The following is a 55880-nucleotide window of genomic DNA, read 5'->3' as shown; positions in this document are numbered from 1 at the left end:
GGGTTGACCGCCCACGCCGACGGACTCGTCGCGAGCAGCACGCCCAACCCCGCGGCCAGCCCGCGACGAGCACCACGGATCATCGATCGAGCACCCATGCGAACAGTCCCACCAGGTAGGCCAGAGCGGGGAGCAGCGAGGCATCCACCGTCGCGGCCAGCAGCCCGACGAGCCGGCGAGTGGGGAGCGAATAGTTCTCCGGTTTGGCCCGATCCGGGTTCGCCGACAACGCGACGTAGGTTGCGGTAACCCCCGCCAGTACGGCCAGGACGTACAGTGCGGGCCGATAGTGTCCGCCAACAACGAACGCCGCCAGCAGCCCGACAGACACCAGGACGGGTTGTGCGAGCAGCCATGTCTTGCAGGCGGCGCTGTCCCATATCCGAGCGCGCAGCACCGCGGCCACGGAGAAGGCAATCACCACATACCAGCCCCACCCACCGGCCGCGTCCGGCCGGTGGGTAACCGCAAGTGCTCCCAGCACCGACAGCACCACCGCGCCGGCGATGAAGCCACTCTGGTGGGCCTCGCCGACCTGGACACGACGAGGCAGGTCTTCGAGCACGCGGGTGGCCGGGGGCAACGGCGCGGGATCTCCCGGAGCCGGGATAACAGGCATCGGCAAGCGAGCTGTCAGCACCGACAGGGCGGGCGCCTGGACGGTGACCAGTAGGGCGGCCGTCAGCAAACCACAGCCGAGCGTCACCAACGGAAGTTGCCAGAGTTGCGCCACCGCGGCGGCCACCAGGATCGCCGCGCCGACCACGGCCGCGCCGACGAAGAAGGCGACGCAACGGTCAGCGGTGATCATGCAGATCAGCGACCAGGCGGTGACTCCGGCCGCAGCGAGCATCAGTTGGGCCGCACTGGGATGCTCGCCGACCGCCAACGCGAGCGCGGCTGCGATGGGAACCAGTGCAGCGACGGACAACTCCGCTGCCCAGCGCCCGGCGCGAGCGCGGGCGAGCAGCGCGGCGATGACCGTGCTCGCGGCCAGGGCACTCGCGGCGTAGAGGCCGGCCACCTCACCGGTGCTGACGCGGTGGGCGGTGGCCAGCCCGGTCGCGGCAAGGATCACGACGACGACGGCGGCGCGCGCCATCCGCCGAACGTGGTCGATTCCCCATGGCCGCTGGCGCGCTGCAGAGAAGATGACTGCGGCGTCGGCGACATCCTCGATGACTCCCGGAGCCGGTGGCCCCGCGGGGACCGGCTGTAGCGCCAGGAGATCACCGTCGACGACCCCGACGGCATCCAGGTTGGCATCGAGCGAGAACGCGGCGCCGCCGACGGGAGCCAGGCTCAGTGGCCGCGGCACGGCGACGCCGCCCTCGTCGCCGGCGGGGGGCAACAGCCGGCGGATGGCGGGCACGATCTCGCGCACCGGCAGGTGCGTCGGCAGCGCGATATCGACGATGCGGCCGTCGGAGAGGATCGCGACCCGAACGATCGGCAGGACAGCAGTACCGTCGATCGCTGCGGGGATGTCAGTCATGTGTCGTTCTCTTTCACGTTCGCTGGGTGGTGAAGTCACGGACCGGTCGGATCGGCGAAAACCACCGGCCGTCGGGCAGAGCGGCGGTAAGACGTTCGAGGGCAAGGGCAACGGCCAGATCCGTACCCGGGGCAAACACCGAAACCCACTCACCGTCGAAGGCCCGAGTTGGACTGACCACCACACGGCCGGCGCTGCTATCCACCACGGCGATCCCGACGTCGGTGGTCGCCGGTGTGGCGCCGGTGTGCTGGCCGGCCACGACCTCGACATAGCGCCGCGGGTCCTCGAACACCGAACGCACCACGGGCCGGGCCGATTCCGGGACGCCGAGCTGATCCATCACATCGGCCACGTCCGCACCGTCGCGCAGCCGCATGTCGGCTCGAGCACCGGCTTGCGCAGGCAGGCCGAACTCGTCGAATCGTGCCGGCGGGCGTCCCGCTAGCCCGGCGGTGACCACCGCCGCCAGCGCGTGCGGGGTGACGACATTGAGCGCCGAGAACGTCACCAGCAGCCCCCTGCGCAACGCAACGACGGTCTGATCCCCGCGCCGAGCGATGATTCCGCGAAGCATCTCCCCCGCTGCGCCGGTGCCGTCCACGTAGCGCAACTCCAGCCAACGCTGCGGGCCACACACCACGGAAATCCATTGTTGTACAGCGGAACTGACCCTGCCGTCGACAATCACCCCGATGCGGGTGAGCTCGGCCAGCTGGCGCGACGCGACGACCCCTCGTTGCTTCGCGTCACGATGGGGCGGGGTGATCGCCAGCACCCAGGGGAAGCTGCCGGCGCGACTGTTCTCGGCGATGTACCAAGCGGACTCGACGGTGAGCTCAACCGCATCAGCCGCCGGCATACGCCCACCGCAAGTCGCTCGCCCCGCATCGTCGTCGGTGCAAGCGATCTAGCCCCACTTGGCGCCTTCGGCCTGATCCCTGGCGTGCATGGAGAGCGTGTTGGTCTCATGCGTGCTCGCCATCGCACGGTAGGCCCGCACCAGCTCCTCCATAGCGGTGTTCCACTGCGACTGCCACACCTGGTAGGTCATGCCGGTGTCGCCCTGCCAGGCGCCTCGCAGCGCGGACTGCTCGGTAGCGATATCGGCACCGACCGCCTGTAATGCGCCCGCGTAGCTGGCCATATCACCGGCATGGGCCAGCATGGCCGGGTAGTTGTACATGATCTGCGACATCAGACACCCCCGTAGGAGCCGGCTGCCGCCGCGTCCTCGGCCACGTAGGCCGCACCGGCGTCGCCGAGATTGGCGTGCGCCAGGTCGAGCAGGGCATTGACCTTGGCGGCGGCCTCGACGAAGCGGGCATGGGCCGCCTGGAAGGCGGCCGAGGATTCGCCCATGTGGAACGCCTGCGCGCTGACCGCCTCCTGTTCGGCCTGCGCGATGGTGCTGCGCATCAACGCCGTCTTGGCACCGAATGCCGATTCGGACGCGATGATCTGTGGAATATGAGCATCAAGAAGACTCATGTCGGTCATCTCCAATCATTAGATCCAGCTTGCTGATTCGTCCCGTGGTGAACCTCAGTGAGCCCCCTGCCCCGCGTATGCAGCGCAGGCTTGCGCGTCGGCCGCGGCATAGCTGACGCCCGACTGCGCGATTCCCGCACCGGCACGGCCCAATTCGGCTACGCCCTGTGCGGCCGCGGCCGCATGGGCGCAGCCGGTGGCGCTGCAACTCAGCGACGCCTGCACCGAAACCGGGTCCGCCGCGGGGGGTAAGACCGCGGTGATGAGCGGTGCGGCCGCGGCGTGCGCGGCAGCAAGTCGCGCGGTCAGGGCTTCGACCGTCGCGCTCGCGGCGGCCAGGCCTTCTGGAACAACGTGAAGTGTCATGACCGAATCCCATCTTCGAAGTCAGGGCCCCCCACCCGTGATCCGATGAGCGGATCGACGAGCTGGAGGTGTGTCGGGGTGTCGGTGTCGTCGAGCAGCAATCCGCGCCCGGGCACACGTCTGCTGAATCGGTGTCCGCGGACCTTGGCACTGTCTTGTGGGTTACCCGACAGCATGATCGTGGTCGATTGCAGGTCGTTCAGCCGCCGCAGCAGCGGGTTGGTCATCAGGGCGTGAGCCGAACCCGACGCCCGTGCGGTGACAACCACCCGTAGCCCGAGATCGGTTGCCTCCGAGAGCAGCCCGAGCAGCGGAGTCCACGGCCGGTGGCCGGCATACGGGCCGGACACCGCCGGCCCGTCGGGGATCTGGTCGACATCGTCGACGATCAGGTAGTGCGTGTGGCCCGCGTAGGTCCAGTTCTTCAGTTCTGCCGGGGACAGGCCGGCCGGTGCGCGGCGCCCCTCGATGATCGCCGACAATCCCAGCATCGCCGGGATGACGCGGTCGATGTTCGCGGTGTATTCGTTGTCCGGGAACAGCGGCTCGTCGACGAGGTGCAATCGCCGGTCCACCACCGTGAACGCGATGCGGTCCGGTGTCGAATTCTCCCGCAGTGTCCGGATCAGGTGGCGCAGCAAGGTGGTCTTACCGGATTTGCTGTCGCCCAACACCATCACCAGCGGGTGCTGCGCGAGTTGCAGGGCCACCGGAGCGAGATCCTGCTCGCGCTGACCGATGACGACCTGCTCGGGCCCGAGGTAGAGCGGAGCCACCTCAGCCGGCGCGAGCTCGCCGGGAAGCAGCCGCACCGGCGGTGCCGACTGCCCGGGGTAGCGGGCATTGAGGTGCGGGATCTGGCCCAGATCGGGGGTGGCGACCAGGAAATGCTCGGCCGCCATGGTCAACCCGCGGCCCGGTTGGGCGTAGGGCACGGCCTCGGCGGGTCGGCGCAGCGCGCCGGTGACGCGAACGTTACTGTCCCGTGGATCGGGCAGCCGCAGTTCCAGCCGTAGGCCCAGCCCGTCGCGCATCGCCAATGGCACCTCAAGCCAGTTCGGGGTGGTTATCACGACGTGAATGCCATAGGCGAGGCCGCTGTTGGCCAGTTCGGTCACCGCGGCCAGCAGCGGGTTCCGGGGATGGAACTGATCGGTGTCGTCGCGGCTGAACGCATACAGGTTGTCGATCACCAGGAACACCTGAGGATGAGCTGCACCGTGCCCGGCCCGCTGCCGATCGGCCAACAATTGATCGAGCTCGCCGAAGGTGCGACGGATCCGTTCGGGCTCGAGGGGCGATGCCACACTCCCGACGTGGGCCAGCCCCTCGACCGCGCGCAGCTGCCCGCCACCGTAGTCGATGCAGTAGAACGACACCTCGCCGGGCGAATGCCGAGCCGCCGCGGACAGGATGAACGTCTGCAGTGCAGTGGATTTGCCGGATTTGGAACCGCCGTGGATCACCATGTTTCCCGCGGCGGAGGTGGCGTCGAAAACGAGCGGGTCGCGGCGCATCTCGAACGGCCGGTCGATCTCGCCGAGCGGCCATTGCCCCCGTCTCAGTTGGCCCGCTGCTTCGGCCAGGACATCGGCCAGCGGGATGGGCTCGTCGAGCGGGGGAAGCCACAGTCGCGGTGCGCGCGGTCCGTACGCAGCCAACTGCGCACCGATGGTGGCGACGAGCTTCTTGGGTGCGGGAAGCGCGACATCGCCGCTGGACACGATCACGATGTCCTGGTCGATCTCGACATCCCCGGCGGTGAATAGCCGGGGCTCGGGATCTGCCGGCACTGCATAGGATTTCGTCCGCGGCGGCGGGTCGTAGATGCCGTCGACGTAGGTGCTGCGGAACTTGATCGGCTCGGCCCCCGGAGCGGGCACCAAGAAGCCGACGCCCTTGTGCTCCTTGCCGGATTCGACGTGGTAGGCGTCTTCGACACCGATGATCTGCCGGGACGCGGCCGCACTGGCAACCTTGAGCCCGAATCGGTACGACGTGTTCTTGTCGATGTCCTTGATCTTGCCCACATCCAAAGTCTGTGACGCGAACAAGATATGTATCCGGAACGAGCGGCCCTTGCGCGCAACGTAATCGAACAGCTCGGAATACTCGGGGTGGTCGGCGAGCATCAGGGTGAATTCGTCGGCGACGACGAACAGGGTAGGCAGCGGGGCGAGGTCATGCCCGGATGCGATCGCCGCCTCGTACTCGGTGACCGAGGTGAACGCACTGCCTTGGATCCGCCGGCCCGCGTCGCGCAGGAGGTTCTCCCGCCGGGCAACTTCGCCTCGCAGGGTGTCGGCGAATCGGTCGGCCAGTGACTTCTTCTCGGCCATGTTGGAGATGACGGCCACGACCTGCGGGAAGTTGCGGAAGATGTCGGCGCCGGCCTCGCCCTTGAAATCGGCGTAGATGACGATGAGCCGTTCGGCGGAGTGGGTGGTCAGCAGCGCCAGCAGGATGGACATCAGCGTCTGCGATTTACCCGAGCCGGTCATACCGATCATGAGTCCGTGCGGGCCCATACCGCCCTCGGCTTCGTCCTTGAGGTCGAAGTACAGCGGCTCGCCGGTGGCCGTCACCCCGATCGGTACCCGCAGTTCCCGGCCGCGCTCGCGCGGAGCCCAGAGCGCCGGCACGTCAAGCTGGGTGGCATCGTCGATGCCGAGCAGCGAGGTAAACGTCGCGCCGCTCACCGCCGCCGATCGCAAACCGGCATGAGTGGGATTGGAATCCCAGCGTGCCAGTCGTCGGGCCAGATGCGTTGCGTCGTCGGCCGGCATCCGGTCGGCGTGGTCTACGTAGGGCTGCCAGCCACCATCGCCCCAGCGCTGGATGGCGGCGCCGCGGACCTTCAGCACCGGCCGTTCCGGGTCAGGGTACTGCTGCCGGTGGGGTTCTTCTGCGGTGAGGTGTATCAGGGTGACTGCGGCCCACCCGGCCGAGAACACCGACGCCGACGGCTCGTAGCCCGGCTCGTCGATGACAACCAGCAGATGGCGCAGGTTGGCGCCGTCCTCATCACCGAAGGCGGGACGTTCGGCGAGCGCGGGCCCAAGTTTCGCGACGAGGCCGTCGGTGTCGACGCTGAGATTGCGGGCCGGGCCGGTCCCGTCGATGACGCCCGGGATATCGACGTGCGGAAGCCATTTGAGCCAGGACCAATCGGTCGATTCCAGATCGGGGCTGGCCAGCGCAACACCGAGAACGCCTGGGTCGTGCCAGGTCACGGCTTGGGCAAGCCAGGCCCGCACCGCCGCACGCGCTTCGCGCTTGTCCCCGACGACGGTGAGCCGCGAAGTCACCGACAGGTCGATGCCCTTCGGCGCGCCGCGCACCGTGCGCTGGACGTCGAGCAGGCCGCGAAGCGCGGTGTGCGCGACCGGCTCCAGGTCCACCTCGTCGGCGGTGTCGGCGACCCTGAGTGCGGTGTCCAGCGGTATGTCGTGCAGGCCGGCGCGCACCACCAGAAAGTCGCGGTTGTGCGGGTCGCGCTCCCACTGCCGTCTCGAACCCGGAATCGACAGCAGGGCAACGGGGTCGGGATGTGACCACTCGAGTTCGGCCCGTTGATCGGCGGCCTGGGCGCGAACGTTGTCTCGCACCACCGAGAGATAGCGCAGGTAGTCGGCGCGTTCGGCGTCGATCTGCTCGGTGCGCATCTTGTTGTCGTTTCCGCGATACAGGGCGGTGGCGGCCAGCAGCAGGACGAACGGGAAGAACAGGATCTGTGGCGAGATGAGCCGCATCCCGGTCGCGAACAGCGCGACGATCATCCCGACGATCAGGATGACGATCAGCAACGGCAGCGCCCTGCGCAGCAGCGGTGCCGGTACTGGCCGTGGCAGCTCAGGTGGCGCCTCGATGGTGATGGCGCCCTCGCGTACCGACGGGCCAGGAACCCGCTTGCGGGCCTCGAAGATCAGCCGGCTCACCGCTTGACCGTTCCGGTGTAGACGGTCAGTGCATCGGCCTTCGACAGGGCAGGACCCGGCGCAAGCAACGTCAGCACCGACCAGGGAGCCGGCGTAGCAGGCGCCGTCATTCCTAGGGCCGCGACCGTGGTGGCCAGCTCATCCGGCGTCGCGGCCTCGATGCCGTATCGCACGCCGGTGTCGGAGACCCAGAACAGTGACCCGGCCGCCGGTGCGGCCGGCTCCTGGCCTACCGTCTGGACGAAGTAGCCCCTGCCGACAGGGAGCACCACCCGCGAGGCGTCGCCGTCGGCGGGGGGAAGGTCGACCGGATTCGCGCCGTCGAGGATCGGGAGCGCGGCACCCGAGAGCAGTGTCAGGGAGCCGGTCGCCGCACCAGCCGGCTTGGACCACCACGCGCAGGTGACCGGAGCCGTGGCCGACGCCACGAGGTCCACCGGACGCGCGGGATATGCCGTCGTGTCGAGCATCCGCGACACCGGCAGATGGGTGATCTCGTCGGCGTCCAGACGCGGCGGCTGCGCTAGTCCATAGGAGTTGGTGTTGCGCAGCACGGCGGCCAGCACCGGGGTGACGGGCTGGAGACCGTCGGGCAGCACCGCGTAGTACGACAGTGTGCCGTCGGCGCCGAACGCGGCCACCACACCACCCACGGGCACAGGCACCGACGGCGCGAAGCCGGGCATCGCTGCGGCATCCGGGATCGCCGGAGCCACCAGCGGTGCGCCTTCAGGAATCGCGTTGAACAGGCCCGGGGCGATTGGCCTGGTGGTGGGGGTGGCTGTCCCAAGGCCGAGGGCATCGGCGACGGCCCGGTCGGCGAGGTCGACGCGGCTGCGCCGACCGTTCCACAGCAGCCAGGTCGTCGGTGCCTCGGGGGAACCAGCGGCGACCAGTACCGCCTTGTCGGCCGCCAAAGCCGTCGCATGATGAGCGCCCTCGACAGGCCTGCCGCCGATGACGGTGACGCCGGGGTGCTGGGCCCCACTGCTGTCGCAGACTGTCCAGTCTGCATCCCCGGAGTTGTTCTGCACCATGCGTTCTGGTGCTCCTGGAATGCCGACCATCGGCCCGCGCGCGAGTTCGTCCAAAGCGGTGCTACCGACGACTTCAGGTGCGACGGGTTGGCCGGCAATCAGCCGGGCGGAGGTGAGGTTGAGTACCGGATGCAGCCGATCGTCAACACGCACATACAACGCTGAACTGTCACGATCGGCCAGTACGGTGTTGTTTCCGACGGCGCCCGCAGGACGCAGCAGCGAGAAGACGAAACATCCTGCGAGCCCGGTGATCACGATCAACACACCCATCGCCACGGCCCGGGATTGGCTGCGTAGAGGGTCGACGAGCATGCGGGTGTCGTGCAGCGCCAGCCCGGATGCGATGCGGCGCATCAGGAATCGCCAACCGGTGACCTGGTGGCCGGTGATGAACCCGCGCCGGTAGCTGACCTGATCAGGGTTGTCGTTGACCGGGGTGCGCGCCGAGAACGACCGGCGCTGATCACCAGGATTCATGCGGGCACATCCAAGCCCAGCCCGCGCAGCAGCGGGATCACCGCACCACCGACATCAGCGACGGTGATCGTCATCAGTTCCTCATCGGTGAAATCCCCGACCGGGTCGGTGTGATCGAGCCGGAACTCGCGTTCCTCCTCGCAGCGTTCAACAACATTGCGCACAAACCGGCCGTTACCCGCGATATCGAGGCTGCGCCGCGCGATCCCGTTAACATCCGGGGTCATCGACTGCGCCAACCCCCCGAACACACCCTCCAAATGCGCCAACGCCGCATCCTCGAACACACTGTCGCGCGCAGCAGCCATCGCCTGGGCGATCTCCACCAACTCCACCGCCGCATACGACGGGAAGTCGATGCTGCGGCTGAACCGCGACCGCAGACCCTCGTTGGTGTCCAGGAACCGGTCCAGATCAGCGCGATATCCCGCGACGATGACGACCAGCCGGTCCCGGTCGTTTTCCATCCTGGCCAACAGGGTGTCGATGGCCACCAACCCGAAGTCGTTCTTAGCCCCGGTAGCCACCAACGCATACGCCTCATCGAGAAACAACACCCCATCCAGGGCACTGTCGATCACCGCGTTGGTCTTGGCCTCAGTCTCCCCGATGTGCTGACCGATCAGATCCGCCCGATGCACCTCCCGCACGTTCTCCCGCTTGAGCAACCCCAAGCCGCAATAGATCTTGGCCACCACCCGCGCGATCGTCGTCTTACCCGTGCCCGGCGGCCCGGCGAACACCAAATGATGCGACCGCTGCGCCACCGCAAGACCACGCTGCTGGCGACGAATCCCCATCGCCACCGAACTCTTCAACCGGGCCACCTGATCCTTGACCTCATCGAGCCCGATGAACTCCCCCAACTCCCCCTCAGCCTCCGCCAGCAGCGCAGCCTTACGCCCCCGCGACTGCGGATCCACGAAATCCTGCGCAGAAGGCTCAGTAGCCGCATCCCACGCATCGCTGCGCGCCGCGATCCGCGCCGCCGTCGTCGTCACAATCCCCACCGACGGATCCGACAACGCCTCCTGAACCCGCACCTCACCCGGGTTAGCCGCATACAACTGCGCCAACACCTCGCCAGCAGCCTCAAACTCACCCTGGGCCCGCAACACCAACGCCGCGACCAAACCACCATCAACAGCAGCCACCGCCACCGGACCCGCCGCATCCTGCACATACGACAGAGCCGGAGCGAACATCCCCAACCGCGCCAACGCAATACCGAGCCCCACCCGCACCGCATGCGCAAACACCGCATCCAGACCAGGATCGCCCACCAACGGCGTCAACAACGCGACCACATCCGCCCACCGCGCAGCACCCGAATGCAACGCGGCATCCACCCAGCGCGCCTCCCGCCACTCCGGACGACGCTCCCGAAGCTCACCCACCACCACACCAGCCGCACCAAACCGACCCGCCATCACCAGCGCAGCGGCATACGCCAACCGGAAATCATCGGGACCACCAGCGCGAAACCGCAAATACAACCCAGAGTCATAGTCGAAACCCACAGCCCCAGGCGCGATTTCCACCCGACGCTGCAACACCCCCCAGGTATCAACCGAACCGGCCAACGCCGCCAACACCTCAACAGAACAATCCCCCGCCGCCGCCAAACCAGCCCACGCATCACACTGCTCAGGAGCAACCCGGGTCAACTCACCAAACCCACGACGAGCCGCCACCACATCAGCAGGCCGACACCGGTCATACACCGACAACCCCAACGCCCTACAACACGACGCAAACCGGCTCACCACATCACCGTCGAGCCGGCCGGCCGCATCGGTTGTCACGAGGACCTCGCTGTTGTTAGCGATCACAGCGCGCACGGGCGGACGGGCGCAAACCCCAACATCGCATTCCTCACGCGGCAGTAGTCGGCTGACCGCGGTCACGAGTTCCCGAAATTCCCAGATTTTCCCGACCGATTCGCCACGGGCCCCGCGAGGGCCGAGTTAGGTCATCCAATCCTTATGCAGCACAACAGCACTCGTCTTGTGACTGCGTCACCATGCCGGGAACCCCCGCGCATCCCCGCCCGACTATGTGACCGGAGCCTTCCGCGTGGAGAACGCGCGACTGGTCCACATAACGGGCAGTTTCGGAAACCTAACGTAGGGATCGGTCATGAGCAATGGAGCTTTCGTGGGTCGAGTCGGAGCGCTGGCAGTGTCGCTGGGTGTCGGGATCGCGATCGTCGCCACCCCACCACTAGCCTCCGCCGATACCAGCAACTCACCGTCTTCCGGCACCGGATCGTCCGGGCGCCCCGGTCACCGCGATTCGGGGCAATCCTCCAACACTCACCGCAGCGCGACACAGCCGGGCAAGCGGACACCGACTCCGGCCGCAGCGGCGGCCGCCGCTGCCCCCGATTCCGGGGCATCCGGCGCGGGCGACACCGGCAGCAGCCGCGCCAAGGCATCGACTCCCCCGTCGGCGGCGACCACTCCAGTGGGGGCAAGGGCCAGCCTGCCCACCGCAGCAGCGATCCCAACTCTGCCCCTTCCTTCGCTCCAGGGCGGCCCGGTCGAGAGTTTCATCGCGGTCTTCATCAGCAATGGGACGGCCGCGCACCCCGATGCCGGAATTTTGTTCGGCAATGGCTTCAGTTATGACGCTTCGACCTGTGCCACATCCTGTATCGGCGGCAAGGCGGGGCTGATCGGCAACGGCGGCAACGGCTATGGCGGCGGAGCCGGTGGCGCCGCGGGTTGGATCGGCAACGGCGGAGCCGGCGGCGCCGGACTGGATGGAGCCAACGGTGGCGCCGGCGGCAACGGCGGTGCCGGTGGACTGTTCTGGGGTGACGGCGGCAATGGCGGAAATGGCGGTGCGGCAACGTCGATGATGGGCGCCGGCGGCGCGGGCGGCAACGGCGGCAGCGTGGGCATGGTGATGCTGATGGGCTTCCCATGGCCGAGCACGCTCTACGGCAACGGCGGGGCCGGCGGCAACGGCGGCAACGCCGACATGGGCATGGCCGGCAAGGGCGGTCACGGCGGGATGGCGGGCTGGATCGGTGACGGCGGCGTCGGCGGAAACGGCGGTGACGTCAACGGCGGAACCATGATGGCGATGACGGCCACCGCGGGCAATGGCGGTGGCGGCGGCATGGCCGGCTATCTGTTCGGTAGCGGCGGCAATGGCGGGCGCGGCGGCAACGTCCTCGGCGCCGGCGGCGGGATCGCCGGGATCGGCGGAACCGGTGCGATGGCCATGGGGTTCGGTCCCGGCGGTAACGGTGGCGCCGGCGGCAGCTTCGGTGCCTCCGCGACCGGCAACGTCGCGGGCGGCAACGGCGGGGCAGGCGGCCCGGGTGGATGGGTCTTCGGCCCCGCAGGAAACGGGGGTAATGGCGGCAACGGCCTCGGGACCGGCGCTGGCGGCAAGGGCGGCAACGGCGGCAACGGCGGCAACGGAGTCGGCTTCAGCGACGGCGGCCAGGGAGGTACCGGTGGCGATGCGACCGGCACCGGCACCGTCAACGGCGGCAACGGGGGTAACGGCGGAAACGGCGGCGTATTCGGCAACGCCGGTGCGGGCGGCAACGGCGGCAACACCGCGTCCACCACGACCGGAGCCGGCGGCAACGGTGGCGACGGTGGCGACTCCGTCTACCTGGGCAACGCCGGCAACGGCGGCAACGCCGGAACCGGCATGGCGCCGGCCAACGGTGGGAACGGCGGCACGTCGACCCCCGTCATGGGCAATGGCGGCAACGGCGGTAACGGGACAGCGGGCGGCTCGGGCGGCTGCGGCGGCATGGGCGGCATGATGGGTCAGAGCGGAACCAACGGCACCCCGGCCAACGCCTCCTGCGGCATGGGCGGCATGGACATGGGCGGCATGTAGGAAGGCCGCCCCGTGCGGGTAGGGCGTGAACTCGGCGGCGAGTCACAGCCTCTTGAGCCGGCGTACGACCTGGGCGAACGGTGCCAGCGCGGCCAGGGTGTTGCGCATGCTGCGCTGCATCGGAGCGAAATTCGCGATCACGACGTAGCGCACACCGCAGTCGCGCCATTCCGCGGCGCGCTCGAGGACCTCGTCGGGGGTACCGCACAGCCCGATATCGCGCACCATCGCTGGCGGGACAGCGCTGACGTGGGCCAGCGCGGTCTGCTCGTCCATGTCCTGAGGCATCAGGTCCTGCGCGCCGCTGAAGCCGGCACCTAGCGGGTGCCGCGCGCCGTAACGGGCAAAGAACTCGTCGGAGGCGCCGAGACCGTTCGAGCGGATCAGCACCGAGCCGAGCGCCTCGTCGACCTGAGCCCGGCTCGCGCCGGTCACGACGGGAAACCAGATCGCGGGAGTGATCGACATCGGGTCGCGCCCGGCGTCCGACGCCGCGGTTCGGACCGCCTCCAGCCGTTGGGCGTACTCCTGCGGCGTGTGAGCGAACGCCGGGAAGTAGCCGTCGCCATAGCGGCCCACCGCGCGCAGCATCCGAGGGCCGTGGGCGGCGATCCACACCTGCGGCCACTTCCCCCGGTACGGCGGAAGATCGAAAATCGCCTTGCGCAGCGGGAAGAACGGTGAGTCACGGCTGACCAGCTCACCGCCGGAGTTCCACAGCGCCCGGATCGTGGCCATGGCCTCTTCGAACCGCGCAACCGGCTTGGACCAGTCCACCCCGTAGGGCTCGTTGCCCTCCCGTTCCCCGGTGCCGATGCCCAGAATCGCCCTGCCCTTGGTCAGCAGCTGAAGCGTCGCCGCTGCTTGAGCCGTCACCGCCGGGTTGCGGCGCCCGGTGTCGGTGACACCCACGCCGAGGCGCAGCCGGCCGATCCGATTGCGCGCCGCGAGGTGCCCGAGCATGGTCCACGGTTCCAGGTACGCGTCCGGCCTGGGCACTATCCGCGCGCCGGCCGCGTACTTGGGCTGCCACAGCGCTCGCGGGAACAAGGCGTTGAGATGATCGGGCACCCAGAACGAGTCGACCCGGCTAGCGACCGCACCCAGATAACTCGCCCGGGTGAAGGAGTCGACCGCGGGGCGGGAAGCCAGGAGCGGATCCATCAATCCGACGCGAAGGGTGGGCATGACGGGCCTTTCGACAGCGGTGGTGACTCCAGTGTCAGGGCCGCCGTCGCTACCGACTAGCGGGCACGACTACTCGAAAATTGGTCAGCCCATGAGCAGCGGACCGGCCAGGCGCTCCCGTTCGATACGGCGGCGCAGGGTCCGCCGCGCCCGCCACGACAGCATCGACCGGGCGTTGAGCACCTCGTAGTGGGCCATCGACAGCGCCATCGGAGCGCCGGTGCAGGTCCGCGCCGCCACCAGCACCGAGCCGTACAGGAGCGGCACCTCCGCGGCCGACCAGCCCGACGTCGCCAGCAACAGCTGAGTGGCCAGCCGGTTGACCTCGTTGCGCCTGCGGCCCGCCACCCGGAACCAGAACACCACCCCGTGGCGGCTGGTCATCGTCTCCCAGCGCGGGCCGCCCACAATCGTCTCTATGGAGTCGGCCGAGCCGTCGACGATACCGATGCCGCCGTCGGGCTCAACGATGACGGCCGCCGGCCCGGTCGGCTCGATCAGCGACGCCATGGCGACCGACAGCACCCGTTTTCTCACGGCGGCCTCCGATGCGAATCCCCTTGTGCCAGTATCGCGCGCCGGAAGCGTCAACTCCAGTGACCAATGTGTGACCGTCCGAGGGGCACGCCTATAGGTCGGCGGCGAGGTCGTAGATCCGCGTCAGCTCCGCAGCGCCCGTCTGCTGCGGCATCACCACCAGCTCCGTTGCGCCGGCGTCGAGATAACCGCGCAGGGCCTTGGCCACCGCCTCTTCGCTGCCGATCACCGCGAGGTCGACACTGGAGGAAACACCCTCGCGCGCAAGGGTTTTCTGATACGACGGGATCGAATCGTACAGCGCGAGGCGGGGTGCGATCTCGGCCCGCGCGGACTCGATGTCGTCGGTGATCGCCACGTTCACCATCGCGACGATACGCGGGGCGGGCCGCCCCACCTCGGCTGCCGCCCGCGAGATTGTCGGCGCGATGAAGCCCTCGACGGTGCGCGGCCCGGTGTTGGCAACGATTGTGCCGTCAGCCAATTCGCCGGTGACGCGTAAGGCACGCGGACCCATCGCGGCGACCAGGATCGGGAACGGGGTGGACCCGGCCAACCCCAGCGGCAACAGCTTCGGATCGACCGCCGTCAGATGGGTGCCGTGGAAGTCCACCGTCTGCTCGTCCCTGATGGCGGTCAGAACCGTCAGGTACTCACGCAGCCGCGCCACCGTATGCGCCCAGGGCAGCCCGTAAACCAGTTCCTCCAGGAACGGCACACCGAGGCCGAGCCCGAGGGTGAAACCCCCGTGCGTCGCGGCTTGCGCGGTCTGTGCCGATGCGGCCAGGACGAGCGGATGGCGCGGGTTGATCGGTACCACCGACGTCCCCACCCCGACACCGGGATTGGCGGCTCCGACCAGCGCGGCCAGGCTGATCGCGTCGAAGTCGAGTTGCTGAGACACCCACAGCTGCCGAATGCCGGCATCGGCGGCCTCGCGGGCCTTGGCGAGGACCTCGTCGACGAGGTTGGCGGCGGTACGGTCGGACGGGAGCATGATTCCAGCGGGCATTCTGTTGCCTTTCAGGTGGTTTCGAACGCGAAGTAGTGGGCCTGGTCGAGGTCATCGAGCAGCCCGATCCGAGTTGGCTGCCAGCCGAAGCGCTGACGGGTAAGGGCGCTGCTGGCGGGCATGTCGAGGGCGAAGAACCCGCCGATCCAGCCGAAGTGGCCGGCCACCGCGTCGGGCGGGATGCTGGCGACGGGGATGGCCAGGTGCCGTCCGATGGTGTCGGCGATGTCGCGGGCGGCCACTCCCTGTTCGGCGACCGCGTGCAGCACCGTGCCGGTGGGTGCCGATTCGACCGCGAGCCGGAATACCACGGCGGCGTCGTCACGGTGTACCGCCGACCACCGGTTGGCGCCGTCCCCGACATAGCCGGAGGTGCCCGTGGCGCGCGCGATATCGATGAGCCGGGGCACGAATCCGTAGTCGCCCCTGCCGTGCACCGTGGGGGCCAGCCGCACGATGGACACCCGCACGCCGCGGTCGGCGAAAGCCAGCGCAGCCCGCTCGGAGGTGCGCGGCAGATCCGGCGAGGCGGGCCGTTCCTCGGTGATGAGCTGGCCCGGTGCGTGCCCCGCCGTGCCGCTGGTGACCACCAGCGGGCGGTCCGAGCCGGCCAGCGTCTCGCCGAGTGCCGTGATGGCTTGGCGGTCCAGTTCACCGGCGGCGGCGAAATTGTCGAAATCATGGTGAAACGCCAGGTGGACGACGCCGCCGGCCGATTCGGCGCCGCTGCGCAGACTGTCGAGATCGGTCAGGTCGCCGCGATGAACCTCGGCGCCGGCCGCGGCGAGCGCCTGCGCCGACGCGTCCGAACGGGCCAGTCCGAGCACCTGATGGCCCGATTTGAGCAGCTCGGGCACCACCGCCGAGCCGACCCATCCCGATGCACCCGTGACGAATAACTTCATAACACCCTCCATGTCAGTCGCTGTCATCAACAGTAACCACGATGTCAGTGACTGTCATCCCGGTAATATTCGGCCATGGGCCGCTGGGAGCCGGACGCACAGGGTCGCCTGCAGGAGGCGGCCCTGGCGCTGTACGCCGAGCGAGGCTTCGATCAGACGACGGTGGCCGAGATCGCCGAGCGGGCCGGGCTGACCGAGCGAACGTTCTTCCGATACTTCGCCGACAAGCGCGAGGTGCTGTTCGGCGGGCAACGCCCGCTATTGGATCAGGTGACCAAAACCGTTGCCGACGCCCCCGATTCGGACAGCCCACTGGAAGCGGTCAGCGCGGCACTGCAGGAGACTGCGGGGTTCTTCGACGGCCGCCGGGAGAGATCGCGGCTGCGGCAGGCGGTGATCGACGCCAATTCCGCACTGCAGGAACGCGAGCTGATCAAACTCGCCGCGCTCGCCGGCGCGCTGGCCGACGGGTTGCGCCAGCGCGGAGTCGCCGAGACGACGGCGCGACTGACCGCCGAGACCGGCGGCGCGGTGTTCAAGCTGGCCTTCGACCAGTGGGTTGCAGCGGACGACGAGTACGGCATGGCCCACTATGTGCGCGCCGCCGTCGCCGAACTCAAGGCGCTGACCGCGGACTAACCGACACCGAAGTCGACGTTTTGGCGCGAACTACTCGCGATTGTCCACCCGTGTGTTGGTTTGGGCGAGAACGTCGACACAGGTGCGCACCCGGTCGATCCACCAGTCGCGGCGGTCGGCCGACGCGGCCAGCGCGGCCAGTCGCGCCGGGTCGGGCGTCACCTCACCGACGGCCAGGCTGCCGTCGACGGGCGTCACCTCCGCGACATCCTCGACGAACAACCCGCCGGTGCCCAACCCGCAGGCATGCTCGAGGCGGGGCAGCGCAGCCGCCGCGGTCAGACCCGCCGCGATACCGACCGCGGAGTCCAACGCGCTGGAGATCACCACCGGAATGTCGATCTCGGCAGCGATGTCCAGCAAGGCGCGCATTCCCCCCAGCGGCGCCACCTTGAGCACGGCCACGTCGGCGGCGCGCGCCCGCACCACCGCCAGCGGATCCGACGCCTTGCGAATGCTCTCGTCGGCGGCGACCGCGACCTGCACCCGCCGGCGCACCTCGGCCAGCTCGTCCACGCTCTTACAGGGCTGCTCCAGGTACTCCAGCGGGCCGTCCGCGGTGAGTGCGGCCGCGGCGGCCACCGCCTGCTGCACCGTCCAACCGCCGTTGGCGTCGACCCGCACGGTGGGGATCGCCGCGCGCACGGCATTGACCCGCGCAACGTCGTCGGCCAGCGACTGTCCCGGCTCGGCCACCTTCACCTTCGCGGTGCGCGCACCGGGGAAGCGAGCCAGCACCTGCGGCACCTCCGCCGCCGGCACCGCCGGCACCGTCGCGTTGATCGGAATGCGATCACGAAGGACGGGCAGTCTTGTGCGGTAAGCGGATTCGATGCCCGACGCCAGCCAGTGCGCGGCCTCGGGCGGCTCGTACTCCACAAAGGCACCGAATTCGCCCCAGCCCGCCGGACCGTCGATCAGCGCCACCTCGCGAACCGTGATGCCACGGAAGCGCACCCGCATCGGCAGTGCGACGACGTGCAGTCGCTCCAGCAGGTCGTCGAGCGGAACGGGCATCAAATCGCGCGGTCGCGGTTCTCCCAGTACGGCTTGCGCAGGTCCCGCTTGAGCAGCTTGCCGGTGGGGTTGCGGGGCAGGGCCGCAGAGATCTCGACACTGCGCGGGCACTTGTAGTGGGCCAGCCGCTCACGGCACCAGCTGATCAGCTCGGCCTCGGACGTGGCTCCGCCGATGGACAACTCGACTACTGCCTTGACCGATTCGCCCCACTTCTCGTCGGGCACGCCGAACACGGCGGCGTCGAGCACCGCGGGATGGTCGGTGAGCACCCGTTCAACCTCGACGGAGTAGATGTTCTCCCCGCCGGAGATGATCATGTCCTTGAGCCGGTCCTCGACGAAGACGAACCCGTCCTCGTCGACGCGGCCGATGTCGCCGGTGCGGAACCAGCCGTCGTCGGTGATCGACGATTCGGTGGCCTCCGGCTTGTTGTGGTAGCCCTTCATCAACTGTGGTGTGCGGAACCATAATTCGCCGGGCTGGCCGGTCGCCACTTCCTCGAGGGTGTCGGGGTCGACCACCCGCACCTCCACCTCGCGGGCCGGCTGCCCGGCGCTGACCAGCCGCTCCGGGCGCGACTCGTCGCGGTGTACCTCCGGGGAGAGCTGGGTGATCGCGCCGCATACCTCGGTCAACCCGTAGACCTGGATGAAGTCGGTGTCCGGCCAGGCCTTCAGCGCCGAGCGCAGCAGGGCGGGCGGCATCGGCGATGCGCCGTAGACGAAGGTCCGCAACGCGCCGAACAGCTTGACGGCGTCCTCGCCGGATTCGAGCACCTTGCCCAGCACGGCGGGCACCAGGAAGGTGCGGTTGGCGCCCTGCAGGATCGCGCCCGCCAGTGACGCACCGTCGGCGTCGCGGGTCATGATCGTCGGGATGCCGGCGTGGATGCCGTACTGGACGTAGGACGACCCGCCGACGTGGAACAGCGGCATCGCCACCAGGTTCTTGTCGTCGGCGTCGAACTCGAAGGTGCCCGCGTTGAGGGTGTGCGCCAACAGGTTGCGCTGGGTCAGGACGACGCCCTTGGGATGCCCGGTGGTGCCCGAGGAGTACATGATCAAACAGGCGTCGTCGGGGTCGACATCGGGGCGGCGGCCGACCGGTGTCGCGCTGGCGAGCAGCGCCTCGTACTCGTCACCGTCACCGCCATCGGGAGTGACGGTGACGATGTGCTCGACATGGCTGAGCCGGTCGCGGATCTTGTCGATCGCGGGTCGCAGTTCGGCGCCGACGATCAGCAGTTTGGCGCCCGAGTCGTTGAGGACGTAGTCCATCTCCTCACCGGCCAGCCGGACGTTGATGATCGCGGTTGCAGCGCCGATCGAGGCTGCCGCCAGGGTCAGCTCGACGCACGCCGGGTGGTTCTTGTCCAGGAATCCGACCACGTCACCGCGCCCGATGCCATGCTCGAGCAACGCACCCGCGAGCCGGCGGACCCGGTCGTTCCACTGCGCCCAGGTCCAGCTTCGGCTGAGATAGGCGATGGCCTCATCGTCGGGCTTGTGTTCGGCCCAATACGCCAGCCGGTCGTCGAGAAAGCGCGGTTCGGGAGGTTGCATACCGGCCAGGGTGCCATGTCAGGCCGACGGGGATCCAGCCTTCGGCCGAAGCAACACCCAAGCGATCACGATCGCGACCGCAGGTACCACAGCCATGATCAGGCCCAAGTCGTGGATCGCGGCCAGCCAACTCTGGTTCGCCTCCGACACCACCCAGCGCGCCTTCTCCGGGTCGAGCACCTCCGCGCCCGCGGACGGTCCCGGCACCCCGCCGTGAGCCACTCGCAGCGCATCGCGGGCCTGTGCCTCGCTGATCCCTGACCCCGCGAGCTCGCGGCGTCCGTCACGTAGGAACAAAGTGGTACCGACCAGTGCGAACAACGCCGGCCCCAGTGAGTAACTGGCCTGTCCGACAGCCGGTTTCACCGCTGAAACGACACCGCCCAGCTCAGCCGGGGCGCTGGACATCATGATGGTGGACTGCGGGGTCTGCACCACCGCGGAACCGATCGCGTTGAGCGCGACCGCCACCCCGAGGACCAGAAGCGGGGTCTGCGCGTCGAGGACGACCAGCATGAGCATCCCCACCAGCAGGATCACCAGGCCGGCGACGAGCACCGCGCGTTCGGAGAACCGCTCGGTGGCCCGTCCGGCCACGGTGGCCGCCAGCGCCGCCAGCAGCACCGCCGGAATGAGCAGCAGGCCCAGCAGTTCCGGGGACTCGCCGCGGATGGTGACCAGGTAGTAGGCGAACAGGATGGTGGCACCGCCCTGCAGGAAGTTGAAGGTTGCGCCCGCGATCACTGCGGCGTTGAACCGCCCCGAGCCGAAGATGCGCATGTCCAACGCCGGCTCATCGGTGTGGACCTCCCACCGCACGAACGCCGCCGCCAGGCCCAGGCCGACCAGGATCTGCAACACCGCACTGAGCTGGAAGCCGCCCTGCAGCTCTGTCAGGCCCAGGATCACCAGGACCAGCGCCGCGGCGATCAGCACTACGCCGACGACATCGAGCTTGCGCTGCCAGCGCACCGTCTCCGGCACATAGCGAAGGGTCAGAACCAAGGTGACCAGGGCCAGCACCGGGGTCACCAGGAAGCAGGCCCGCCAGCCATAGTGGGTGGCCAGCCAGCTGCCGATGGCCGGCTGGAAGACGCTGAGCGCGTGGCCCGCGCCGAGGTAGGTGGCGATGGCGACGGCGCGGCGCCCCGGCGGGAAGACGGCATTGACGATGGCCAGCGACAGGCCGAGAACAAACGCGAACGCGATGCCGACACCGGCCCGCGCCACCGTCAGCACCGCGACGGTGGGGGCGGCCGCGGCCAGCACCCCGAAGCCGATCGAGCCGCAGGTGCCGATCACGAACATCCGCTTCATGCCGTACAGGTCGCCGAGGGCTCCGGCACCCAATACCGCCGCGGCCAGCGTCAGCGTGGCCAGGCATGCCAAGAAGCTGGCCGTGCTGGGACTGAACTGCAGGCCGCGGCGCACCTCGGCGAGATTGGCCGACAGGATGGTCGGATCGGCAGCGGTGATGCTGTACCCCAGGCCCATGGCGACGACGGTCATGGTCGCCGCGAGCCCGGTGACCTCCTGCTGCTGCGGCATTGGCAGATGCTAGCCCCGCCGGGCCGCGGGGGGCGCCTAAGAGACGGGCGAAACCGTCCGGCGCGTTACCGAGTCCGGCCCACGCCGTGGTGGCGCTGGACCAACGGTTCAGGCCGAAGCACCCCACCGGTGGTCAAGTGCCTCGCCGACTTGGCGGCCGACACGCTCGAGGTCACTGCGTTCGGCGGCATCAAAGGCCTGGGCGGCGATGCGACGTTGCAGACGAGCGCACTGGTTCGCGACCGCCTGCCGCTGCTCAGGCAGGCGTACCACCCACGCCACGTCACGTAACAACGCCAGCAGAGCCCGCATCACCTGCGGGTCCTGCGCACCGTAGAGCTGCGGCTGGCCGCATACCAGATCGAGTAACTCAGGAAGATCCGGCTGGGCGACGACGACGCGCACCGCGTCGTTCTCATCACGCAGAATCCGCGCGCCGAGCCGGAACCCGACCAGTTCACACAAGACGGCGGTGCACGAGTTCAACGCATGGACGGCGGTGGTGGGATCGTTGATTCCCGGCGACAGCGCTCGGACGACGACATCGGTCATCTGCCGCAACCCGTAGCCGATGTCCTGGGCCGCAGTGCGTTCGACGCCGGTGTGCAGCGCGCCCGCCACACAATTGCGCAACGCCGCCGTGGGCCCATTTTCCAGTCCTCTTCCAGAATCGATGGCCCAGAAGAAGGCCACCGGCACACCAGCTACGACGTTGGCCCCAACCGGGCGATCAATCCAGACCACCGCGCCGGCGTTCACCGCGGCGGCAACCAGGGCATGCTCGTCGACCTGGACAAGGAAGCCCGAAGAGTTCGCCGTGACGATGTCGCAATTCGCCGGCGGCGACGGGCTGATGCCGCTGTATTGCTCACCCTGCGGTTCCGCGGTGCGCCTTACGGTGTCGGTGATGTCTTTCGACACGTGGTGCAACATCGTCTCGATCCGGATCTGACGCACAAGATGGCCGAGGAACAGCACCAACGCCAGCACGCTGGCCATGGCAAGCAGGTAGGCCACGGTGACCGAGATCCGCGGGACGAACAGACTCGACGCTTCGCTGTCGTTGCGCACCGTTCGCAACACCGTCAGTGCGTAGGCGAAAGTCGCCAGGAACAGCGCGAGCGTGCGCTGCACGAAGGGATCTGCGGCGAAGGTCCGCAACAGCCGGGGCGAATACTGGCTACTGGCCAGCTGAAGCGTCACCAAGGTCAGCGAGAACGTCAGGGACGTCACCGTCATCAGCGAGGTCGCGACGGCGCCAAGCACTTCACGCGCGGCGTCGGCGCTTCCGCCGAAGAGATAGCCCGCGACCGTCGGTGACATCCGGCTGTCGATCACCGCGTCGAGTTCAGGAAGTCCCACACCGACGAGGACGGCGGCCACGACACCCAGGGCGGGCATCGGCCACAGACGACTGCGTACGGCGTCGACGAACACGGCACGTCGCTGCCGCACAGCGGTCACGATCTCCGTCACCCGGGATCCTTTCGCCGGCATCCGGCGATGATTCGCCAAATTGACGCCACTTCAAACAAAGGCCGGGCGGGGAGTACACGGTCATCAGCTGCCCGCCGGCCGGTCACTCGTCTCAGGATCGCCGTTCGCAACCGAGTGCTCATCTCGGTCATGAGGACGCCCTTCCTTCAGAACTGGAACACGTTCTAGTGTGGACGCTATGACTCAGGTTGATTCCTCTTCGCGCGAGCGCTCATCGGCCGACCTGCTGCGCCATCCCATTCATTCCGGACACCTGACGGTCGGTGCCCTCAAGCGCAACAAGACCAAGCCCGTGCTGCATCTCGGCGACACCACCCTGACCGGTGGACAGCTCGCCGAACGCATCAGCCAGTACATTCAGGCGTTCGAAGCGCTTGGTGCCGGCACCGGCACCACCGTCGGGTTGCTGTCGCTGAACCGGCCCGAGGTGCTGATGATCATCGGGGCGGGACAGACGCAGGGATACCGGCGGGTGGCACTACACCCTCTCGGCTCACTCGACGACCACGCCTACGTCTTGGGCGACGCCGGTGTGACGTCGTTGATCATCGACCCGAACCCGATGTTCGTCGAGCGGGCCCAGGGGCTGCTGGAGAAGGTCCCCGGGCTCAAGCAGATCCTGACGTTGGGGCCGGTCCCCGAAGCGCTGGTCGGCTCCGCGGTGGACTTGATCGCCGAGGCCGCCAAGTACCCGCCGAAGCCGTTGGTGGCGGCCGACCTTCCGCCCGACCACGTCGGCGGCATGGCCTACACCGGCGGCACCACCGGCAAGCCCAAGGGGGTGCTCGGCACGGCTGCGTCCATCACCACGATGACCACCATCCAGCTCGCCGAGTGGGAGTGGCCGGAGAATCCGCGGTTCCTGATGTGCACCCCGCTGTCGCATGCCGGGGCGGCGTTCTTCGTGCCGACGATCATCAAGGGCGGCGAACTGGTGGTGCTGACCAAGTTCGATCCGGCCGAGGTGTTGCGGGTGATCGAAGAGCAGAAGATCACCGCGACGATGCTCGTGCCGTCGATGATCTATGCACTGATGGATCATCCCGATTCGCACACCCGCGACCTGTCCTCGCTGGAGACGGTGTACTACGGCGCCTCGGCGATGAACCCGGTGCGGCTGGCCGAGGCGATCCGGCGCTTCGGCCCGATCTTCGCCCAGTACTACGGCCAGTCCGAGGCGCCGATGGTGATCTCGTATCTGGGCAAGAAGGACCACGACGAGAAGCGCCTCACCTCCTGCGGAAGGCCGACGCTGTTCGCGCGCACCGCGCTGCTGGACGCCGACGGAAACGAAGTGGCGCAGGGTGAGGTCGGGGAGATCTGCGTGTCCGGTCCGCTGCTGAGCGGCGGGTACTGGAATCTGCCGGAGGAGACGGCCAAGACGTTCAAAGACGGCTGGCTGCATACCGGTGACATGGCCCGCGAGGACGAGGACGGCTTTTGGTTCATCGTCGACCGGGTCAAGGACATGATCGTCACCGGCGGCTTCAACGTGTTTCCGCGCGAGGTGGAAGACGTCGTCGCCGAGCACCCTGCCGTCGCGCAGGTGTGTGTGATCGGCACGCCGGACGAGAAGTGGGGCGAGGCCGTCACCGCGGTGATCGTGCTGCGCCCCGATCACCCCAGCGACGAGGAGTCGGTGGCCCGGGTGACCGTCGAGATCCAGGCGGCGGTCAAGGAGCGCAAGGGGTCGGTGCAGTCGCCCAAGCAGGTGATCGTCGTCGAGTCCGTGCCGGTGACCGCGCTGGGCAAGCCGGACAAGAAGGCGGTTCGCGCGCAGTTCTGGGAAGGCGCCTCGCGGGCCATCGGCTGATGCCCGGGCGGCCGTTAGGCCCCCGGCACCCCGGTGCGCGCGGCCACCGATGCCGTCGTCCCGTTTTCGAACACGTCGATGACGACGTCGTCGTCGCGGTAGCCGCCCAGCCGGGCCAATCCTGGTGTGGCGGCGATGATCCGGTTGGCCTGGTCCCCGGTCAGCGGGTAGTCGGACACCGCGTGGCGCCAGTGCGCGGCGATGATCGTCGCACCCGGCGCCAGCAGCGGGCATTCCCGGCCCAGCACCGCCGCGAGCAGGTCGGCGTCGAGGTAGTAGGCCACCTCGGACAGCACCACCAGGTCGAACGGCCCGGCGGGCCACGGTTCGTCGAGTGATCCGTGCCGCAATGTCACCGAGTCACGAAAGCCGCAGTCGCGCAACCGTTTATCGGCACCATCGAGCGCCTTGGCAGCCACGTCCGTGGCGGTGATCCGCTCGCATCGGCCGGCCAGGCGCGCCGTCAGCGCGCCCACCGAGCAGCCCGGTTCGAAGGCATGCCGGTAGCTCGGCTGGGGCAGGAGCGCCACGGTGATGGCGTATTTGCGTTCCTCGTACCACCGGGTGCCCAGTTGCCATGGGTCATCGGAGTTCGCATAGAGCTCGGCAAAATAGTCGTCGGGCAGCCGGGCGCTCATCGGAACACCAACTCCCCCACGGTGTCCAGCCGACGGAGCGCATAGTCGGGCAGCACCGGTTCCACGCCGCCCGGCCCCGGCCCGATCTGGCTGGCAAAGCAGCGCACCGCGGCGGCCTTGCGGTCGAGCGCGGTCTCGGTCAGCTCGATCCGGTGGGCCCGCTGCCACGGCACCACCGGATCGCCGGGAACGGCCCAGTGCCACATCCACACCGGATATTCCAGCAGCACCGCACCCCGGCGTTGTGCCGCGACAGCGGCGGCCCGGCCCACCGCCTCGTGGTCGGGATGCCCGTCGCCGCGCCAGGTGGCCGCACACCAGCTACCGGCTGGACGATCGGCCAGCAAGTCGGCCAGGGCGTCGGCGATCTCGGACTCCCGCTCGGCCAGGCCACCATCCGGCAGGCCGAGCTGAATGGGCTCGCAGATACCGAGACTGTCAGCCGCACAACGCAATTCGTCCTGCCGCGCGGCGATCAGGCCGGCCCGGCCGGGCTGGTCCAGATCGGGATAGGCGGCGCCGCCGTCGCTGACGCACACCACGTCAACGGCGATACCGCGCGCACGCAGGGTGGCCATCGTCGCCCCGAACCCCAGCGTCTCGTCGTCGGGATGGGGCGCCACCACCATCAGGGCCGGGCAACCGGCCGGGTCGAGCGCGGCGAATCCGGGCAGCCAGTGTGCCCACTCGGCGGCGGGTGTGCCCCCGGCGGCGACCGGCCGCTCGGCGAACCGGTCGACGTTGGCGCCGGCGGTGGTCACGGCGCCGCCTCGGTCAATCCACCCAACGCGGCGAGATCCCGCTCGGCGTGGCTTTGCCGGACATAGATCGACAGGTCGGCCACCGCGCGGGCGTGGGCCTCGTCCAGGCACAGGGGTGCGGGCCCGAGTGCCCTGGCGGTGCGGGTGATCGCTTCGTCGACCGCGGTTTCGACGACGGCGCGGGTTCGGCGCGCCCACAACTGCGCGGTCCCGGTGCCGTCGGCCGGGTCCTCGTCGACCCGGCGGGCCACCGCTTCCAGCGTGGCCGCGGCGGCGGCCAGGGCGGCGTCGACCGCGCCCAGGTGGGCCAGTGTGTGGTCGTCACCGCGGCCCGCCGCCCGGTACAACGGCGCGGCGACCGCGCGGGCACCGCCGTACCAGCACGCCGCGACCCCGACGGCGCCGAACCAGAACCCCGGTCGGCTCAGATACTGGCCGGGGGCGCCGACCGCAACGGCGCGCACCGCGTCGAAGTCGACATCACGGGTGTCCGACCGGGCCATCCCGGCGTTGCGCCAGGTGCTCGGCCGCGGCCGGACGCCCGGATCATCGAGGGCCACCGCATACAAACCCCGCTCGCCGTCGGCCCGCCCGGCGGTCACCAAGGCATGCGAGCAGCGCCCCGCCCCGGAACACCATGCCTTGGTCCCGGTCAGGACCGCGATGTCGCCGCGTTCCTCGGCCATGAGCCGAGCCTGCGGCGCCTCGGCGGCCCACACCCCCCACAGCTGCCCAGTCCCGGCAGCGGGTCCGTCCAACTCGGCGAGGATGGCCACCGCGTCGGCATGCGCCTCGGCCAGCCTGCCGCCGACCACGTCGATCTCGGTCAACGCCGACAGCCCACGCCAGCGCCGCAGCGTCGCACCCGAGCCGGGCAGCGGCAGCTCGAGGGCACCCGCGGCGAGCCAGGCTTCGACGGTCACGAGGCATCTTCGACGGCGAGGGCTTCCCCGGTTCGCAGGTCCTCGGCGAAGCCGCCGGGTGCGCGGCCCACCCGCCGCGCCGACGTCGTCACCGACAGCGTCTGGTCACGCTCGATCCGGTACCCCGCGGCTTCGAACCGGTCGACGAGGTCGGCATCCTCACCGCTCTCCAGATCGGCGAACCCACCGACCTCCCAGTAGGCCGCCGCGCGGCAGCCGAGGTTGGCGCCATGGACGTGCTCGTGACCGTTGCCGTGGGCGTCCAGCCCGCGCAGGTAGTTGCGCTCCAGAGCCGCCGGCGCCCCGCCCTCGGGCACCCGAACCACCCCCAGCACCAGGTCGGCGTCGGCGGCCAGCTGGCGCTGCAGCCAGTCCGGCTCGACGCAGGTGTCCGCGTCGGTGCAGGCGAACCAGGTGCGCTGCGGGTCGCCGGGCCGGCGCCGGCCGGCGAAGCTGAATCCGGTGGCGCGCGCGGTGCCGACGTTCTGGGCGTCGATGGAGACGAAGTCGACGTCGTCGCCGAACTGCCCGGCAAGCTCTTCGCTGCCGTCATCACAGTCGTCGAGGACCACCACCGTCCACACCGGTACCCTCACGCGCTCCGCGGCCGCCAGCACCGACCGCAGGCAGCGCGGTAGTCGATCGACCTCGTTGTGCGCGGGAATCACCACGACCACCTGCATGATGTCCTCGCCACCGGCTCTCACCGCACAGAGATATCCGCTTCGCGCCGGTTTCACACCCACAAGCTGCGTCGACGAGGATGCGACGATGGTGCCATGACTCTGCGCGCTGTCCTTTTCGACTTCTCCGGGACTCTCTTCCGCCTCGAAGAAGACGACAGCTGGTTCGCGGGGATGGAGCTGATCAGCGACGACGGCCGCCGCGAGGTCGACGCACATGCGCAGGCCGAGCTGATGGAACGTCTGACCCACCCCACCGGCCGCTCCGTCACCATGACCGAGGAGGCCTACCGCACCTGGCTCGACCGGGACCTCGCGCCGTCGCTGCACCGGGAGGCCTATCTGCACGTGTTGCGCGACGCCGGCCTGTCCGACGACCACGCCGAGTCGCTGTACGGGCGGGTGGTCGACCCGTACTCGTGGACGCCCTACCCCGACACCGTCGAGGTGCTGCGTTCGTTGCGGGAACACGGCCTGAAGACCGCCATCGTGTCGAATATCGCGTTCGATATCCGACCGGCCTTCCGCCGCGCCGGAGCCGACGCCGACGAGTTCGTGCTGTCCTTCGAAGTCGGCGCGGTCAAACCCGATCCCCGGATCTTCGAGACCACGCTGGCGCGCCTGGGTGTGGCGCCCGGCGAGACGGTGATGGTCGGCGACAGCGAGGAGAACGACGGCGCCGCCCGCGCTATCGGCTGCGACTTCATCCTGGTCGACCCGCTGCCAGTGGCGCAGCGCCCGACCGGGCTCATCGACCCGCTGCGCGATCGCGGCATCGCCATCTAGGCGTACCTTTCTGGGCATGGCCGACTCCGGACTCATCAGGCCGCCGCGGCGGCGAACGCCGATGAACAGGGTCTTCGCCGGCCTGCTGGTCCCGGTCGCCCTCGCCGCTGGCCTACTCGCCACTAGTCCTGCCGCACAAGCGGATCCGTGCTCACCGGGCCCTCCGCCCGCCGGGGTCAACGCCCGCCCGTTCGACGGCGGAACGCTGTGGGTCAGCCGCACCGGCATGGTCGGCGTGAGCACCGCCGCCGGCACCGGCAGCGTCCAGGTGCCCAGCGCATCCCCCATCGGATTGCAGGCGCTGGTCATCGACGCCCAGGGCGACGGCCAGCGGCAGCTGATCGTCAGCGACGGGCGGGTCGCCCATCTGTACGTGCTGACCGGCTGCCAGATCACCCCCGCCGTCGACCCGCAGGGCCAGCCGTTCCTGTTCGACCTGGAGAACCTGCGCGGCAACGGCACCGGAATCGGGTGCAGCGATCTGGGCGACGGCAGGCATCTGGTAGGACTTCAAGCGTTGCCAGACGGTACGGGCTACACGGTGCGCCGCACCGAGATCGACCTCGACGGATCGACCGCCACGATCGGGGGTTCCGACACCGTCACCGGCACGTCGCAGCAGGACCCGGCGGTCGCCTCGGCGCTGACGATCAGCTGCGGCGAGCAGACCATGACCCAGGATGGAGTGCGCCAGCCTTGAGCCCCGACAACCCCTTTGACCCCGCGCTGTGGCAGCCCGTCGACGGCTTCGAGGACTTGACCGACATCACCTACCACCGCCACGTCTCCGACGGCACCGTGCGGGTGGCGTTCAACCGGCCCGAGGTCCGCAACGCGTTTCGCCCGCACACCGTCGACGAGCTGTATCGCGCGCTGGATCACGCCCGGATGTGGCCGGACGTCGGCGTGGTGCTGCTGACCGGCAACGGGCCGTCGGCCAAGGACGGCGGCTGGGCGTTCTGCTCCGGCGGCGATCAGCGCATCCGAGGGCGCACCGGTTACCAGTACGCCGCCGGGGAGACCGCCGACACCGTCGATGCCGCGCGCGCCGGGCGACTGCACATCCTCGAAGTGCAACGACTCATCCGGTTCATGCCCAAGATCGTCATCTGCCTGGTCAACGGCTGGGCCGCCGGCGGGGGTCACAGCCTGCACGTGGTGTGCGACTTGACGCTAGCCAGCCGCGAGCACGCCCGGTTCAAGCAGACCGACGCCGACGTGGGCAGCTTCGACGGCGGCTACGGCAGCGCCTACCTGGCCCGGCAGATCGGGCAGAAGTTCGCCCGGGAGATCTTCTTCCTGGGCCGCACCTACACCGCCGAGCAGATGCACCACATGGGCGCGGTCAACGAGGTGGTCGACCACGCCGAGCTGGAGACCGTGGGTGTGCAGTGGGCCAAGGAGATCAACGGCAAGTCCCCTCAGGCCCAACGCATGCTGAAATTCGCCTTCAACCTGCTCGACGACGGCCTGGTGGGTCAGCAGCTGTTCGCCGGGGAGGCCACCCGGCTGGCCTACATGACCGACGAGGCCGTCGAGGGCCGCGACGCGTTCCTGGAGAAACGCGAGCCCGACTGGAGCCCGTTCCCCCGCTACTTCTAGCGATTTCGGCGCGCTAACCGTCGCTCAGCGAACGAAAGCGCGCCGAAATCGCAAGTCCCCGAGGAGTCCAACCGTGAATCCACTGCGCCGCAAACTGACCGAGGCCATCGCGCTGACCGGGATGCGCCCGCCGCTGAGCCTGCCGACCGGCACCACCGTCAAGCTGGCCGGAAAACGGGTGCTGGTCACCGGCGCCTCCTCGGGCATCGGCGCCGCCGGGGCCGAACAGTTCGCCGCCAACGGCTGCGACGTGGTGCTGGTCGCCCGCCGGGCCGACCTGCTCGACGAGGTCACCGCCCGCATCACCGCCGCCGGCGGGACCGCCACCGCGATCCCCTGCGACCTGTCCGACCTCGACGCCGTCGACGCCCTGGCGGACCAGGTCGGCGCGGTGGACATCCTGGTGAACAACGCCGGCCGTTCAATCCGCCGGCCGCTGGCCGAGTCGCTGGACCGCTGGCACGACGTCGAACGCACCATGACGCTCAACTACTACTCACCGCTGCGGCTCATCCGTGGGCTGGCGCCGGCCATGATCGAGCGCGGCGACGGCCACATCATCAACGTCGCGACCTGGGGCGTGCTCAGCGAGGCCTCCCCGCTGTTCGGGGTGTACAACGCGTCGAAGGCCGCGCTGAGCACCGTCAGCCGGGTCATCGAAACCGAATGGTCGGCCCTCGGCGTGCATTCCACGACGCTCTACTACCCCTTGGTCGCCACCCCGATGATCGCCCCGACGCGGGCCTACGACGGCCTGCCGGCGCTGACCGCCGAGGAGGCCGGGCAGTGGATGATCGAGGCCGCCCGGCACCGACCGGTGCGGATCGCCCCGCGCATCGCGGTCACCGCCCGCGCGCTGGACGTGGTCGCGCCCGGGGTGCTCAACCGGCTGATGAAGCGTCAGCGCGTGCAGCCCAACTGAGGTAGACACGATTTCATGGAGATCCTGGCGAGCCGGATGCTGCTCCGGCCGGCGGACTATGCGCGCTCGGTCTCGTTCTATCGCGACGCCATCGGCCTGGCCATCGCCCGCGAATACAGCGGTGGCACGGTGTTCTACGCCGGTCAGTCGCTGATCGAACTGGCCGGCCACGGCGCGCCGGCCCATCCCGGCGGCCCGTTTCCCGGCGCGCTGTGGCTGCAGGTTCGCGACCTCTACGCCACCCAGGACGAACTACATGAGCGTGGGGTGGACGTCGCGCGGGAGGCCCGCCGCGAACCCTGGGGACTATACGAGATGCATGTCATCGATCCCGACGGGGTGACGCTGATCTTCGTGCAGGTTCCCGAGGATCACCCGCTGCGCCAGGACACCCGCAGCTGATCGGGGCTAGTGCTGCTGAAGCGGCCAGCCCACCGACGCCAGCCGGGACGCGACCTGGTTCATCTCGTCGGACACGGGCTCCTTCTCGATGACCTGGCGCACCGCGTTGCGGATCTGCTCTTCGGTCACCGGGGTGGCGAAGTCGCCTTCGCGCAGGATGGACTGCGCAGCCTGGACGACCTCGTCCTCGCTCAGTGACCTCTTCAGCAGGGCCAGCAGCGGGTAGTAGTCCTTGGGCGGAACACCCTCGGGGTATCCCTTGCGCAACCAGTCGAGAACGCTTTCCAGGAAGGTGGGCTGCTGCTGATCGACGGTCATCGCTCGCTCACTTCTTGGGAAGCATCGGGAAGAGGTCGACGCCGAAGTGATGGATGATCGTCGCCCGGGTGATCCAGGCCACGGCGGTCACAATCACCAGGGAGACGAAGATGAACAGCACGATCCCCAGGTACTTCAGCGCCGGGTTGGGCTTGTGGATCGCATGGTCGGCTTCTTCGCCGCCGGCTCCGAAGGAGTAGGCCAGCATGCCGCTGGCGAACAGGGCCGGCAGGCCCGCACCCAGAACCAGGCCAACGACCAGGACCTTGAGGATGGACTCGAAGTACGTCATCAGTGTGTCCTTCTGCTGTCGCCGCGGTCAGACCGAGGCTTTGGGCTCGGCCGGCTTGGCGTCCTTGGTCGCCGCCCGCACCTCGGCGGGGACCACCGAGTTGGTGGACGAATCCCAGTCGGCGTTGACGTTGTTGTGGTCGACCTTCTGCTGCTGGGCGCGCCACCACATGTAGCCGGACAGCCCGACCAGGATGAGGAAGATCAGGCCGTCGCCCATCAGCTGGGAGTTGGTGACGTCCTTGACGACGTAGGACAGCCAGTAGGCCAGCGCGCCGACGAGGGCCGCGGCGGGCAGGGTGACCAGCCAGGCGACCGCCATCCGGCCGGCCACCGCCCAGCGCACCTCGGCGCCGGGCTTGCCGACGCCGCTACCGAGGATCGAGCCGGTGGCGACGTGGGTGGTGGACAGCGCCATACCGGCGGCGCTCGAGCTGAGAATGATTGCGGCCGAGGAAGCTTCGGCGGCCAGGCCCTGCGGTGACTCGATCTCGACCAGGCCCTTGCCCAGCGTGCGGATGACCCGCCAGCCGCCGATGTAGGTGCCCAGGCCGATCGCCAGCGCGCAGCTCAGGATGATCCAGAACGGCAGGCCGTCCTTCTTGACGTCACCGGTGAGGTGGCCGGTGGTGATGAGCGCCAGCGCGATGACACCCATGGTCTTCTGTGCGTCGTTGGTGCCGTGCGACAGCGCCACCAGGGAGGCCGTCGCGATCTGGCCCCAGCGGAAACCCTCCTCGCGGCGCCGAGCCAGCACCTTGCGGGTGATCCGGTACACCAGCCAGGTGCCGCAGGCCGCCACCAGGCCGGCGATCACGGGTGCGGCGATCGCCGGGATCAGCACCTTCTGGGTGACACCGCTCCAGTTGACGCCCTTGCTGCCGAGCGCGGCCAAGCCAGCGCCGATCAGGCCGCCGAACAGGGCGTGCGACGAGCTGGACGGAATACCGAACAGCCAGGTGAGCAGGTTCCACAGGATGCCGCCGATGAGTCCGGCGAAGATGATCGTCAGGCCCGTCGAGGCGTCGATCCCGGGCAGTAGATGTCCGGTCTTGCTGTCCTGCACCTTGAGCACCGAGGTCGTGACGGTGACCGCGACCTCGACTGACAGGAACGCACCAACCAGGTTGAGGACACCGGCGAGAAGCACGGCCGTCTTGGGCTTCAGCGCGCCGGTGGCGATCGAAGTCGCCATCGCGTTCCCGGTGTCGTGGAAGCCATTGGTGAAGTCGAAAGCCAGCGCCGTGGCGATCAGCAACACCAGGATGATCATTTCCGTGCTCATGCCTGAGATTCTGCTGGGTCACACGACCCTTTGGGAAGTTGCCAAAGGTCCCGCGAAAGGTCCTCACCAGCGGATTTGCGAACGCTCCGCAGGTGTTCATCGGTTGTTAACCTGGAATCCGTCAATGGTTTGCCAGGGCCGACGGATGGTGGGTACACCAAACGGCGGGGCAGCTGTGCGCCTACTAGGATTTCCGACATCCATCTGGGCGGCTTTCGGGTCGCCCCGGTTAGGGAGATGCCGCGGTGACCAAGTTTCTCACCAAGATTGTGGCCTGGATCAAGGCCGGCTATCCCGACGGTGTTCCGCACCCGGATCAGGTTCCGCTGTTCGCGCTGCTGCGGCGACGGCTCAGCGAGGAGGAAGTGATCACGGTCGCCACCGCCTTGCTCGACCGCGGCGACTTCGACCACATCGATATCGGGGTTCTGATCACCGAGATCACCGACGCGCTGCCCAGCCCCGATGACGTCGATCGGATCCGGGCCACGTTGAGCGCCTACGGCTGGCCCCTGGATGATCCGCGAGATAGTGAGGACATCGAATAACCATCCTGCGAGCGCTCGCCATCCCACCCGGACCGTCCGCGTTATCACTGCTGGCCGCGCTGGCGGGTGTGCTCGATGGCCGCGACGCGCCGCTGGTGCCCATCCCGGCCGGCGACTTGCGCGAAAGCGAGCTGCTGACCACATCGTTGCGGGTGGGTGAGGAGATCGACGACGACGTCGCACTGGTGGTGTCGACGTCGGGAACCACGGGCGCGCCCAAGGGCGCGATGCTGACCCCCGCGGCCCTGATCGCCAGCGCCGCGGCCACCCATGACCGGCTGGGTGGGCCGGGCACCTGGCTGCTCGCGCTTCCGCCCCACCACATCGCCGGGATCCAGGTGCTGGTGCGCAGCTTGCAGGCCGGCACGGTCCCGGTCGAGATGAACGTCTCAGCGGGCTTCGATGTCACCGAATTGCCCACCGCCATCGCTCAACTCGGCAGCGGGCGGCGTTACGCGGCGCTGGTCGCCACCCAGCTCGCCAAGGCACTGCTGGACCCCGAGGCAACCGCGGCACTGGGTGAACTCGATGCGGTGCTGCTCGGCGGCGGACCGGCTCCCCGGCCGGTCCTGGAGGGGGCGGCGGCCGCCGGCATCGCCGTGGTGCGCACCTACGGATCCAGCGAGACCGCCGGCGGTTGTGTGTACGACGGCGTGCCGCTGGACGGGGTGATGATTCGGCTCGACGACGGCGTCGAACCCGGCGAGGGCCGCATCGTCATCGGCGGGCCGACGCTGGCCAAGGGCTACCGCAACCTGCCGGACCCGGGTGCCGACCCGTTTGGCGAACCCGGCTGGTTCCGCACCGACGACATCGGCGTGCTCGACGAGCAGGGCCGGCTCACGGTCCTGGGCAGGGTCGACGAGGCGATCAGCACCGGCGGACTGACGGTGATGCCAGCGCTGGTAGAGGCAGTGCTCTCGCGACACCCGGCGATCGTCGACTGTGCCGTGTTCGGCCTCGACGACGACCGGCTCGGCCAGCGGGTGGCGGCCGCCCTCGTGCTCGCTGCGGGCGCACCCGAACCGACCGTGGCCGAGATACGCGACTACCTGGCCCAATCGCTGGATTCCACGGCAGCTCCGCGTGAGCTGCACCTCGTTGACGAGCTTCCGCGGCGCGGAATCGGCAAACTGGACCGTAGGGCGCTACGACAGCGCTTCAACGATGGCGGGCCCGGTGGGTACGGCTGGTGACTCGAAAGACACAGACCAACACACAAAGGGACACACACATGGCCGAGCTGAAGTACGTCGAACTACACGGTGACCAGGTGGCCTATCTCGACGAAGGCCAGGGCAGCGAGGCGATCCTGCTGCTGCACGGCATGGCGGGCAGTTCGCAGACCTGGCGATCGGTGATCGGACCGCTGTCGCGGAAGTACCGGGTGATCGCCCCGGACCTACTCGGCCATGGCAGCTCCGCCAAACCGCGCAGCGACTACTCGCTCGGGGCGTTCGCGGTCTGGCTGCGCGACCTGCTCGACGAGCTCGGCGTGGCCCAGGCCACCATCGTCGGGCACTCCTTGGGCGGCGGCGTGGCGATGCAGTTCGTCTACCAGCACCCCGACTACTGCCGGCGGCTGATCCTGATGAGCAGCGGCGGGTTGGGACCCGATGTCGGCTGGACGCTGCGACTGTTGTCCGCCCCGGGGGCCGAACTGATCCTGCCGATCATCGCCCCGCGACCGGTCCTGTCGGCCGGTGACCGGTTGCGATCCTGGTTCCGCAAGGCCGGTATCGAGTCCCCCCGGGGCGCCGAGATCTGGAATGCCTACAGCTCGTTCTCCGACGCCCCCACCCGGCAGGCGTTCCTGCGCACGCTGCGCTCGGTGGTCGACTACCGCGGCCAGGCCGTCAGCGCCCTCAACCGGCTCAACGTCAAGGCCAACATGCCGTCGATGACGATCTGGGGCGACCAGGACAACATCATCCCCGTCGAGCACGCCCACGCCGCCCACCAGGTCAGACCGGCCACCCGGCTGGAGGTCCTTCCGGGCGTCGGGCACTTCCCACAGGTGGAACGCCCGACCGAAGTGGTCGACCTGATCGACGACTTCATCACCACCACCGCCGGCGCAGACCTCGAACAGCCCGCCAGCCCGGTGTGACCCAGCGGTCGGATCGATTTGCCGGTGCCGCGGTCGCCAGACTGGCGACGGTTGCACCCGGTGGCCGCCCGCACGTGGTGCCGATCGTGTTCGCGGTGGCCGGCTCGGTGGTCTACACCGCGGTCGACGGCAAGCCCAAGTCGACCCAGCGGTTGCGGCGGCTGGCCAACATCGAAGCCAACCCGCAGGTGAGCATCCTGGTCGACCACTACGCCGACGACTGGTCGCAGTTGTGGTGGGTGCGCGCCGACGGGACCGCGACCATTCACGACCGCGGCGCCGAGCAGGCCCGCGGCCACAGCTTATTGAGAGCGAAATACCCGCAATATCACAGTGTTTCGCTTGACGGTCCGGTGATCGCGGTGGCCGTCGAGAAGTGGACATACTGGCCGCGGTGAACCCGCCGTAGGCTGGTTACCCGTGAGCATCGGTCGCAAGGAAGCGGTCGCGGCAGGCGTCGGCCTTCTCCTGGTGATCGCGGCGTTCGTGGTGCCGCACCTGCACCTGGGCATCGTCACGCCGCTGATCAACAGCACACCAGCCCAGATCAAGAGCTTCGCGGACACCGCGCCGATCTTCGGCTGGTGGAACGCCCACATCGGCTGGGGCACCGTCCCGGCAATCCTGATCGGCGCGGCAGCAGTGGTCTGGGGCGCCTCGATCGCCCAGCGGTTGTCCTGGCGGCGGTTGACGCTGACGGTATGGGCCACATCGTTCTGCTGGGCGTTCGCCCTGGCGATGATCGACGGCTGGCAGCGCGGCTTCGCCGGTCGGCTCACCGCCCGCCACGAGTACCTGCGGCAGGTGCCAACAGTCACCGACATCCCCGAAGCTGTCCGCACCTTTGCCAGCCGAATCCTTGATTTCCAACCGAATTCGTGGATCACCCATGTGTCCGGGCATCCGCCGGGCGCGCTGTTGACGTTTGTGTGGCTGGACCGCATCGGGCTCGGTGGCGGCGCGTGGGCCGGCCTGTGGTGCGTGCTGTTCGGGTCCTCGGCCGCGGCCGCGGTGCTGGTGGCGGTGCGCGCCCTCAACGACGAGTCGACCGCTCGGCTGGTGGCGCCGTTCGTCGCGGTGGCACCGACGGCGATCTGGATCGCGGTGTCGGCCGACGGCTACTTCGCCGGGGTGGCGGCCTGGGGTATCGCGCTGCTGGCGCTGGCGGTTCGGCGGACCGTTCGCTGGCCGGTGGTGGCCGGGGTGGCCGCCGGGCTGGTCCTGGGCTGGGCGATCTTCCTCAACTACGGCCTGGCGTTGATGGCTCTGCCCGCGGTGGCGGTGCTGATCAGTGCGGCATCGCTGCGGGACGCGGTTCGGGCCGTCAGCGCGGCGGTACTGGGTGCGCTGGCGGTGGTGGCCGTGTTCGCCGTCGCCGGGTTCTGGTGGTTCGACGGATACACCCTTGTCCAGGAGCGCTATTGGCAGGGCATCGCGCTGAACCGGCCGTTCCAGTACTGGGGCTGGGCGAACTTTGCGTCGGTGGTGTGCGCGATCGGGTTGGGCAGCGTCGCCGGTATCGGCCGGGCCTTCGACATCGCGGCGATCAAGCGGCGCTCGGGCTTGCACCTGGTGGTGCTGGCAGCGCTGGGGGCGATCCTGTTCGCCGACCTGTCGATGCTGTCCAAGGCCGAGACCGAACGGATCTGGCTACCGTTTGAGGTCTGGCTGACCGCCGCCGGCGCCCTGCTGCCCGTCGGCTCCCGCCGATGGTGGTTGAGCCTCAACGTCATCGGGGCCCTGGTGCTCAACCACGTCATTCTGACGAACTGGTAGCACCCGGTCCCCGACCAGGTAGAGCAGCGCGGCACCCCACACGACGGCCAATGCGATCCAGAAGCCGGTCTGGTAGTCGCGATCGAGCACGCTGGGGTTGTCCAGATGCATGCCGGGCTTGTCGTACACCGGAATCGCCAACAGCACGAGCACGACCGTGGTCAACCCGGCCACCAACACCGGTGTCCACCATCGGTGCGGCAGGATGCGCCGGCCGACGAACCCAAACGCTACGCAGAGCGGCGCGAACACCGCGTCATGCAGCAGCACGCCGATCAGCGCCCAGGTCACGATGCGGATGACGACCTCGGTCGAGTTGTCCATCACCAACATCACACCATAGGCACCGACGGCGACGCCGAGAACCATCAACATCACCCGCACCGCGGTCACCCGACCAGCTCGATTCGAGAGAGCCACTTCGTCTGCAGCACGCCGGGTCTGGTCGGTGCGATCAGCCGGCACGGGTAGCCGTGGTCGATGTCGAGGGGTTGGCCGTTGAGCATCAGCGCGATCAGCGTCTGCGAGTCTCGGGCGTGCCGCGCCGGCAGCACCGTACGCGAGTAGGGCCCCGGCGGCTCCAGGGAGATCATCCGCACGTCGGAGTCGGGCGCACCGCCGACGGCCTTGACTAGATCCGCCAGCACCACACCGGTCCAGTCGGCGGTGACGCTCCAACCCTCCACACAGGCGATCGGCAGTCGGTGGGTGGTCTGCGGCATCGCGGCCAGTTCGGCCACGCTGAACGCCTTGGTGATGTCGCCGTTGACCACGGTCAGCCGGTATGCCGGCGAGCGCGCGCTGCGCAGCACACCGGCCGCGAGAGCCGAGCGGTTCACCGGAACACCTTGGGGCCCTTGGCCTGATCGGGGTGCCAACAGGGAGATGCCGCGTAACCACGCAACGGTCTGCCCGGCCGTCAGAACCGTTGCGACGCCCACGGCCAGCCAGGTGCCACCCAGCACCGCCCGCCGGCTCGGGCCCTTGGCCAGCTCGCCGGCCGGAATCTGCTCCAGCGGCTCCCCCAGTGCCCGGCGGATCACCGGCAACTTCACGCCGATGTGCACGATCACCGCGCCGGCCGCCACGTAGGCCATCGCATAGTGGCTGGTGGTGAAGAAGAACCCGAACGCATACCACTGGGCGATGTTCATGATCCCGGTGGATAACTGAAAGATCATGGAGCCCACCAGAACCAGGATCGAACCGCGTTCCAGCTGACGCGTCAGGCCGCCGATCAGCGGCCGTTCGAACAGCTTCGGGTACACCGACCACAGCTTGACCAGCAGCAGCGGAATCGCGGCGATGCCCGAGATCACATGCAGGCCCTGGGTGAACTGGTACAACCACACCGGCCGGGTGGGCCAGAAGAACCACGGCTGCGGGCGCTGGATGAAGTGGCTGACCAACCCGGTGGCGAAGCAGACGGCCACGGCGACCCCGAGCGCGAGCCCGACCCGGGCCGTCACGGCCGTGCCACGCAGGGAGACCGTGGCGGGCAGCCCCCTCGGCGGCGTCATGTCAGCGCCAGGGTCGCCACGACCCGCCGGCCGATCGGGTGAATGCCGACCAACGCCAGACCGACCTCCTCGGCCAGGGCGGCCGCACAGTCGACACCCACCGAGGCCCACTTGAACCACGGTCCGATGCTGCGCGAGGACTCCAGGCGTACCCAACTGGCGCACACCCCGGCCGCCTCGGGGTCGAACTCGGCCACGCACCGCCCGCCCGCCTCGAGCAACTCGACGGCCCGGCGCAGCACCCGGCGCGGGTCGCCGGCCAGCCCGACGTTGCCGTCGGCGAGCAGGACCGTCTGCCAGCGTCCGGTGCCGGGCAGCGGTTCGAACACGTCGCGAACCAGGGCCGGCGCGCCGCTGCGCCGGGCCAGCCGCACCGCCGTCGCCGACTGGTCCACACCGAGGGCGGGGACGCCGCGTTGCACGAGATGGGCCACCAACCGGCCCGGGCCGCACCCTAGGTCGATGGTCGGCCCCTGGCAGAGGTCCACGATCGCGGAGTCGAAGGCGTTGTCGGCACCCTGCCCGCCCAGCCAGCTGTGCACCGGCAGCCGGTGCACGCGCCCGTCGTCGTGGCGCAGCCAGCAGCGCTCACCGGTCAGGGCGCGATCGTAGAGCTGACCCAACATCTCAGATTCCCCGCGCCGCGCGGGCGAATCGGCTCGAGGGCCGGCAGGCCGCACCGACCAGGGGGACGTCGTCGATGGTGTCGACGTCATGCAGTTCTTCGACAAGGTTCACGTTGACACCCGTGTCCCGCAGCGCGGCAAGCGTTACAGCGCCGGTGTCGGGTTGGGACATCGGGACGTCCCGCAGGCATTCGGCGGTGACGGAGTCGGCCACTCCGAGGATCCACCAGCCGCCGTCACGGGCCATCCCGAGCAGGCACGGCACGGCCAGGAGACGGCGTGCGCAGTCGGCGAGCAGTTCGGCGCTGACCTGCGGGGTATCCATCCCGATCTGCAGCACGGGCTGCTCGCCGGTGGCGGCGGCGTCGGAGTGCGCGTTGGTCAGGCGCTCGGCGAAGTCGGCACCGCGCTGCTCGATCACGGTGAAGGCGGTCAGCCGGTCACGGATCTCCTCGGCGCGACAGGCCAGGTCGAGGTCACCGGTCATCGCGACCACCCGGCGGGTCACCGGGGTGGCCGCCACCGCGTCGAGGGTGTCCAGCAGGGCCGCGGCGGCGATGTCGGCGGCGGCCCGCTCCCCCACCGCCGTGGCAAGGCGCGTCTTGGCCAACCCTGGCACCGGGGCCTTGGCGACCACCAGCACGGTAATCGGTATCGGTCCCGCCTCGGCGCTCACGAGATGGCCTTCCAGAAGTCGACGGCAGCGGTGAGGCTTCCCCGCACCGACCCACTGACCTTCGATGTGCCGCCGGCACGTGGGCCGTAGTCGACGTCGACTTCCACCACCCGCCATCCCGCGGCCGCGGCGCGGACCAGCAATTCGAGCGGATACCCCGATCGGCGATCGGTCACGCCCAGGCTCAGCAGTGCGTCCCGATTGACCACCCGCATCGGAGCGATGTCATGCACCGGCAGGTTGTGCCTGGTGCGCAGCCGCCAGCACACCGCGGCGGTACCCCACCGCGCGTGCCAGGGCCAGCTCAGGCCCGGGACCGGCCGGCGGCGGCCGGTCACCAGGTCGGCACCGCGATCGAGTTCGGCGACCAGCCGCGGCAACTCGGCCGGATCGAGCGAGCCGTCGCCGTCGAGCACGGCGACGATGGGCGTGTCCGCGGCCACCATCCCGGCGTGCACGGCCGATCCGTAACCGGGTCTGGTCTCGGTGACCACCTGCGCGCCGTGTCGTCTGGCCACCGCCGCGGTGTCATCGGTGCTGTTGTTGTCAACGACCAGAGCGCGGTAACCAGCCGGTATGGCGGTGAGTACCGCAGGCAGCGCGTCCGCTTCGTTCAGGCAGGGCAGCACTACCGTCACCGGACACTCGGGCATAACACCCAACCTAGGTCAGCCGTGCCGGGTGCGGACCGTAGGGAATGACAAAACGATGACATCGGTGCTGGTAGACGCTGTCGGTAGTTACCCTGGGAGGTATGACGGCCAGGGTTCTGATCGCCGACGACGACACCGTCGTGCGGGACGTGGTGCGTCGGTACCTCGAGCGAGACGGCCTGGAAGTCCTGGTGGCCGGTGATGGCAGTGAAGCGCTGCGGGTGCTGGGCACCCAGCGCATCGACGTGGCGGTACTCGACGTCATGATGCCCGGGCCGAACGGCCTGTCGCTGTGCCGCACCCTGCGCCAGGGCGGGGACTACAGCGTGCCGGTGATCCTGTTGACCGCGCTCGGCGAGGAGGACGATCGCATCGCGGGCCTGGAAGCCGGCGCCGACGACTACCTCACCAAGCCGTTCAGCCCGCGCGAGCTGGCCCTGCGGGTGCGCTCGGTGCTGCGGCGGGCGCCGTCGCCGGCGGCGGCGCTGCCGATGGAAATCACCGTGGGCAACCTGACGGTGTCGACGGCGGCACGCGCGGTCTCCGTCAACGGCAGGCCGGTCGGGCTCACCAACCGCGAATTCGATCTGCTGCTGTTCTTCCTGACCCACACCGACACCGTGTTCTCCCGCGAGGAGTTGCTGCAGAAGGTGTGGCGTTGGGACTTCGGTGACCTGTCGACGGTCACGGTGCACGTCAAGCGATTGCGGTCCAAGCTCGGCGAGCATCACCGCGTGCAAACGGTCTGGGGCCGTGGGTACCTGTGGCGCGGTGAAGCCGGCGGCGGTGACCGTGCCACAGCGTGATCTCGCCGAGATCGCACTGCTGGCGCTGGCCTGCTCACTGCCCGTCGTCCTCGTCGGCGCCGGGGTGATCCGGCTGGCCCGACCCTGGTCGATGACCGTCACGATGGTGGCGCTGGTGCTGATTCCGACGCTGGCCACGCTGACCGGTGTGTTGGGTGCGAGCGGATTCATGGTCACCGGCACATTCGTACCGATCGCGGTGGTGCTGGCCATCGTCGCGATCGTGACCTTGCCCGCCGCGGTGATGCTGGCGCGCTATCAGGCCCGAAGGACCGTGTGGGAGCAGGAGATCCGCGAAACCGAGCAGATGGCCGAGCAGTCGCGTCGGCAGCTGGTCGCGTTCGTCAGCCATGACCTGCGGACCCCGCTGGCCGGGATCAGGGCACTGGCGGAGGCGATCGCCGACGGGGTGGTCAGCGACGACGAGGTGCGGGTGCAGGCCAAGAACATCGAGAACGAGTCGGTGCGGCTCTCCGAGATGGTCGATGACCTGTTCGAGATGTCGAAGATCAACGCCGGGGCCGTCTACGCCCCCTACGAGAACGTGGCCCTCGACGAGGTGGTCGACGATGTGATGTCGGCTCACCAGATCGCGGCGGAGCGGGCCGGGGTGCACCTGGAGGCGTCGGTGCCCACTGAACCGGTACGGGTGATCGGCAGCGACCGCGCGTTGGTGCGGGTGCTGTCGAACCTGGTGGCCAATGCCATCGCGCACACGCCCGCAGGCGGGACGGTGAAACTGGCGTTGGGCTCCGATGCGGCTGGAGCGTGGGCGCGGGTGGACGACACCGGAGTTGGCATCAACGAAGAGGACCTTCCCCGGGTGTTCGACGTCGCCTACCGGGGATCCAATGATCGCGTCCCGCGCGGTGATTCGTCACTGCCCAGCGGATCGGGGCTGGGCCTGGCGATCGCCGCCGGGCTGGTGCAGGCCCACCGAGGCTCGCTGTCGGCGCGTAACACAGCGCATGGCGCACGGTTCGAGGTCCGGCTTCCGCTGGCCGACTAAATCCAGGCTCCACCCGAGACGGGCCATCGTGTGGCAGTCCCCGGTCCACCACGACCATAGGGTTGTTGCCCGCCTTCGAGCGACAACCGGTAGGGGTGGGGGCGGACTGCCCACTCGACTTCGTCCCGGAGTTGTCGCTCGAAGGCGGGCAACAACCCTGTCCCCGGGGACCGGGACAGACCTCAGCGGCACTCAGGCGAAACATCCATCCGCGCAACGTCTTCGGAAGCAAGGACATACCACCGCGGCACCCGGGATAAGCTCGGGATAACCCAGCCGGAACCGGCGGGAAAGGGAGACTCTCAGATGTCCATAGCCCGGCGCGAGCGTGCCGCCCTCATCTCGACCCTGCGCGGCGTCGGCCCCGATGCGCCCACCTTGTGCGACGGCTGGCAGACACGAGATCTTGCTGCACACTTAATGATTCGCGAGTACCGGGTGGACGCTGCGCCGGGAATCATGATCCCGGCGTTGGCCGGCCACACCGCGAAAGTGCAAGACGAGGTGGCCCGGCGCACCGAATGGAACGACCTGTTGGACAAGGTGGCCGCCGGCCCGCCGCTGTACTCGCCGCTCAAGCTGCTCGACCCGGTGGCCAATGTCGCCGAGATGTTCATCCATCACGAGGACGTCCGCCGCGCGCAGCCGGCCTGGGCGCCGCGGGCCCTCGAGCCCGCCATGACCAACAGCTTGCGCCGCACGTTGGGCCTGATGGCCCGCCTCACCCTGGCCAAGATGCCAGCGCGGGTCACGCTGCGCACCCCCGATGGTGCGACGGTGCTGACCGCCGGTCAGGGACCTGCTGTCACCGTGACCGGCACGCCCGACGAGCTGCTGCTGTTCGCGACCGGCCGGCTGGCACGCGTCGACTACAGCGGTGACGAGGCTGCGGTGCAAGCGGTCCGCGACGCGCCGAAGGGGTTGTGAGCGATCAGTCTTCGAGTGACCGGCACAGTCGTTCGGCCGCCGACAGGTAGTCCTCGATGAAGTCCAGGACCACCTCGCGGGCGGGCTTGACCTTGTTCATCAGCCCGACACCCTGCCCGACGAAGTAGGTCGCCAGCGCCTGCGCGCCCGGATGCCCGGTCTCGGCCAGCTTGTCGATGCGGCGCAGCACTGGCTCGGCGATCATGTTCTGCAGCGGCAACGGCAACGGCTGCCGACCGCCCTCGTGGGGCGCCCACGCATCGGTCCAGTCCGAAACCAGCTGTCGCGACGGCTTTCCGGTGCGTCCGGCCGAGCGGATCGTGTCCCGTGACGTGGCGGCCAGCATCTTCTGCACGGTGTGCGGCGCGGTCTCGGCCTCTTCGGTGGTCAACCACACCGAGCCGGTCCACGCGCCGGCGGCACCCAACGCCACCGAGGCCGCCATCTGGCGGCCCGTCACGATCCCACCCGCGGCCAGCACGGGTACCTCGCGGCCACCGGGAATGGCCGCGATGGCGTCCAGCACCTCGGGGATGAGCACCAGCGTGGTCACCTCACCGCAGTGCCCACCCGCCTCGGTGCCCTGCGCGATGATCAGGTCGACGCCGGCGTTGACCTGCTTGATGGCGTGCTCCTTGGCGCCGACCAGAGCGGCGACTGGGATCCCGGTCTGCTTGCCCGCCTCGATCATGTAGTCCGGCGGCACCCCGAGCGCGTTGGCCATCAACTTGATCGGATGGTTCAGCGCGACGTCGAGCAGATTCTTGCCGGTATCTCCGGACAGCGACGATGCCGCGACCCGCGGCCGTTCGCTGAGTTCGATGTCATGGGCGACCAGCAGCTCGTCGATGAAGCTGCGGTACTCCTCGGGGATGCGGTCGGCGAGCTGGCCGAACGACAGGTTCTCACCCTTGCCCTCGAATTTGGCCGGCACGATGATGTCGACGCCGTAGGGCTTCCCCTTCACCTGCTCGTCGATCCAGGTGAGCTCTTGGTCGAGTTGATCCGGGCGGAACGCGGTCCCGCCGAGCACGCCGAACCCACCGGCGTTGGTCACCGCGGCCACGACATCACGACAGTGGCTGAACGCGAACAGGGGAAATTCGATGCCGTACTGGTCGCAGATCTCGGTCTTCACCCGGCCAGTATGCCCCGAGGCAGCCCCTCGACCAACCATTGGGTTGGTCGAGGGGCCGGTGGCCGCTAGACCGTGGTGAGCACCTCGGCGGTGAGCAGGGCCTGCGCAACGCCGGAGACGATAGCGGCGAGGCGGATGGCCTCGAAGATCACCGTGCGCGACACGTCGGCGTCACGGAGTTCCTTCTCGTGGGCGGCCAGGCACTGATCGCAGCCGTTGATCGCCGACACCGCCAGCGACCACAGCTCGAAATCGGCCTTGGCCACCCCCGGGTTGCCGATGATGTTCATCCGCAGGCCGGCCCGCAGGTCGTCGTAGCGACCATCGAGCTGGTGCTTGGTGCGGTAGAACACGTTGTTCATCCCCATGATGGCGGCCGCGCCCAGCGCTGCGTGGTAGGCCTCCTCCGAGAGCACGTCCAACGCGTCCTCGCTGACCTCACGCAACAGCCGCTCCGACTTCGTCGCCGCCGCTGTCGCGACCAGCGCGCCCCACAGCTGCTGCTCGGTCAGCTCCGTCGACCGGGCAATGCTGCCGAGGTTGAGCTTGAGATCCTTGGCGAACTCCGGCAATGCCTCTTTGACTGCGTCGAGGCCCATCCTCAGACCGCCTCGGCGAGGAGCTCACCGGCGTTGATCGTCGGATCGCCCTTCTTCCAGTTGCACGCGCACAGTTCGTCGGACTGCAGCGCGTCGAGCACCCGCAGCACCTCGTCGACGTTGCGGCCGACCGACCCTGCGGTCACCGAGACGAACTGGATCTCGTTGTTGGGATCGACGATGAAGGTGGCCCGGTCCGCGACGCCGTCGGCGTTGAGCACACCGGTCGCCTCGGTCAGTTCCCGCTTGAGGTCCGACACCATCGGGAAGGGCAGCTTCTTGAGATCCTCGTGCTGCGCGCGCCACTGGAAGTGCACGAACTCGTTGTCCACCGACACTCCGAGCACCTGTGCGTCGCGGTCCTCGAACTCGTCGTTGAGTTTGCCGAAGGTCGCGATCTCAGTCGGGCAGATGAACGTGAAGTCCTTGGGCCAGAAGAAGATCACCCGCCATTTACCTGGGTTATCGGAGCTGGTCACCTGGATGAAGTAATCGTCGGGCTGCTTGGCATCGACCTTGGACAGATCGCCGCCGACGACCGCCTTGAGGTCATAGGCCGGGAACTGATCGCCGATCGTCAATAGCGCCATGATTGTCACCACTCCTCGAATGTCCGCGAAAGCTAGATTGGAACCATTCAAGATTCTGCCAGCAGTCGTGACGTTAGAGGGACCCCCGGAGCCCGAAGGTGACCATTGTCACCAATTCCGGGGACCACGGTCATCCTGGCTCAAATAGGCAAGGGGCGAAGGGATTTGGAGTGTGAGGCGCGCCACACGACAGGGCCGGGTCACATCCGCAACGGGGCGAAGGCGAACTCGCGAAGGCCGTCCTCCGGCGCGATGGCCGCGCGAAACCCCAGCGACACGGCGGCCCGGGCCGGGTCGGCGACGATGTGGCGGACATCGCCGCTGCGGTACTGGCCGGTGACCACCGGCTCGGGCCCGCCGCGTACCTCACATAGCCGGGAGGCCACCTCCAGAATCGAGACCGGTCGGCCCGAGCACACGTTGGCCGCCAGGAATCCATCCGCCTCCGACCGGACGGCGGCAAGGTTGGCCGAGGCGACATCGTCGACGTGGACGAAATCGCGCATCTGCCCGCCATCTTCGAAAACCCTTGGCGGATCGCCCTTCTCCAGCGACGACCGGAAGATGGCGGCGACTCCCGAATACGGGGTGTCGCGGGGCATCCCGGGCCCGTAGACATTGTGATAGCGCAGCGCGACCACCGAGCCGCCGGTGGACTCCGACCAGGCCAGCGCGTAATGCTCCTGGGCGGTCTTACTGGCGGCGTACAGGCTGCGAGGCCGCAGCGGCGCATCCTCGTCGACCAACCGCCAGGACAGTTGCTCACCTCCGAGCGGGCACCGGTGCTCGAACACGCCGGCCTCGAGGTCGGCCGCGGCGCGCGGCAGCGGATCGACCACCCCGTGCACCGGGCAGTCGTACCGCCCCTGCCCGTACACCACCATCGAGGAGGCCAGCACCAGCCGCTGCACCCCCGCGGCGAACATCTGCGCCAGCAACACCGCGGTGCCGTAGTCGTTGTGCCCGGCATACGACGGGGCGTCGGCGGCATTGACACCCGCTCCCACCACAGCCGCTTGGTGGCAGACGAGGTCGACCCCGGACAGCAAGCGCGCCAACGCATCCGCATCGCGAACGTCGACCCGGTGACAACCGGCGGGCAGCTGCGCGGCGGGCCCGTGCGCCGCGTCGAGCATGAGATCGACGCCGACGACGTCGTACCCGTCGGCCAGCAGCGCCGCGCGTATGCGGCTGCCGATGAATCCGGCCGCCCCGGTCAGCATGACCCTCATGGCAGATCGAAGGGCAGCTCGACGCCTTCGTGCGCGAGGCAGTGTGTACAGACCCGTTCGGAGGAAACCTGGTCGATCGCCTCGTGTACCAGCTTCTTGAACGGCACCAGGTTCTTCTCGAATTCGGCGAACACGTCGACTGCGCGAACGCCTGCCCCGACGTCGATGCCCGCATCGAGGTCGGTCACCAATGCGATTGCTGCATAACACATTTCAAGTTCCCGGGCCAGGACGGCCTCCGGGTATCCGGTCATGTTGATCAGGGTGAAGCCCTCCCGCGCGAACCAGCGACTCTCGGCGCGCGTCGAGAACCGCGGGCCCTGCACGACGACCATGGTGCCGCCATCGACGACGCCAGGAAGATCGGTTGCGGCCGCCCGCAACGTGGGGCAGTACGGGTCGGCGAACCCGACGTGGATACCGCCGGAGTCGAAGTAGGTGTCACCACGGTCCCTGGTGCGATCCACCAGCTGATCGGGGACCACGACGGCGCCTGGCCCCAGTTCCGGGGTGAGACTGCCCACCGCGCACGGGCCGAACACCCGCCGGACCCCCAGTGCCCGCAGCGCCCACATGTTCGCCCGGTAGGGCACCGTGTGCGGTGAGAACTGGTGGCTCAGTCCGTGCCGCGGCAGGAAAGCCACCTCATGCGAGCCGACACGACCGACGGTGATCGGAGCGCTGGGCTCTCCGTACGGGGTGTCGAGGTTGACACTGCGCGCGTCTGACCCGAAGAAGGTGTAGAAGCCGCTACCACCGATGACGCCGATCATTCGACCATTGTGGTGTATCGGGCGCCGCGAACTCCCGGACGCTAGGGGCGTTGCGCGTCGAGGGCCGGATCGGCGAGCTTGAGCTTGGCGGTGATGCGGCGGCAACTGTCCCCCAGGGCGATCATCTGGGGCCTGCTCAGCTCGTTGAGGAAGTGCGCCCGGACCAGCTTGGAATAGGTCTCCAGCGCCGCGGCCAACGATCGGGCACCGTCCAGGGTCAGCATCGCCATCACCCGGCGCCCATCGTCCTTGCTGGACCTGCGCTGCACCAGGCGACGCCGTTCCAGGCGCTGGGCTTGCTGGGTCAGGGCGCCCGGCGTCACCATCAGCGTCTCGGCGATGGCGCCCATCGGGCTCGGCCCGTGGCCCTTCAGGTAGGCCAGCAGGTGCACGTCGGCCAGCGTCAGCCGGTGGTGCCGGACCAGGCCTCGATTGACGACGTCGTGCAACATCACTGCGACGGCCTCGAACTGCATCCAGGCGCCCGTCTCGACCTCGTCGAATCCGAGTTCGCGGCGGCGCTCCTGAGCCGTTGTGCGGCCGACGTCATCTGGCCGCCGTGTCGACACAGATCCTTCGCCTGCCCTTCGGGGAATGTCAGCAGCGGCAAGCCCCCGCCACGCGGGCGGGGGCTGCCACTGACATCGTCACAACCAGTGGGTGGGGACTACTTGTCCGAGCCGGCGGCGTGCCGGGCGCTGCGACCCGTGCCGGTGCCGCCACCGGTGGTGTCCTTGGCGCTGCCGGCCTCAGACGCAGCCGACTTCGACCCCGCCGCGCCACTGGCGCCGGTCAAGCCGGAACCGCCCACCGCAGCGGGCTCGAACTTGTTGCCGTCCTTCACCGCGGTCGAACCGCTCGACGCGGATTCGGTTGCGTCGCTGCCGGAATCAACTGCTGCGACGGAGTCGGCGGGGGCGGCCTCCAGCTTCGACTGCGCCGTACCGGAAGCCTTCGCCGGGGCGCTTGCCTCCTCGGTCACCACGGCCTCAGCGCTCGGCGCGACCTGCTTCAGGGCGGTGACCGGTGGCGTCGCTCCCAGCGCGGTGGCGATGGCCTTCGGGATGGTCACCAGCAGGGTGTAGGCGATACCGGCGTTGCTGTCGAACTCGTCCGGCGGCGAGAGCAGCCCCGGATACTTGGCGCCGTCGGTGGCCTCGTACCCGTTGACGACGGCTCCGATGACGGTCGGCAGGGTGTTGACCGCGGCGTTGAGCGCGCTGAGGACGTCGCCGGCCGAGACCGCGTTGAGGACGGCTTGCGCGCTGTCACCGACCGCCTGGACGGTGCCCTCTATCGGCCCGAGGACTCCGATAAGGGCGGGAAAGACGGTCTGCAGTCCAGTCACTGCCTTGACGACGGCCGCCAAGTTGTCGGCGATCTTGCCGGGGATATCGAGAACCGGGAACAACGGAAGACCGATCGAGATCACCGCTGCGCCCAGCGCGTTGTTGATGGTGCCGGCGGCACCGGAGAGGTTGCCGTCGGCAATCTGCTGGAATGCGGTGGTGAGCGCGTCGGGCAGGGTCGTGGTCAGGTATTCCCAGGTGGCCGAGGCGACACCGCCGAGCGCCGTGGTGGTGGTCTGGGCGTAGCCGAACCAGTTCTTGCCCAGCTGGCGCAGCGCCGGCAGCGGGTCGGCAAGCCAGTCTTCACCGATGGCCGACACATTGCTCACCGTGGCGGTGACCAGGTCGACCCACGGGGTGACGGGGTCGAAGGAGGCGGTGAGCGAGACACCGGTGCCGGAGAAGGCGGCGGGCAGGTGCAGGTTCGCGAGCGGTGAAGCGACCGGTTGTATCGGAGCCAACGCGATGGCGCCGGCTCCCACCAGTGCCACCCCGGATGCGATAGACGATCGCACAGCAATGCGCATGATTACTCCCGTCGGGGGACTTGTGAGGACGTGGCAAAACGTACCTAAGGGGAACCTGAGAACGAGCCGCATTGCCCGAGGAACTTACCGGTCAGTCAGTTCGGCGTTTTCGCTCGCAAGCCCAACCCGGCGCTGAACCGCAGGTGAACGGCCCGTCAGCAATCTCCAGCAAAGTCGACTGACGCGTGAATTATTTAAGACCGCAACGATCATCGCGCCGACGCGGACGCGCGCCCGACTGGCCTGCCCGGGTGCCCATCCCGGGGCGAATACGCGCTTACCCGCATTGCGGGAGCACGAACCTGTTTGCTGGCCAGCTACGGAGCCATGCCACCGCGCGGCCGCGGGCGGACTTCGCTAACTGGACAACAGCAACCTCCCAGGTTTGTGATGCGGCAAAGCCGCGACACGTTTGTTTGATGGGCTTATCGCCGGAGGATCGCACAAATCGCCAACCCCAGCGAAGGCTCAGACGCGGCGTCGGTCAGCTATTACAGGCATTCGGTCGGTTTGACAGTCCAGCAAACATCGGCGGGCCGGCGGCAGCGGGGCTCCCCTCGGCCGGCGCCGCTCGTGCGACGATTGCGGACATGGCGAGCGTCGTGCAGTGGCTAGAAGGTGCCAGGCCGAGAACCCTGCCCAACGCGCTAGCCCCGGTGATCGCGGGCACGGGAGCCGCGGCGTGGTTGCACGCGGCCGTGTGGTGGAAGGCCCTGCTGGCGCTGGCGGTGGCAGTCGCCCTGATCATCGGCGTCAACTTCGCCAACGACTACTCCGACGGCATCCGCGGCACCGACGACGAGCGCGCCGGTCCGCTGCGTCTGGTGGGCTCCAAGCTGGCCTCACCACGGGCGGTGCTGACCGCCGCGGTGATCAGCCTGGGCATCGGCGCGCTCGCCGGCCTGGCGCTGGCCATCGCCAGTGCGCCCTGGCTGATCGCGGTCGGCGCGGTGTGCATCGCCGGGGCGTGGCTGTATACCGGCGGTTCCCGCCCGTACGGCTACGCCGGGTTCGGTGAGATCGCGGTGTTCGTGTTCTTCGGGCTCGTTGCCGTGCTCGGCACCCAGTACACCCAGGCACTGCGGGTGGACTGGGTGGGCCTGACGCTGGCCGTGGCGACCGGGGCGCTGTCCTCGGCGGTGCTGGTGGCCAACAATCTGCGCGACATCCCGACCGACCGGGTCGCGGGCAAGACGACGCTGGCGGTTCGCCTCGGCGACAGCCGGACCCGGGTGTTCTATCAGGGCCTGCTCATGCTGTCCGGTGTGCTGACGCTGACGCTGATGTTCGCCACGCCCTGGTGTGCGCTCGGACTGGTGGCCACGCCGCTGGCGCTGCGGGCCGCCGGACCCGTGCGTCGCGGTCTTGGCGGCCGCGAGCTCATTCCGGTGCTGCGCGACACTGGCTTGACCATGCTGGTGTGGTCGGTCGCGGTGGCCCTGGCGCTGACGCTGGGCTAATTGCGGGGGTTGTCCCCCCGCAGCCGTGCCCGCAACTGCTCACGGTCGTGCCTGCGACGCTCGTCGACGAGCGCGATGCTCGCGGTGGCCCGCTTGCGCAGCGGCGCCAGCACCCAGATGCCCAGCGGCAGCGCGATCACGATCGCGAACAGCAGAGCCACCACAAGCGGGAACTCGCCGATACCGATCAGCCGGGCGATGTAATAGATCGCAGCGGTGAGAGCGACCACCAAGGCGAGCCGCGCAACGGTGTACACGACGACGTCGCGCACCATGCGGCCGCTGGAGCCAACGGGCTTGCTGTCCGAATTGTCCGACACGGCGCCGAGCCTACCGACGCGCGTATATTCGGACCAAGGAGGTTTACGTGCTCTACCTGCTGCTCGCCCTGATCATCGCCGCGGTCGTCTACGTCGGCTGGCGTGCGGTTCGCACCCAGGCGACCCGCACGAAGACCCGGGTCATCGGCCCCGACGACGATCCGGATTTCCTCTGGCGTCTCAGCCATGGCGACAACAACCCGCGCTAGCCGAACCGCTCGTTGACGTCGGCCGCGGGGAATCCGTCGGCCACCACGGCGGCCAGCTCGATCAGGGCCTCCCGCGTCTTCGGGTTCAGCCGGTCCAGATCGATCTCCGCGCCCTCCTCCAGATGCGGGTCGAACGGCACCACCCGCACCGCACGGCACCGCCGCGAGAAGTGATCGACGACTTTTTGCAGATCGACCTTGCCCGAGCGCGGCCGCACCGCATTGATCACACACACCGACTGCCGCACCAGATCCTGGTGGCCGTGGGCGTCGAGCCAGTCCAGCGTCGCCGACGCGCTGCGGGCACCGTCCACCGAACCCGAGCTGACGACGATCAACGTGTCGGCCTTGGCCAGCACCGCCGCCATCGCCGAGTGCATCAGACCGGTGCCGCAGTCGGTGAGGACCAGGCTGTAGAACCGCTCCAGCACATCCACGGCCCGCGAATAATCCTGCGCGCTGAACGCCTCCGACACCGCCGGATCGCTCTCCGAGGCCAGCACTTCCAGCCGGCTGGGGCCCTGTGAGGTGTAGCCGCGCACATCGCTGTAGCGCTCGATGCCGTCGGCGTCGCGCAGCAGATGCCGCACGGTGGCCGGGGTCTGCAGCGGCACCTTCTGACTCAACGTGCCGCGGTCGGGGTTGGCGTCCACCGCCACCACGCGGTCACCGCGGATCGAGGCGAAGGTGCCGCCCAGGCCGGCAGTGATCGTGGTCTTCCCGACGCCGCCCTTCAGCGACAGCAGCGCGATCTTGTAGCAGCCCTGCAGGGGACGGTTCACCTGTGCGACGAGGTTGTTGTGCTGGATGGCACGCGGGCCCTCGCCCACGTTGATGAGCTTGCCCGACAACACATACAGCCACTTGCGCCAGCCGGCCGACGGTGCCCGCTTGGCTTGGCGCAGCAGCGCGTTGGTCGCCAGATCCGGATACGGCGAAGGCGGAATCTCGGGCCGGTACGACGGGGACGGATGCTCGGTGAGGTACTGGTTGTACAACGGAGCCGAGGCGGGCGGCGGGTCCATCGGAATCGGGATGCCGAGCGGCGGCGTGCTGGCCAGCCAGTCTGCCTCCGGCTCGACTGTCGCCGGATCGTGGAATCGCTGCTCAGCGCGGAACACCGTTGTCGCATCGGTCAATTCGTGGCCCCGACGGGGCGTATGAGGATCGGACACGGGCACTTCCCCCTGACATATCGTTTCGGGTCGAGTGATGGTCGTGGCGTACTGAAAACCCCAGCGCAGGGTTGCGGTCAGCCCACCCCGGCGTAGGAGTGCAAGCCGACGGTCACCAGGTTGATGAAGAACAGGTTGAACACCATCGCGACGAAACCGACGACGTTGATCCAGGCCGCCTTCTTGTCGCGCCAACCCGCGGTCGAGCGGGCGTGCAGGTAGGCGGCGTAGACCACCCATGCGATGAACGACACCGTCTCCTTGGGGTCCCAGCCCCAGTACCGACCCCACGCCTCCTCGGCCCAGATAGCGCCGAAGATGACGCCGAAGCCGAAGATCGGGAACGCGAAGATCGTGGTGCGGTAGGCGATCCGGTCCAGCGTCTGGGCGTCGGGCAGGCGCTGCACGATCCGCGCGAGCGTTCCCTGCGCGTCGGGGTCGCCGAAGCGCGACATCTTCAGCAGGAACAGGATGCTGGCCACCCCGCCGACCAGGAACACCCCCGAGCCCAAGCTGACCACCGAGACGTGGATGGGCAGCCAGTAGGACTGCAGGGCCGGCATCACCGGTGCGGCGTTGGTGTAGAGCCAGCGGCCCGACACCGTCAGCAGGATCAGCACCGGAACCAGCACGAACACCCACAGCGCCCGGTACTGCGGCTTGCGCAGCACCACCGCGGCGGCCACCAGGCCACAGAAGCTGGTCAGGTTGATGAACTCGTACATGTTGCCCCACGGCACCCGCGCGGTGGCCAGCCCACGCAGCACGATGCAGGCGAACAGCAGGGCGATGCCGACATAGACCAGCGACAGCCCGGCCGTGCCGATGCGCTCGTCGACCGAACGGGCCGGCGCCTCGACGACAACGCCGGGCCGGTCACTGTCCGCGCCGACCGTGCCGGCCGAGACCAGCTCGCGGGCCTCGACCTTGCGTCCGCGGCTGTAGGCCAGCTCGACGGCCAGCAGCAGCAGCGCCCCGACCAGAACCACGACCGACGAGGTGAACGCCCAGTCCGAGTACCGGGCCAGGCCGATGTCGATGTGTTCGGTATTCATGCGCGTCAGACCTTCTCTTTCGACGGCGCCGTGGCGGGCAGATCCGTCAACAACCGCTCGGTGAGCTTCTCGAACTCGCTGCCCCAACCGGAGTTGTCGGTGCGTGCCAGGCCCCCGAGCTCGATGTTCACCGTACCGGTCTGCAGGCCGGGTGTAATCCTGGCCCACACCCGGCGCCGGCGCACGATCAGCGACACCAGCAGCCCACCCATCATCGTCATCGCGAACGCCAGCACCCACAGCTGGCCCGGATCGTGCGACACCTGCAGATTGACGAACGGCGTCGCACCGTCGAACTTCACCACGGTGCCGTCGTCGAGACGCACCTGTTCGCCCTGGCGCAGGTTGATTCGCTTCACCTTGGTTAGCCGCTTCTGCTCGATCAGGCGCGGGTCGAGGGTGAACAGCGACTGCGGGCGTCCGGTATCCAGGCCGGTGTCGCCGCGATAGATGTCGATGGCCACCGCCGGGTCGTTGAGCGCGGGATAGCTCGAGGACAGCAGCGTCCCGTCGAGTTCCGCGGTCGGCGCGAACAGGCCCATGATGGCCAGCTGGTGTTTGCGCCGCTCGGTGGCGTCCGGGTACATGCCGCCCGGCGGATCGACCCGGATCACCCCGGAGGACAGCAGTGTGCGCGGGTCGTCGGGGCGCCACTGCAAGGTCTGGGTGCGCTGCTGCCCGCCTGGGAAGGTGACGGTGAAGGTCGGGGCGTAGCCGTGGCCCTGCAGGTAGACCCGGTCGCCGCCGATCCGCAGCGGATGGTTCACCTCGAGGCGGTACGGCTGCCAGGTGCCGGTGGCCAGGTCATCGCCGGCCTGGTAGTCGATATTCGACGCGAACGAGATGGCCTGTCCGCTGGGCAGGTAGCGGGCCTGGAAGTCGTTGACCTTGATGCACATCGGGTACAGCGAGGTGCCGTCGACGTTGTTGCCGGCCCGGAACGAGTCGAACGCGGCCGGGGACGCCGAGCAGAATCCCGGCCCGCCGTTGGCGACGACAATGACATTGCCCTCATAGCCGAACAACTTGCCGACCGCGATCGCGACCAGCAGCCCCAGCAGCGAGAAGTGGAAAACGATGTTGCCGAACTCCCGCAGGTAGCCCTTCTCGGCCGCAATCTCGACGCCGTCGTCGGTGGTGCGGGTGACGCGGCGCCAGCCGCGCAGCCGTGCCGACACGGTGGCCGCGGCCGAGTCCGCGGTGCCTGGCGCTTCGCCTTCGGCGAACTTGGGGAGCCGGGACAGGTTGCGCGGCGCCGGCACCGGGACGGCGCGCAGGCTGCGGACGTGCTCGAGCATCCGCGGGGTCAGGCAGCCCACCAGCGAGATGAACAGCAACGCGTAGATGGCGGTGAACCAGAAGCTGGAGAACACGTCGAAGAGCTGAAGTCGGTCCAGCCACGGCCCGATGAGGGAGTGTTCGGCGATGTACTGCTGGACCTTGGACTCATTGAGGCTGCGCTGCGGCAGCAGCGCACCGGGCACTGCACCCAGCGCCAGCAGGAACAGCAGCACCAGCGCGGTGCCCATCGAGGTCAGCGCGCGCCAGAGGTTGCGGGGCTGGCGCGCGAGCAGACGCAGAATCGCACCAGGACCGCCCTTCTTGGGCGATTCTGCGTCTGCTGGCGGTGACGTGGTGGTCATCAGATCGGCAGTCTGACGTCGGAGACGAACGCGTCGCGCACCCAGGAGATGAAGTCGTTCCATACCCCGGTCACCAGGGCCAGACCCACCAGGATCAGCAGCACCCCGCCGACGATCTGGATGGTCCTGGTGTGGCGGCGCAGCCAGCCGAAC

58 protein-coding genes (2 of these 58 running past the window's edge) are annotated in these 55880 nt (G+C 68.7%); 18 read left to right on the top strand and 40 right to left on the bottom strand.

All coding sequences use genetic code 11. The features are described from left to right. The 9 genes in view from mycP to eccA are tightly spaced (at most 54 nt apart) and all read right to left on the bottom strand, a layout consistent with a single transcriptional unit that may run on beyond the window. Window positions 1–83, bottom strand: partial view of a type VII secretion-associated serine protease mycosin gene (mycP, locus tag ADBZ9K_RS27440; protein ID WP_526625478.1) — the start only. 1294 nt of this gene lie to the left of the window's left edge; the window shows 83 of its 1377 coding nt (coding positions 1–83); the start codon lies at window positions 81–83; the stop codon falls past the left edge of the window. After that, window positions 80–1474, bottom strand: a complete 1395-nt coding sequence (eccD, locus tag ADBZ9K_RS27435) for a type VII secretion integral membrane protein EccD (RefSeq protein ID WP_526625668.1) — start codon at window positions 1472–1474, stop codon at window positions 80–82. Before eccD ends, mycP begins: the two co-directional genes overlap by 4 nt. A 34-nt stretch (window positions 1475–1508) precedes the next feature. Next, window positions 1509–2357 (bottom strand): ESX secretion-associated protein EspG, encoded by an 849-nt coding sequence (locus ADBZ9K_RS27430; RefSeq protein WP_526625477.1) that lies wholly within the window; start codon window positions 2355–2357, stop codon window positions 1509–1511. 48 nt (window positions 2358–2405) lie between these two features. Further along, complete coding sequence (locus ADBZ9K_RS27425) at window positions 2406–2693, bottom strand: WXG100 family type VII secretion target (RefSeq protein ID WP_526625475.1); 288 nt, start codon at window positions 2691–2693, stop codon at window positions 2406–2408. Further along, entirely contained in the window at window positions 2693–2986 is a 294-nt protein-coding gene (locus tag ADBZ9K_RS27420) for a type VII secretion protein EsxS (RefSeq protein ID WP_526625667.1), read from the bottom strand. The genes ADBZ9K_RS27425 and ADBZ9K_RS27420 overlap by 1 nt, the downstream gene beginning before the upstream one ends. Before the next feature lie 54 nt (window positions 2987–3040). After that, window positions 3041–3352, bottom strand: a complete 312-nt coding sequence (locus ADBZ9K_RS27415; RefSeq protein WP_526625474.1) for a PE domain-containing protein — start codon at window positions 3350–3352, stop codon at window positions 3041–3043. Further along, entirely contained in the window at window positions 3349–7290 is a 3942-nt protein-coding gene (gene eccCa / locus ADBZ9K_RS27410) for a type VII secretion protein EccCa (protein ID WP_526625472.1), read from the bottom strand. The genes ADBZ9K_RS27415 and eccCa overlap by 4 nt, the downstream gene beginning before the upstream one ends. Then, window positions 7287–8807, bottom strand: a complete 1521-nt coding sequence (gene eccB, locus ADBZ9K_RS27405; protein WP_526625471.1) for a type VII secretion protein EccB — start codon at window positions 8805–8807, stop codon at window positions 7287–7289. Before eccB ends, eccCa begins: the two co-directional genes overlap by 4 nt. Beyond that, on the bottom strand, window positions 8804–10639 hold the full coding sequence (gene eccA / locus ADBZ9K_RS27400) for a type VII secretion AAA-ATPase EccA (protein ID WP_526625470.1): 1836 nt from the start codon (window positions 10637–10639) through the stop codon (window positions 8804–8806). The genes eccB and eccA overlap by 4 nt, the downstream gene beginning before the upstream one ends. A 307-nt stretch (window positions 10640–10946) precedes the next feature. On the opposite strand from eccA, the gene ADBZ9K_RS27395 reads away from it, so the two are divergent. Beyond that, the gene (locus tag ADBZ9K_RS27395) at window positions 10947–12674 is read left to right on the top strand and encodes a hypothetical protein (RefSeq protein ID WP_526625469.1); all 1728 of its coding nucleotides are present in this window, start codon (window positions 10947–10949) and stop codon (window positions 12672–12674) included. A gap of 42 nt (window positions 12675–12716) precedes the next feature. Here ADBZ9K_RS27395 and ADBZ9K_RS27390 read toward each other — a convergent pair whose 3' ends face one another. The 4 genes from ADBZ9K_RS27390 to ADBZ9K_RS27375 form a co-directional block, all read right to left on the bottom strand. Further along, complete coding sequence (locus ADBZ9K_RS27390) at window positions 12717–13862, bottom strand: LLM class flavin-dependent oxidoreductase (protein ID WP_526625468.1); 1146 nt, start codon at window positions 13860–13862, stop codon at window positions 12717–12719. Window positions 13863–13946: 84 nt separating this feature from the next. Next, a complete protein-coding gene (locus ADBZ9K_RS27385; protein WP_526625467.1) occupies window positions 13947–14399 on the bottom strand; it encodes a hypothetical protein in 453 nt (150 codons plus the stop codon). A 91-nt stretch (window positions 14400–14490) separates the two neighbouring features. Beyond that, window positions 14491–15411, bottom strand: coding sequence for a TIGR03564 family F420-dependent LLM class oxidoreductase (locus tag ADBZ9K_RS27380; protein WP_526625466.1), 921 nt, complete (start codon window positions 15409–15411; stop codon window positions 14491–14493). Window positions 15412–15422: 11 nt separating this feature from the next. Then, a complete protein-coding gene (locus ADBZ9K_RS27375) occupies window positions 15423–16316 on the bottom strand; it encodes an SDR family oxidoreductase (RefSeq protein ID WP_526625465.1) in 894 nt (297 codons plus the stop codon). Between the two features lie 75 nt (window positions 16317–16391). Here ADBZ9K_RS27375 and ADBZ9K_RS27370 point away from each other — a divergent pair, with 75 nt between their 5' ends. After that, window positions 16392–16955, top strand: coding sequence for a TetR family transcriptional regulator (locus ADBZ9K_RS27370; RefSeq protein WP_526625464.1), 564 nt, complete (start codon window positions 16392–16394; stop codon window positions 16953–16955). A gap of 30 nt (window positions 16956–16985) precedes the next feature. On the opposite strand, the gene ADBZ9K_RS27365 is transcribed toward ADBZ9K_RS27370, so the two are convergent. The 4 genes from ADBZ9K_RS27365 to ADBZ9K_RS27350 all read right to left on the bottom strand — a co-directional run bounded on the left by ADBZ9K_RS27365 (window position 16986) and on the right by ADBZ9K_RS27350 (window position 22582). Next, window positions 16986–17975, bottom strand: coding sequence for an o-succinylbenzoate synthase (locus ADBZ9K_RS27365; protein WP_526625463.1), 990 nt, complete (start codon window positions 17973–17975; stop codon window positions 16986–16988). Then, window positions 17972–19537: a long-chain-fatty-acid--CoA ligase gene (locus ADBZ9K_RS27360; protein WP_526625462.1), complete on the bottom strand. Its 1566-nt coding sequence runs from the start codon at window positions 19535–19537 to the stop codon at window positions 17972–17974. Before ADBZ9K_RS27360 ends, ADBZ9K_RS27365 begins: the two co-directional genes overlap by 4 nt. 18 nt (window positions 19538–19555) lie before the next feature. Further along, window positions 19556–21085, bottom strand: a complete 1530-nt coding sequence (locus tag ADBZ9K_RS27355; RefSeq protein WP_526625461.1) for an MFS transporter — start codon at window positions 21083–21085, stop codon at window positions 19556–19558. 108 nt (window positions 21086–21193) lie between these two features. Further along, on the bottom strand, window positions 21194–22582 hold the full coding sequence (locus tag ADBZ9K_RS27350; protein WP_526625460.1) for a DUF2254 family protein: 1389 nt from the start codon (window positions 22580–22582) through the stop codon (window positions 21194–21196). 178 nt (window positions 22583–22760) lie between these two features. Here ADBZ9K_RS27350 and fadD8 point away from each other — a divergent pair, with 178 nt between their 5' ends. After that, window positions 22761–24395 carry a fatty-acid--CoA ligase FadD8 gene (gene fadD8, locus ADBZ9K_RS27345; protein ID WP_526625459.1) on the top strand — a complete coding sequence of 545 codons (1635 nt, stop codon included), beginning with the start codon at window positions 22761–22763 and terminating at the stop codon, window positions 24393–24395. Window positions 24396–24409: 14 nt separating this feature from the next. Here fadD8 and ADBZ9K_RS27340 read toward each other — a convergent pair whose 3' ends face one another. Genes ADBZ9K_RS27340 through ADBZ9K_RS27325 form a run of 4 tightly spaced genes read right to left on the bottom strand, consistent with a single transcriptional unit; the run spans window position 24410 to window position 27400 of the window. Beyond that, the gene (locus ADBZ9K_RS27340; RefSeq protein WP_526625458.1) at window positions 24410–25033 is read right to left on the bottom strand and encodes an SAM-dependent methyltransferase; all 624 of its coding nucleotides are present in this window, start codon (window positions 25031–25033) and stop codon (window positions 24410–24412) included. Then, on the bottom strand, window positions 25030–25794 hold the full coding sequence (locus ADBZ9K_RS27335; RefSeq protein WP_526625456.1) for a PIG-L deacetylase family protein: 765 nt from the start codon (window positions 25792–25794) through the stop codon (window positions 25030–25032). Before ADBZ9K_RS27335 ends, ADBZ9K_RS27340 begins: the two co-directional genes overlap by 4 nt. Further along, complete coding sequence (locus tag ADBZ9K_RS27330) at window positions 25791–26717, bottom strand: acyl-CoA dehydrogenase (protein ID WP_526625455.1); 927 nt, start codon at window positions 26715–26717, stop codon at window positions 25791–25793. The genes ADBZ9K_RS27335 and ADBZ9K_RS27330 overlap by 4 nt, the downstream gene beginning before the upstream one ends. Next, window positions 26714–27400 carry a glycosyltransferase family 2 protein gene (locus tag ADBZ9K_RS27325; RefSeq protein ID WP_526625665.1) on the bottom strand — a complete coding sequence of 229 codons (687 nt, stop codon included), beginning with the start codon at window positions 27398–27400 and terminating at the stop codon, window positions 26714–26716. The genes ADBZ9K_RS27330 and ADBZ9K_RS27325 overlap by 4 nt, the downstream gene beginning before the upstream one ends. Before the next feature lie 96 nt (window positions 27401–27496). On the opposite strand from ADBZ9K_RS27325, the gene ADBZ9K_RS27320 reads away from it, so the two are divergent. The 5 genes from ADBZ9K_RS27320 to ADBZ9K_RS27300 all read left to right on the top strand — a co-directional run bounded on the left by ADBZ9K_RS27320 (window position 27497) and on the right by ADBZ9K_RS27300 (window position 31112). Continuing rightward, window positions 27497–28186, top strand: coding sequence for an HAD family hydrolase (locus ADBZ9K_RS27320; RefSeq protein ID WP_526625454.1), 690 nt, complete (start codon window positions 27497–27499; stop codon window positions 28184–28186). A gap of 16 nt (window positions 28187–28202) precedes the next feature. After that, a complete protein-coding gene (locus tag ADBZ9K_RS27315; protein WP_526625452.1) occupies window positions 28203–28886 on the top strand; it encodes a hypothetical protein in 684 nt (227 codons plus the stop codon). Next, complete coding sequence (locus tag ADBZ9K_RS27310) at window positions 28883–29788, top strand: 1,4-dihydroxy-2-naphthoyl-CoA synthase (protein ID WP_526625450.1); 906 nt, start codon at window positions 28883–28885, stop codon at window positions 29786–29788. The genes ADBZ9K_RS27315 and ADBZ9K_RS27310 overlap by 4 nt, the downstream gene beginning before the upstream one ends. A gap of 73 nt (window positions 29789–29861) precedes the next feature. Continuing rightward, window positions 29862–30710, top strand: a complete 849-nt coding sequence (locus ADBZ9K_RS27305; RefSeq protein ID WP_526625449.1) for an SDR family oxidoreductase — start codon at window positions 29862–29864, stop codon at window positions 30708–30710. A 15-nt stretch (window positions 30711–30725) separates the two neighbouring features. Beyond that, window positions 30726–31112 carry a VOC family protein gene (locus ADBZ9K_RS27300; RefSeq protein ID WP_526625448.1) on the top strand — a complete coding sequence of 129 codons (387 nt, stop codon included), beginning with the start codon at window positions 30726–30728 and terminating at the stop codon, window positions 31110–31112. 6 nt (window positions 31113–31118) lie between these two features. Here ADBZ9K_RS27300 and ADBZ9K_RS27295 read toward each other — a convergent pair whose 3' ends face one another. The 3 genes from ADBZ9K_RS27295 to ADBZ9K_RS27285 are packed head-to-tail and all read right to left on the bottom strand — an operon-like array spanning window position 31119 to window position 33006. After that, on the bottom strand, window positions 31119–31430 hold the full coding sequence (locus ADBZ9K_RS27295) for a DUF3349 domain-containing protein (RefSeq protein ID WP_526625447.1): 312 nt from the start codon (window positions 31428–31430) through the stop codon (window positions 31119–31121). 7 nt (window positions 31431–31437) lie between these two features. After that, a complete protein-coding gene (locus tag ADBZ9K_RS27290; RefSeq protein WP_526625446.1) occupies window positions 31438–31722 on the bottom strand; it encodes a hypothetical protein in 285 nt (94 codons plus the stop codon). 27 nt (window positions 31723–31749) lie between these two features. Next, window positions 31750–33006 carry an inorganic phosphate transporter gene (locus ADBZ9K_RS27285; RefSeq protein ID WP_526625445.1) on the bottom strand — a complete coding sequence of 419 codons (1257 nt, stop codon included), beginning with the start codon at window positions 33004–33006 and terminating at the stop codon, window positions 31750–31752. A 245-nt stretch (window positions 33007–33251) separates the two neighbouring features. On the opposite strand from ADBZ9K_RS27285, the gene ADBZ9K_RS27280 reads away from it, so the two are divergent. Genes ADBZ9K_RS27280 through ADBZ9K_RS27260 form a run of 5 tightly spaced genes read left to right on the top strand, consistent with a single transcriptional unit; the run spans window position 33252 to window position 37440 of the window. Further along, window positions 33252–33554 (top strand): DUF3349 domain-containing protein, encoded by a 303-nt coding sequence (locus ADBZ9K_RS27280; protein ID WP_526625443.1) that lies wholly within the window; start codon window positions 33252–33254, stop codon window positions 33552–33554. A 50-nt stretch (window positions 33555–33604) separates the two neighbouring features. Further along, window positions 33605–34750: an o-succinylbenzoate--CoA ligase gene (gene menE / locus ADBZ9K_RS27275; protein ID WP_526625664.1), complete on the top strand. Its 1146-nt coding sequence runs from the start codon at window positions 33605–33607 to the stop codon at window positions 34748–34750. A 38-nt stretch (window positions 34751–34788) separates the two neighbouring features. Beyond that, window positions 34789–35664, top strand: coding sequence for an alpha/beta fold hydrolase (locus ADBZ9K_RS27270; protein WP_526625442.1), 876 nt, complete (start codon window positions 34789–34791; stop codon window positions 35662–35664). Further along, window positions 35661–36062 carry a TIGR03668 family PPOX class F420-dependent oxidoreductase gene (locus ADBZ9K_RS27265; RefSeq protein ID WP_526625441.1) on the top strand — a complete coding sequence of 134 codons (402 nt, stop codon included), beginning with the start codon at window positions 35661–35663 and terminating at the stop codon, window positions 36060–36062. The genes ADBZ9K_RS27270 and ADBZ9K_RS27265 overlap by 4 nt, the downstream gene beginning before the upstream one ends. A gap of 22 nt (window positions 36063–36084) precedes the next feature. Beyond that, the gene (locus tag ADBZ9K_RS27260; RefSeq protein ID WP_526625440.1) at window positions 36085–37440 is read left to right on the top strand and encodes a hypothetical protein; all 1356 of its coding nucleotides are present in this window, start codon (window positions 36085–36087) and stop codon (window positions 37438–37440) included. A gap of 389 nt (window positions 37441–37829) precedes the next feature. Here ADBZ9K_RS27260 and ADBZ9K_RS27255 read toward each other — a convergent pair whose 3' ends face one another. The 4 genes from ADBZ9K_RS27255 to ADBZ9K_RS27240 are packed head-to-tail and all read right to left on the bottom strand — an operon-like array spanning window position 37830 to window position 40915. Then, a complete protein-coding gene (locus ADBZ9K_RS27255) occupies window positions 37830–38960 on the bottom strand; it encodes a molybdopterin-dependent oxidoreductase (RefSeq protein ID WP_526625439.1) in 1131 nt (376 codons plus the stop codon). Next, entirely contained in the window at window positions 38957–39586 is a 630-nt protein-coding gene (locus ADBZ9K_RS27250) for a methyltransferase domain-containing protein (RefSeq protein WP_526625438.1), read from the bottom strand. The genes ADBZ9K_RS27255 and ADBZ9K_RS27250 overlap by 4 nt, the downstream gene beginning before the upstream one ends. 1 nt (window position 39587) lies before the next feature. Beyond that, window positions 39588–40262 (bottom strand): TIGR04282 family arsenosugar biosynthesis glycosyltransferase, encoded by a 675-nt coding sequence (locus tag ADBZ9K_RS27245; RefSeq protein ID WP_526625437.1) that lies wholly within the window; start codon window positions 40260–40262, stop codon window positions 39588–39590. Next, complete coding sequence (locus ADBZ9K_RS27240; protein WP_526625436.1) at window positions 40259–40915, bottom strand: glycosyltransferase family 2 protein; 657 nt, start codon at window positions 40913–40915, stop codon at window positions 40259–40261. The genes ADBZ9K_RS27245 and ADBZ9K_RS27240 overlap by 4 nt, the downstream gene beginning before the upstream one ends. Before the next feature lie 101 nt (window positions 40916–41016). On the opposite strand from ADBZ9K_RS27240, the gene ADBZ9K_RS27235 reads away from it, so the two are divergent. The 3 genes from ADBZ9K_RS27235 to ADBZ9K_RS27225 all read left to right on the top strand — a co-directional run bounded on the left by ADBZ9K_RS27235 (window position 41017) and on the right by ADBZ9K_RS27225 (window position 43657). Then, a complete protein-coding gene (locus ADBZ9K_RS27235; protein WP_526625434.1) occupies window positions 41017–41721 on the top strand; it encodes a response regulator transcription factor in 705 nt (234 codons plus the stop codon). Then, complete coding sequence (locus ADBZ9K_RS27230) at window positions 41708–42730, top strand: sensor histidine kinase (RefSeq protein WP_526625663.1); 1023 nt, start codon at window positions 41708–41710, stop codon at window positions 42728–42730. Before ADBZ9K_RS27235 ends, ADBZ9K_RS27230 begins: the two co-directional genes overlap by 14 nt. A 306-nt stretch (window positions 42731–43036) precedes the next feature. Then, window positions 43037–43657, top strand: coding sequence for a TIGR03085 family metal-binding protein (locus ADBZ9K_RS27225; protein ID WP_526625433.1), 621 nt, complete (start codon window positions 43037–43039; stop codon window positions 43655–43657). 4 nt (window positions 43658–43661) lie between these two features. Here ADBZ9K_RS27225 and ADBZ9K_RS27220 read toward each other — a convergent pair whose 3' ends face one another. From ADBZ9K_RS27220 to ADBZ9K_RS27190, 7 genes are all read right to left on the bottom strand, one after another. Continuing rightward, complete coding sequence (locus ADBZ9K_RS27220; RefSeq protein WP_526625432.1) at window positions 43662–44795, bottom strand: nitronate monooxygenase; 1134 nt, start codon at window positions 44793–44795, stop codon at window positions 43662–43664. Between the two features lie 65 nt (window positions 44796–44860). Continuing rightward, window positions 44861–45394: an alkyl hydroperoxide reductase AhpD gene (ahpD, locus tag ADBZ9K_RS27215; protein WP_526625430.1), complete on the bottom strand. Its 534-nt coding sequence runs from the start codon at window positions 45392–45394 to the stop codon at window positions 44861–44863. 2 nt (window positions 45395–45396) lie between these two features. Then, window positions 45397–45984, bottom strand: coding sequence for a peroxiredoxin (locus tag ADBZ9K_RS27210; protein WP_526625429.1), 588 nt, complete (start codon window positions 45982–45984; stop codon window positions 45397–45399). A gap of 200 nt (window positions 45985–46184) precedes the next feature. Next, window positions 46185–47216 (bottom strand): NAD-dependent epimerase/dehydratase family protein, encoded by a 1032-nt coding sequence (locus ADBZ9K_RS27205; protein ID WP_526625428.1) that lies wholly within the window; start codon window positions 47214–47216, stop codon window positions 46185–46187. Next, window positions 47213–47989 carry an S-methyl-5'-thioadenosine phosphorylase gene (locus ADBZ9K_RS27200; RefSeq protein ID WP_526625426.1) on the bottom strand — a complete coding sequence of 259 codons (777 nt, stop codon included), beginning with the start codon at window positions 47987–47989 and terminating at the stop codon, window positions 47213–47215. The genes ADBZ9K_RS27205 and ADBZ9K_RS27200 overlap by 4 nt, the downstream gene beginning before the upstream one ends. 41 nt (window positions 47990–48030) lie before the next feature. Further along, window positions 48031–48558 carry a MarR family winged helix-turn-helix transcriptional regulator gene (locus ADBZ9K_RS27195; RefSeq protein ID WP_526625424.1) on the bottom strand — a complete coding sequence of 176 codons (528 nt, stop codon included), beginning with the start codon at window positions 48556–48558 and terminating at the stop codon, window positions 48031–48033. Window positions 48559–48656: 98 nt separating this feature from the next. Continuing rightward, complete coding sequence (locus tag ADBZ9K_RS27190) at window positions 48657–49865, bottom strand: hypothetical protein (RefSeq protein ID WP_526625423.1); 1209 nt, start codon at window positions 49863–49865, stop codon at window positions 48657–48659. A 590-nt stretch (window positions 49866–50455) separates the two neighbouring features. Between ADBZ9K_RS27190 and ADBZ9K_RS27185 the strand changes: the two genes are divergently transcribed. Then, a complete protein-coding gene (locus ADBZ9K_RS27185; protein WP_526625421.1) occupies window positions 50456–51325 on the top strand; it encodes a 1,4-dihydroxy-2-naphthoate polyprenyltransferase in 870 nt (289 codons plus the stop codon). On the opposite strand, the gene ADBZ9K_RS27180 is transcribed toward ADBZ9K_RS27185, so the two are convergent. Beyond that, the gene (locus ADBZ9K_RS27180) at window positions 51322–51600 is read right to left on the bottom strand and encodes a DUF4229 domain-containing protein (RefSeq protein WP_526625662.1); all 279 of its coding nucleotides are present in this window, start codon (window positions 51598–51600) and stop codon (window positions 51322–51324) included. The two genes, ADBZ9K_RS27185 and ADBZ9K_RS27180, sit on opposite strands and share 4 nt — an antisense overlap. Window positions 51601–51692: 92 nt before the next feature. Between ADBZ9K_RS27180 and ADBZ9K_RS27175 the strand changes: the two genes are divergently transcribed. Then, entirely contained in the window at window positions 51693–51854 is a 162-nt protein-coding gene (locus ADBZ9K_RS27175) for a hypothetical protein (protein ID WP_526625420.1), read from the top strand. Here the strand turns inward: ADBZ9K_RS27175 and ADBZ9K_RS27170 are convergent. From ADBZ9K_RS27170 to ADBZ9K_RS27155, 4 genes are all read right to left on the bottom strand, one after another. Further along, the gene (locus ADBZ9K_RS27170; RefSeq protein WP_526625419.1) at window positions 51851–53029 is read right to left on the bottom strand and encodes a MinD/ParA family ATP-binding protein; all 1179 of its coding nucleotides are present in this window, start codon (window positions 53027–53029) and stop codon (window positions 51851–51853) included. The genes ADBZ9K_RS27175 and ADBZ9K_RS27170 overlap by 4 nt on opposite strands. Before the next feature lie 77 nt (window positions 53030–53106). Beyond that, complete coding sequence (gene ccsB / locus ADBZ9K_RS27165; protein WP_526625417.1) at window positions 53107–54084, bottom strand: c-type cytochrome biogenesis protein CcsB; 978 nt, start codon at window positions 54082–54084, stop codon at window positions 53107–53109. A gap of 5 nt (window positions 54085–54089) precedes the next feature. Next, on the bottom strand, window positions 54090–55613 hold the full coding sequence (resB, locus tag ADBZ9K_RS27160; RefSeq protein ID WP_526625661.1) for a cytochrome c biogenesis protein ResB: 1524 nt from the start codon (window positions 55611–55613) through the stop codon (window positions 54090–54092). Window positions 55614–55726: 113 nt separating this feature from the next. Beyond that, a protein-coding gene (locus ADBZ9K_RS27155) for a cytochrome c biogenesis CcdA family protein (protein WP_526625415.1) crosses the window boundary here: on the bottom strand, window positions 55727–55880 show its end. 617 nt of this gene lie beyond the right edge of the window; the window shows 154 of its 771 coding nt (coding positions 618–771); its start codon lies beyond the right edge, outside the window; the stop codon is at window positions 55727–55729.

The sequence above is a fragment of the Mycobacterium sp. genome, from assembly GCF_965229265.1.
Classification (GTDB): Bacteria; Actinomycetota; Actinomycetes; order Mycobacteriales; family Mycobacteriaceae; genus Mycobacterium.
Note: the sequence above shows the minus strand (reverse complement) of the source record. Positions and strands in the feature narration are given on the sequence as shown.

Coding starts and splice junctions, on each gene's coding strand:
- ADBZ9K_RS27250 (WP_526625438.1), bottom strand. CDS start 39,586: ATGTTGGGTCAGCTCTACGATCGCGCCCTGACCGGTGAGCGCTGCTGG.
- ADBZ9K_RS27360 (WP_526625462.1), bottom strand. CDS start 19,537: ATGCAACCTCCCGAACCGCGCTTTCTCGACGACCGGCTGGCGTATTGG.
- ADBZ9K_RS27425 (WP_526625475.1), bottom strand. CDS start 2,693: ATGTCGCAGATCATGTACAACTACCCGGCCATGCTGGCCCATGCCGGT.
- ADBZ9K_RS27180 (WP_526625662.1), bottom strand. CDS start 51,600: ATGGTGCGCGACGTCGTCGTGTACACCGTTGCGCGGCTCGCCTTGGTG.
- fadD8 (WP_526625459.1), top strand. CDS start 22,761: ATGACTCAGGTTGATTCCTCTTCGCGCGAGCGCTCATCGGCCGACCTG.
- ADBZ9K_RS27380 (WP_526625466.1), bottom strand. CDS start 15,411: ATGCCCGCTGGAATCATGCTCCCGTCCGACCGTACCGCCGCCAACCTC.
- ADBZ9K_RS27240 (WP_526625436.1), bottom strand. CDS start 40,915: ATGCCCGAGTGTCCGGTGACGGTAGTGCTGCCCTGCCTGAACGAAGCG.
- ADBZ9K_RS27430 (WP_526625477.1), bottom strand. CDS start 2,357: ATGCCGGCGGCTGATGCGGTTGAGCTCACCGTCGAGTCCGCTTGGTAC.
- ADBZ9K_RS27190 (WP_526625423.1), bottom strand. CDS start 49,865: ATGCGCATTGCTGTGCGATCGTCTATCGCATCCGGGGTGGCACTGGTG.
- ahpD (WP_526625430.1), bottom strand. CDS start 45,394: ATGGGCCTCGACGCAGTCAAAGAGGCATTGCCGGAGTTCGCCAAGGAT.
- ADBZ9K_RS27320 (WP_526625454.1), top strand. CDS start 27,497: ATGACTCTGCGCGCTGTCCTTTTCGACTTCTCCGGGACTCTCTTCCGC.
- ADBZ9K_RS27315 (WP_526625452.1), top strand. CDS start 28,203: ATGGCCGACTCCGGACTCATCAGGCCGCCGCGGCGGCGAACGCCGATG.
- ADBZ9K_RS27300 (WP_526625448.1), top strand. CDS start 30,726: ATGGAGATCCTGGCGAGCCGGATGCTGCTCCGGCCGGCGGACTATGCG.
- ADBZ9K_RS27395 (WP_526625469.1), top strand. CDS start 10,947: ATGAGCAATGGAGCTTTCGTGGGTCGAGTCGGAGCGCTGGCAGTGTCG.
- resB (WP_526625661.1), bottom strand. CDS start 55,613: ATGGGCACCGCGCTGGTGCTGCTGTTCCTGCTGGCGCTGGGTGCAGTG.
- ADBZ9K_RS27350 (WP_526625460.1), bottom strand. CDS start 22,582: ATGCCGGCGAAAGGATCCCGGGTGACGGAGATCGTGACCGCTGTGCGG.
- ADBZ9K_RS27390 (WP_526625468.1), bottom strand. CDS start 13,862: ATGCCCACCCTTCGCGTCGGATTGATGGATCCGCTCCTGGCTTCCCGC.
- ADBZ9K_RS27325 (WP_526625665.1), bottom strand. CDS start 27,400: ATGCAGGTGGTCGTGGTGATTCCCGCGCACAACGAGGTCGATCGACTA.
- ADBZ9K_RS27295 (WP_526625447.1), bottom strand. CDS start 31,430: ATGACCGTCGATCAGCAGCAGCCCACCTTCCTGGAAAGCGTTCTCGAC.
- ADBZ9K_RS27235 (WP_526625434.1), top strand. CDS start 41,017: ATGACGGCCAGGGTTCTGATCGCCGACGACGACACCGTCGTGCGGGAC.
- ADBZ9K_RS27370 (WP_526625464.1), top strand. CDS start 16,392: ATGGGCCGCTGGGAGCCGGACGCACAGGGTCGCCTGCAGGAGGCGGCC.
- eccB (WP_526625471.1), bottom strand. CDS start 8,807: ATGAATCCTGGTGATCAGCGCCGGTCGTTCTCGGCGCGCACCCCGGTC.
- ADBZ9K_RS27200 (WP_526625426.1), bottom strand. CDS start 47,989: ATGATCGGCGTCATCGGTGGTAGCGGCTTCTACACCTTCTTCGGGTCA.
- ADBZ9K_RS27225 (WP_526625433.1), top strand. CDS start 43,037: ATGTCCATAGCCCGGCGCGAGCGTGCCGCCCTCATCTCGACCCTGCGC.
- ADBZ9K_RS27375 (WP_526625465.1), bottom strand. CDS start 16,316: ATGAAGTTATTCGTCACGGGTGCATCGGGATGGGTCGGCTCGGCGGTG.
- ADBZ9K_RS27185 (WP_526625421.1), top strand. CDS start 50,456: ATGGCGAGCGTCGTGCAGTGGCTAGAAGGTGCCAGGCCGAGAACCCTG.
- ADBZ9K_RS27285 (WP_526625445.1), bottom strand. CDS start 33,006: ATGAGCACGGAAATGATCATCCTGGTGTTGCTGATCGCCACGGCGCTG.
- ADBZ9K_RS27340 (WP_526625458.1), bottom strand. CDS start 25,033: ATGAGCGCCCGGCTGCCCGACGACTATTTTGCCGAGCTCTATGCGAAC.
- ADBZ9K_RS27210 (WP_526625429.1), bottom strand. CDS start 45,984: ATGGCGCTATTGACGATCGGCGATCAGTTCCCGGCCTATGACCTCAAG.
- ADBZ9K_RS27420 (WP_526625667.1), bottom strand. CDS start 2,986: ATGAGTCTTCTTGATGCTCATATTCCACAGATCATCGCGTCCGAATCG.
- ADBZ9K_RS27205 (WP_526625428.1), bottom strand. CDS start 47,216: ATGAGGGTCATGCTGACCGGGGCGGCCGGATTCATCGGCAGCCGCATA.
- ADBZ9K_RS27355 (WP_526625461.1), bottom strand. CDS start 21,085: ATGCCGCAGCAGCAGGAGGTCACCGGGCTCGCGGCGACCATGACCGTC.
- ADBZ9K_RS27415 (WP_526625474.1), bottom strand. CDS start 3,352: ATGACACTTCACGTTGTTCCAGAAGGCCTGGCCGCCGCGAGCGCGACG.
- ADBZ9K_RS27270 (WP_526625442.1), top strand. CDS start 34,789: ATGGCCGAGCTGAAGTACGTCGAACTACACGGTGACCAGGTGGCCTAT.
- ADBZ9K_RS27255 (WP_526625439.1), bottom strand. CDS start 38,960: ATGACGCCGCCGAGGGGGCTGCCCGCCACGGTCTCCCTGCGTGGCACG.
- ADBZ9K_RS27290 (WP_526625446.1), bottom strand. CDS start 31,722: ATGACGTACTTCGAGTCCATCCTCAAGGTCCTGGTCGTTGGCCTGGTT.
- ccsB (WP_526625417.1), bottom strand. CDS start 54,084: ATGAATACCGAACACATCGACATCGGCCTGGCCCGGTACTCGGACTGG.